At 64.3% G+C, this 57671-nt stretch carries 52 protein-coding genes, 1 pseudogene and 1 riboswitch (1 of these 54 only partly in view); of the genes and pseudogenes, 27 read left to right on the top strand and 26 right to left on the bottom strand.

Annotated elements, in window-relative coordinates:
• The 4 genes in view from ACH196_RS07305 to ACH196_RS07290 are tightly spaced (at most 6 nt apart) and all read left to right on the top strand, a layout consistent with a single transcriptional unit that may run on beyond the window.
• On the top strand, positions 1-902 hold the 3' portion of the coding sequence (locus ACH196_RS07305; RefSeq protein WP_396646150.1) for a class II aldolase/adducin family protein. 172 nt of this gene lie to the left of the window's left edge; the window shows 902 of its 1074 coding nt (coding positions 173-1074); the start codon falls outside the window, past its left edge; it ends in the stop codon at positions 900-902.
• Positions 899-2179 carry an FGGY-family carbohydrate kinase gene (locus ACH196_RS07300; protein WP_396646148.1) on the top strand — a complete coding sequence of 427 codons (1281 nt, stop codon included), beginning with the start codon at positions 899-901 and terminating at the stop codon, positions 2177-2179. The genes ACH196_RS07305 and ACH196_RS07300 overlap by 4 nt, the downstream gene beginning before the upstream one ends.
• A complete protein-coding gene (locus ACH196_RS07295; protein WP_396646146.1) occupies positions 2176-3036 on the top strand; it encodes a TIGR01459 family HAD-type hydrolase in 861 nt (286 codons plus the stop codon). The genes ACH196_RS07300 and ACH196_RS07295 overlap by 4 nt, the downstream gene beginning before the upstream one ends.
• Positions 3037-3042: 6 nt before the next feature.
• Positions 3043-3987, top strand: coding sequence for a sugar phosphate isomerase/epimerase family protein (locus ACH196_RS07290; RefSeq protein WP_396646145.1), 945 nt, complete (start codon positions 3043-3045; stop codon positions 3985-3987).
• Between the two features lie 7 nt (positions 3988-3994).
• Here ACH196_RS07290 and ACH196_RS07285 read toward each other — a convergent pair whose 3' ends face one another.
• The gene (locus ACH196_RS07285; protein ID WP_396646144.1) at positions 3995-4753 is read right to left on the bottom strand and encodes a hypothetical protein; all 759 of its coding nucleotides are present in this window, start codon (positions 4751-4753) and stop codon (positions 3995-3997) included.
• 249 nt (positions 4754-5002) lie between these two features.
• Between ACH196_RS07285 and ACH196_RS07280 the strand changes: the two genes are divergently transcribed.
• The 6 genes from ACH196_RS07280 to ACH196_RS07255 are packed head-to-tail and all read left to right on the top strand — an operon-like array spanning position 5003 to position 11431.
• Positions 5003-6103: a sugar ABC transporter substrate-binding protein gene (locus ACH196_RS07280; protein WP_396646143.1), complete on the top strand. Its 1101-nt coding sequence runs from the start codon at positions 5003-5005 to the stop codon at positions 6101-6103.
• A gap of 13 nt (positions 6104-6116) precedes the next feature.
• Positions 6117-7652: a sugar ABC transporter ATP-binding protein gene (locus tag ACH196_RS07275; RefSeq protein WP_396646141.1), complete on the top strand. Its 1536-nt coding sequence runs from the start codon at positions 6117-6119 to the stop codon at positions 7650-7652.
• Positions 7649-8656, top strand: a complete 1008-nt coding sequence (locus ACH196_RS07270) for an ABC transporter permease (RefSeq protein WP_396646140.1) — start codon at positions 7649-7651, stop codon at positions 8654-8656. Before ACH196_RS07275 ends, ACH196_RS07270 begins: the two co-directional genes overlap by 4 nt.
• The gene (locus tag ACH196_RS07265; RefSeq protein WP_396646138.1) at positions 8653-9633 is read left to right on the top strand and encodes an ABC transporter permease; all 981 of its coding nucleotides are present in this window, start codon (positions 8653-8655) and stop codon (positions 9631-9633) included. The genes ACH196_RS07270 and ACH196_RS07265 overlap by 4 nt, the downstream gene beginning before the upstream one ends.
• Positions 9634-9671: 38 nt before the next feature.
• On the top strand, positions 9672-10421 hold the full coding sequence (locus tag ACH196_RS07260) for an SDR family NAD(P)-dependent oxidoreductase (RefSeq protein ID WP_396646137.1): 750 nt from the start codon (positions 9672-9674) through the stop codon (positions 10419-10421).
• Complete coding sequence (locus tag ACH196_RS07255; protein ID WP_396646135.1) at positions 10418-11431, top strand: alpha/beta fold hydrolase; 1014 nt, start codon at positions 10418-10420, stop codon at positions 11429-11431. Before ACH196_RS07260 ends, ACH196_RS07255 begins: the two co-directional genes overlap by 4 nt.
• Before the next feature lie 19 nt (positions 11432-11450).
• Here the strand turns inward: ACH196_RS07255 and ACH196_RS07250 are convergent, their stop codons facing one another.
• The 7 genes from ACH196_RS07250 to ACH196_RS07220 form a co-directional block, all read right to left on the bottom strand.
• Positions 11451-11744 (bottom strand): type II toxin-antitoxin system RelE/ParE family toxin, encoded by a 294-nt coding sequence (locus ACH196_RS07250; protein WP_396646133.1) that lies wholly within the window; start codon positions 11742-11744, stop codon positions 11451-11453.
• Positions 11741-12049, bottom strand: coding sequence for a type II toxin-antitoxin system RelB/DinJ family antitoxin (locus tag ACH196_RS07245; RefSeq protein ID WP_396646131.1), 309 nt, complete (start codon positions 12047-12049; stop codon positions 11741-11743). The genes ACH196_RS07250 and ACH196_RS07245 overlap by 4 nt, the downstream gene beginning before the upstream one ends.
• 111 nt (positions 12050-12160) lie before the next feature.
• The gene (locus tag ACH196_RS07240; RefSeq protein WP_396646130.1) at positions 12161-12379 is read right to left on the bottom strand and encodes a biotin/lipoyl-binding carrier protein; all 219 of its coding nucleotides are present in this window, start codon (positions 12377-12379) and stop codon (positions 12161-12163) included.
• A gap of 15 nt (positions 12380-12394) precedes the next feature.
• A complete protein-coding gene (locus ACH196_RS07235; RefSeq protein WP_396646128.1) occupies positions 12395-13792 on the bottom strand; it encodes an acetyl/propionyl/methylcrotonyl-CoA carboxylase subunit alpha in 1398 nt (465 codons plus the stop codon).
• Positions 13789-14619 (bottom strand): allophanate hydrolase subunit 1, encoded by an 831-nt coding sequence (locus ACH196_RS07230; RefSeq protein WP_396646126.1) that lies wholly within the window; start codon positions 14617-14619, stop codon positions 13789-13791. The genes ACH196_RS07235 and ACH196_RS07230 overlap by 4 nt, the downstream gene beginning before the upstream one ends.
• 12 nt (positions 14620-14631) lie before the next feature.
• Positions 14632-15405, bottom strand: coding sequence for a LamB/YcsF family protein (locus tag ACH196_RS07225; RefSeq protein WP_396646124.1), 774 nt, complete (start codon positions 15403-15405; stop codon positions 14632-14634).
• Complete coding sequence (locus ACH196_RS07220) at positions 15402-16400, bottom strand: biotin-dependent carboxyltransferase family protein (protein WP_396646284.1); 999 nt, start codon at positions 16398-16400, stop codon at positions 15402-15404. The genes ACH196_RS07225 and ACH196_RS07220 overlap by 4 nt, the downstream gene beginning before the upstream one ends.
• 351 nt (positions 16401-16751) lie before the next feature.
• On the opposite strand from ACH196_RS07220, the gene ACH196_RS07215 reads away from it, so the two are divergent.
• Genes ACH196_RS07215 through ACH196_RS07205 form a run of 3 tightly spaced genes read left to right on the top strand, consistent with a single transcriptional unit; the run spans position 16752 to position 20806 of the window.
• Positions 16752-18248 (top strand): aldehyde dehydrogenase, encoded by a 1497-nt coding sequence (locus ACH196_RS07215; RefSeq protein ID WP_396646122.1) that lies wholly within the window; start codon positions 16752-16754, stop codon positions 18246-18248.
• Between the two features lie 18 nt (positions 18249-18266).
• The gene (locus tag ACH196_RS07210) at positions 18267-19622 is read left to right on the top strand and encodes an aspartate aminotransferase family protein (RefSeq protein WP_396646121.1); all 1356 of its coding nucleotides are present in this window, start codon (positions 18267-18269) and stop codon (positions 19620-19622) included.
• Positions 19623-19642: 20 nt separating this feature from the next.
• Positions 19643-20806, top strand: a complete 1164-nt coding sequence (locus ACH196_RS07205; RefSeq protein WP_396646119.1) for an enolase C-terminal domain-like protein — start codon at positions 19643-19645, stop codon at positions 20804-20806.
• 52 nt (positions 20807-20858) lie between these two features.
• Here the strand turns inward: ACH196_RS07205 and ACH196_RS07200 are convergent, their stop codons facing one another.
• From ACH196_RS07200 to ACH196_RS07175, 6 genes are all read right to left on the bottom strand, one after another.
• Complete coding sequence (locus ACH196_RS07200) at positions 20859-21803, bottom strand: NAD(P)-dependent oxidoreductase (RefSeq protein ID WP_396646118.1); 945 nt, start codon at positions 21801-21803, stop codon at positions 20859-20861.
• Positions 21800-23089 (bottom strand): phosphopyruvate hydratase, encoded by a 1290-nt coding sequence (gene eno, locus ACH196_RS07195; protein WP_396646116.1) that lies wholly within the window; start codon positions 23087-23089, stop codon positions 21800-21802. Before eno ends, ACH196_RS07200 begins: the two co-directional genes overlap by 4 nt.
• The gene (locus ACH196_RS07190; protein ID WP_396646115.1) at positions 23086-24114 is read right to left on the bottom strand and encodes a phosphotransferase family protein; all 1029 of its coding nucleotides are present in this window, start codon (positions 24112-24114) and stop codon (positions 23086-23088) included. Before ACH196_RS07190 ends, eno begins: the two co-directional genes overlap by 4 nt.
• Positions 24115-24116: 2 nt before the next feature.
• Complete coding sequence (locus ACH196_RS07185; RefSeq protein WP_396646114.1) at positions 24117-24950, bottom strand: FadR/GntR family transcriptional regulator; 834 nt, start codon at positions 24948-24950, stop codon at positions 24117-24119.
• Between the two features lie 134 nt (positions 24951-25084).
• A complete protein-coding gene (locus tag ACH196_RS07180) occupies positions 25085-26137 on the bottom strand; it encodes a helix-turn-helix domain-containing protein (protein WP_396646113.1) in 1053 nt (350 codons plus the stop codon).
• A gap of 86 nt (positions 26138-26223) precedes the next feature.
• The gene (locus ACH196_RS07175; RefSeq protein ID WP_396646112.1) at positions 26224-27111 is read right to left on the bottom strand and encodes a helix-turn-helix domain-containing protein; all 888 of its coding nucleotides are present in this window, start codon (positions 27109-27111) and stop codon (positions 26224-26226) included.
• A 342-nt stretch (positions 27112-27453) separates the two neighbouring features.
• Here ACH196_RS07175 and ACH196_RS07170 point away from each other — a divergent pair, with 342 nt between their 5' ends.
• On the top strand, positions 27454-30276 hold the full coding sequence (locus ACH196_RS07170) for a calcium-binding protein (RefSeq protein WP_396646111.1): 2823 nt from the start codon (positions 27454-27456) through the stop codon (positions 30274-30276).
• A gap of 89 nt (positions 30277-30365) precedes the next feature.
• Here the strand turns inward: ACH196_RS07170 and ACH196_RS07165 are convergent, their stop codons facing one another.
• From ACH196_RS07165 to ACH196_RS07140, 6 genes are all read right to left on the bottom strand, one after another.
• Positions 30366-30590, bottom strand: a complete 225-nt coding sequence (locus ACH196_RS07165; protein WP_396646110.1) for a hypothetical protein — start codon at positions 30588-30590, stop codon at positions 30366-30368.
• Between the two features lie 208 nt (positions 30591-30798).
• Complete coding sequence (locus ACH196_RS07160) at positions 30799-31110, bottom strand: hypothetical protein (RefSeq protein WP_396646109.1); 312 nt, start codon at positions 31108-31110, stop codon at positions 30799-30801.
• Positions 31111-31177: 67 nt separating this feature from the next.
• A complete protein-coding gene (gnd, locus tag ACH196_RS07155) occupies positions 31178-32185 on the bottom strand; it encodes a phosphogluconate dehydrogenase (NAD(+)-dependent, decarboxylating) (protein ID WP_396646108.1) in 1008 nt (335 codons plus the stop codon).
• Between the two features lie 118 nt (positions 32186-32303).
• Positions 32304-34115, bottom strand: a complete 1812-nt coding sequence (locus ACH196_RS07150; protein ID WP_396646107.1) for an ATP-binding cassette domain-containing protein — start codon at positions 34113-34115, stop codon at positions 32304-32306.
• 151 nt (positions 34116-34266) lie between these two features.
• On the bottom strand, positions 34267-35412 hold the full coding sequence (locus ACH196_RS07145; protein WP_396646106.1) for a sugar ABC transporter substrate-binding protein: 1146 nt from the start codon (positions 35410-35412) through the stop codon (positions 34267-34269).
• Between the two features lie 172 nt (positions 35413-35584).
• On the bottom strand, positions 35585-36235 hold the full coding sequence (locus ACH196_RS07140) for an SGNH/GDSL hydrolase family protein (protein WP_396646105.1): 651 nt from the start codon (positions 36233-36235) through the stop codon (positions 35585-35587).
• 163 nt (positions 36236-36398) lie between these two features.
• Here ACH196_RS07140 and ACH196_RS07135 point away from each other — a divergent pair, with 163 nt between their 5' ends.
• Entirely contained in the window at positions 36399-37619 is a 1221-nt protein-coding gene (locus ACH196_RS07135) for an ROK family transcriptional regulator (RefSeq protein ID WP_396646104.1), read from the top strand.
• A 50-nt stretch (positions 37620-37669) separates the two neighbouring features.
• Here ACH196_RS07135 and ACH196_RS07130 read toward each other — a convergent pair whose 3' ends face one another.
• Positions 37670-39139 carry an alpha/beta hydrolase gene (locus tag ACH196_RS07130; protein ID WP_396646103.1) on the bottom strand — a complete coding sequence of 490 codons (1470 nt, stop codon included), beginning with the start codon at positions 39137-39139 and terminating at the stop codon, positions 37670-37672.
• A gap of 383 nt (positions 39140-39522) precedes the next feature.
• The gene (locus tag ACH196_RS07125) at positions 39523-40263 is read right to left on the bottom strand and encodes an SDR family NAD(P)-dependent oxidoreductase (protein WP_396646102.1); all 741 of its coding nucleotides are present in this window, start codon (positions 40261-40263) and stop codon (positions 39523-39525) included.
• A gap of 81 nt (positions 40264-40344) precedes the next feature.
• Between ACH196_RS07125 and ACH196_RS07120 the strand changes: the two genes are divergently transcribed.
• Complete coding sequence (locus ACH196_RS07120) at positions 40345-41013, top strand: TetR/AcrR family transcriptional regulator (protein ID WP_396646101.1); 669 nt, start codon at positions 40345-40347, stop codon at positions 41011-41013.
• Between the two features lie 287 nt (positions 41014-41300).
• On the opposite strand, the gene ACH196_RS07115 is transcribed toward ACH196_RS07120, so the two are convergent.
• The 3 genes from ACH196_RS07115 to ACH196_RS07105 form a co-directional block, all read right to left on the bottom strand.
• Positions 41301-42767, bottom strand: coding sequence for an amidohydrolase family protein (locus ACH196_RS07115; RefSeq protein WP_396646100.1), 1467 nt, complete (start codon positions 42765-42767; stop codon positions 41301-41303).
• Between the two features lie 11 nt (positions 42768-42778).
• A complete protein-coding gene (locus ACH196_RS07110; protein WP_396646098.1) occupies positions 42779-43432 on the bottom strand; it encodes a flavin reductase family protein in 654 nt (217 codons plus the stop codon).
• A gap of 91 nt (positions 43433-43523) precedes the next feature.
• On the bottom strand, positions 43524-44249 hold the full coding sequence (locus ACH196_RS07105) for a GntR family transcriptional regulator (RefSeq protein ID WP_396646282.1): 726 nt from the start codon (positions 44247-44249) through the stop codon (positions 43524-43526).
• A 250-nt stretch (positions 44250-44499) separates the two neighbouring features.
• On the opposite strand from ACH196_RS07105, the gene ACH196_RS07100 reads away from it, so the two are divergent.
• From ACH196_RS07100 to ACH196_RS07075, 6 genes and pseudogenes are all read left to right on the top strand, one after another.
• A complete protein-coding gene (locus ACH196_RS07100; protein ID WP_396646097.1) occupies positions 44500-46080 on the top strand; it encodes an ABC transporter substrate-binding protein in 1581 nt (526 codons plus the stop codon).
• Between the two features lie 100 nt (positions 46081-46180).
• Positions 46181-47172 (top strand): annotated as a pseudogene (locus ACH196_RS07095) (ABC transporter permease).
• Positions 47162-48121, top strand: a complete 960-nt coding sequence (locus tag ACH196_RS07090; protein ID WP_396646096.1) for an ABC transporter permease — start codon at positions 47162-47164, stop codon at positions 48119-48121. The pseudogene ACH196_RS07095 and the gene ACH196_RS07090 overlap by 11 nt, the downstream one beginning before the upstream one ends.
• Before the next feature lie 11 nt (positions 48122-48132).
• A complete protein-coding gene (locus tag ACH196_RS07085; RefSeq protein ID WP_396646094.1) occupies positions 48133-49329 on the top strand; it encodes an amidohydrolase family protein in 1197 nt (398 codons plus the stop codon).
• Positions 49330-49333: 4 nt separating this feature from the next.
• Entirely contained in the window at positions 49334-50332 is a 999-nt protein-coding gene (locus tag ACH196_RS07080) for an ABC transporter ATP-binding protein (RefSeq protein ID WP_396646092.1), read from the top strand.
• The gene (locus tag ACH196_RS07075; protein WP_396646090.1) at positions 50332-51297 is read left to right on the top strand and encodes an ABC transporter ATP-binding protein; all 966 of its coding nucleotides are present in this window, start codon (positions 50332-50334) and stop codon (positions 51295-51297) included. Before ACH196_RS07080 ends, ACH196_RS07075 begins: the two co-directional genes overlap by 1 nt.
• A 96-nt stretch (positions 51298-51393) precedes the next feature.
• On the opposite strand, the gene ACH196_RS07070 is transcribed toward ACH196_RS07075, so the two are convergent.
• The gene (locus ACH196_RS07070; protein ID WP_396646089.1) at positions 51394-52104 is read right to left on the bottom strand and encodes a GntR family transcriptional regulator; all 711 of its coding nucleotides are present in this window, start codon (positions 52102-52104) and stop codon (positions 51394-51396) included.
• Between the two features lie 231 nt (positions 52105-52335).
• Between ACH196_RS07070 and ACH196_RS07065 the strand changes: the two genes are divergently transcribed.
• From ACH196_RS07065 to ACH196_RS07045, 5 genes are all read left to right on the top strand, one after another.
• Positions 52336-53424, top strand: coding sequence for an ABC transporter ATP-binding protein (locus ACH196_RS07065; protein WP_396646088.1), 1089 nt, complete (start codon positions 52336-52338; stop codon positions 53422-53424).
• Positions 53425-53457: 33 nt separating this feature from the next.
• Positions 53458-54741, top strand: a complete 1284-nt coding sequence (locus tag ACH196_RS07060) for a PotD/PotF family extracellular solute-binding protein (protein WP_396646087.1) — start codon at positions 53458-53460, stop codon at positions 54739-54741.
• A gap of 87 nt (positions 54742-54828) precedes the next feature.
• Positions 54829-55743, top strand: a complete 915-nt coding sequence (locus ACH196_RS07055) for an ABC transporter permease (RefSeq protein ID WP_396646085.1) — start codon at positions 54829-54831, stop codon at positions 55741-55743.
• Positions 55744-55745: 2 nt separating this feature from the next.
• Positions 55746-56564 carry an ABC transporter permease gene (locus tag ACH196_RS07050; RefSeq protein ID WP_396646083.1) on the top strand — a complete coding sequence of 273 codons (819 nt, stop codon included), beginning with the start codon at positions 55746-55748 and terminating at the stop codon, positions 56562-56564.
• Between the two features lie 41 nt (positions 56565-56605).
• Positions 56606-57358 carry an aspartate/glutamate racemase family protein gene (locus tag ACH196_RS07045; RefSeq protein WP_396646082.1) on the top strand — a complete coding sequence of 251 codons (753 nt, stop codon included), beginning with the start codon at positions 56606-56608 and terminating at the stop codon, positions 57356-57358.
• Between the two features lie 181 nt (positions 57359-57539).
• Positions 57540-57654: riboswitch (guanidine-I (ykkC/yxkD leader) on the top strand.
• Positions 57655-57671: the final 17 nt, after the last annotated feature.

The following is a 57671-nucleotide window of genomic DNA, read 5'->3' as shown; positions in this document are numbered from 1 at the left end:
GCGACGAAATCTTCGTTCCGGTGCGTCTGGCGCCGCTGTTGCAGGCGGTCACTGACATTGATCCTGCAGCCGAGAAGGCCGAAGCTTTTGTCGTTGCCGAACTCAATCCCGGCGGGCTGAGGCCGTCGATCGAGACGACCGTGCACGCCTTGATGCCGCAACGTGTCGTGGTCCATGTGCATTGCGTCGAGACGATCTCGCTGGCCGTGCAAGCGAATGCCGAGGCGGTCATCGGCGAGCGGCTGAAAGGGCTGGACTGGACATTCGTGCCTTATTGCCGGCCGGGTCTGCCGCTGGCGCGCGCCATCGCGGAACGGCGGCGGCCGGGCACGGACATCCTCGTTCTCGGCAATCACGGGCTGGTGGTCGCCGCCGAGACCGTGGCGGAAGCTGAAACGCTGCTCGGTCGCGTTTGCGGCCTGCTGGCACGCACGCCGCGCAAGGCGCCGGCGGCGGACACCGACGCGCTGCTGCGTCTCGCCGCCGGCAGCGACTATCGCCTGCCGGCGCAGCCCGAGGCCCACGCCGCCGCGACCGATCTTGCGAGCTGCCGCATGGCCGCCGCCGGCACACTTTACCCTGACCACGTCATCTTCCTTGGCGAGGGTTCGGTGATCGCCGCGCCGGGCGACACGGCAGTTGCGGTCGCGGCGAAGGCATCGGCGGAGAGCCGCGCAGCGCCGGTGGAAATCCTGTTTCCGGGCAAGGGCGTGCTGGTTCGCCGCGACGCCAATGCCGGCGCCGAGGCGCTGGCGCGCTGCCTGGCCGATGTGACGGCGCGCATCGACGGGCAGGCCGCCCTGCGTTACCTCAGCGCTCAGGATGCGCATCAATTGATCAACTGGGACGCCGAAAAATATCGGCAGGAGCTGACCCGCCGGATGGGTGCGGCCTTGCAATGACCGATCTCGTCGTCGGCATCGACATCGGCACGTCCGGCGCCCGTGCCGTGGCGATGGACGCGTCCGGCGCTGTCGTCGCGCAAGCCGGCGCGAAGATGGCGACGTTTGGCGACAATTTCCGGGACGCGTGCGTCTGGTGGCGCACGCTGGATGCCGCGCTCGACACATTGTTCGCCGAGGTCGATGCGCACCGCGTGGCGGCGCTGGCCGTTGACGGAACCTCGGGCACGATGCTGCCGATCGACAGTTTTGGCCGGCCGTTGGCCGACGGCCTGATGTATTCCGATACGGTCGCGGATACCGAAATTCTGGCTGCGATTGCCGCCACCGCGCCTCCGACCAGCGCCGCGCATGGATCGACCTCCGGTCTCGCCAAGGTAATGGCATTCCAGAAGGTACTTTCGCCCTGGAAGGTCATTCACCAGGCAGACTGGATCGCCGGCAAATTCTCCGGCCGCTTCGGTGTGAGCGACGAGAACAATGCGCTGAAGACCGGTTATGATCCCGTCGCGCGTAGCTGGCCGGACTGGATTGAAGCAGCCGGCGCGGACGCCTCGCTGCTGCCCGAGGTCGTCGCGCCCGGCACACCAGTTGGCTACGCCGTCTCCGAGCACGCGCGCCGTTACGGGTTGTCGCCGGAGACGGTCGTCGTCGCGGGCACCACCGATGGCTGTGCTTCTTTCCTCGCCACCGGTGCGGAAAAGATCGGCGAAGGCGTGACCGCGCTCGGCACATCGCTGACGGTGAAGGTGCTGTCGGAAAAGCCGATCTTCGCGCCGCAATACGGGCTCTACAGCCATCGCATCGGCGACCGCTGGCTGGCCGGCGGCGCGTCCAACACCGGCGGAAAAGTGCTGGCGCATTTTTTCGCGGATTCGCGTGTCGCCGAACTGTCGAAAGACATCGATCCGGTAGAGCCTAGCGGCCTCGATTATTATCCCCTGGTCGGCAAGGGCGAGCGTTTTCCGATCGCCGATCCCGATCTTGCGCCGCGCCTGGAGCCACGGCCGGACGATGACCCGAAATTCCTGCACGGCATCTTTGAAGGCGTCGCGGCAATCGAGGCGCTGGGCTACGAAAGGCTCGCCGAACTCGGCGGTCCGGCGTTGAAATCCTTGCGCAGCGTCGGCGGCGGGGCAGCCAACCCGGTCTGGACCGAGATCAGGAAGCGCCTGCTGGGCGTGCCGTTTCTGCCGGCGCTATCCGAGGAAGCGGCAGCCGGGACGGCGCGCCTCGCCTTGCAGGGCGCCATCGCGGCGGGAGCGCTGCGGCCATGACCGTCCACACAATCGAAGCTGCCGACCTGTCTGCACTTGTCGGGCGCTACGATGTATTTTTCGTCGACCAGTTTGGCGTGCTGCATGACGGCCACAAGGCCTATCCGGGTGCGATCGAGGGACTTGAGCGGCTGAAGGCGAGTGGCGGCACCATCGTCTTGCTGTCGAATTCCGGACGCCGCGCCCGGCCGAATGAGGAGAGGATGTTGAGGCTGGGTTTTCAGCCGCGCTCTTGGGACCTGTTCGTCAGTTCGGGCGAGGTGGCATGGCGAAAATTCGCCGGTGAGACGGCGGAACCTGGCCTGAAGCCGGGCGCGAAATGCCTGCTGCTTTCGCGCGAAAACGACCGTAGCGCGGTGGAGGGACTCGATCTCGAATTGGTCGAGGATGGAGCAAAGGCCGAGATCGTGCTGCTTTCCGGCAGCGAGGGCGACCGCCATCCGCTCGACTACTACCGCCGCCTGCTCGAACCGGCTGCGCGGGCCGGCGCGCCGCTGGTCTGCACCAATCCGGACAAGATCATGCTGACCGCGACCGGTCCGACTTTCGGCGCCGGCCGCATCGCCGAGCTTTACGCGGAACTCGGCGGCAAGGTCGAATGGATTGGCAAACCCTATCCGGAAATCTATCAGGCGGCGCTCGACCTCGCCGGCAATCCGAGGCTCGATCGGGTCGTCGGCATCGGCGACAGCATCGAGCACGACGTCGTCGGCGCCAAAAATGCCGGCATCGCCTCGGCGCTGGTGCGCTCGGGCATATTGGCCGATCTCGACCGGGCAGGGCTGGAAGCACTCTATTGCCGGCATGGCGCGCGGCCGGATCATGTGCTGTCGCGATTTGTGTTTCCGGCGAGGTGAGAGGCAATGGCTGGATTCACGCTCTCCCTGAATACCAATCCGCTGGTCAACCGTTTCGCCGATCCCGACAACCTGATCGACGCGCTGGCCTACCGCATCGGCATCCGCGACGTGCAGTTGACGCATGAATTCGTCAATCCCGGCTGGCCGGCCGCGACGATCGCCAAGCACACAAGACTGTTCCACAAGGCGCTCGGACGCACCGGCGTGCGCGTCACTTCGGGAATGACCGGGCCCTACGGACGGCTCAATCATTTCGGCCATCCCGACGCCGACGTGCGGCGCTACTACGTCGACTGGTTCAAGACCTTTTCCGACATTTGGGGCGAACTCGGCGCCAAGAGTGTCGGCAGCCAGTTCGCCATCTTTGCCTACAACGACTTCGACGATCCGGTCCGGCAGGCGGACCTGAAGAAGATTGCGCTCGACTGCTGGGGTGAGGTCGCCGAGCACGCCAAGGCGGCCGGGTTGACCTGGCTGATCTGGGAACCAATGTCGGTCGGCCGCGAGTTCGGCCATACGCTGACTGAATGCCAGGCGCTGCAGGACGAAATCGACGCGGCGGGCCTTGCGATCCCGCTGAGGATGATGATCGACATCGACCATGGCGACGTCAGTTCAAGCAATCCGGCTGACACCGATCCCTACGCATGGGCGCAGACCTTTGCGGCGCAGTCGCCGATCATCCACATCAAACAGTCGTCGATGAACAAGGGCGGCCACTGGCCGTTCACCGCCGCCTACAACGAAAATGGCCGCATCATTCCGGAAAAGCTCATCGAAACCATCCGCCGGGGAGGCGGGTCGGACAATGAGATCTGCCTGGAATTGTCGTTCCGCGAGCGCGAACCGACCGATCGGCAGGTGGTCGAGGCGATCCGGGAATCCGTCGACTTCTGGGCGCCTTATGTCGACGCCGGGCGGGCCGGCCTCGTGACGAGGCAAGACTGATTGGCCGTCAATCGTCGCGGTGCGGCAGCGCCTTGTTCAGCATCAGCATTTCCTGTCCGCGAAAGAGTCCGCCGAGCGTGTCGGTGCTGACCGTGCGCAGTTCGGAGAACATGGTCGTGAACGGCTCCGACGACAGGAATTTGTGCGCATCCTCGTTGGAATCGAACCACAGTTCGAGATTCCAGTCGTAGGAGAGCATCTCGTCATTCGGCAGCCGGCCGACCAGCCCGAACTCGATGACCTTGCCGACGCCGATGCCGAAAATATGTTCGCGCAGCAGCGGATGTTCGCCCAGCCCGGCGAAACGCGAGGCGTACCAGTCCTTCAGCCCAGCCTTGTCCTTGGCCATGCCGAAGGCGATGAAGCGGGTGATCGTGCCGTCCTCGCGGGCGCGATAGCCGCGCTGGAAGGTGCTGAAGTTGGCCGGGTTGGCGACCTTGAACTGCGTGTGCTCGGTCAGCGCGATGCCCGGCAACGTACCCGAACCTAGACCCATATTGGCGAGGCCGTCGCCGAGCAGCGCGAAACCCGAAGTGTGGTTCCAGCATTCCACCATGTCGTCCCAGGTCTTCCAGTATTCCTGGGCGATGCGGAAGAATTCGCCATGGCTCGCCGCCGGCTGGTTCGCGACTCGCCGGTTGATGTTGTAGCGGATCATCTTGTGGCCGACCTTCGCCAGCTCGGTATGAATGCCGAGATACCAGTCGTCGAACTGGTCGGCGGTCATGTGTCTTGGCAGGGTGATCACCCAGTTGAAGCTGATCACGGCAAGCGCTCCTCGGTTAAAGATAAAAGTATTTTATTTTATCGTATGCAGGGACAAGGCTGTCAAGCGCCGCGTGGCCGACTCTCCGCGGTTTCCAACCAGTCGGATGACAAGCGTGTTTGGCGGGCACGAACGTAACTTGACAGGTCCAAAACAGGGTGATTAAAAAACATCAATGCTTTTTTTATTTGGCGGATCGCAGCGGGAGGTCAGCCAGAACAACAGGGGACCCGCAACAGGAGGTTTCCAGTGTCGCCGACCAGAAAGATCGCGTCCCTTCTTTGCGCCACCGCGCTTGCCTGGGGGGCGTTCTCGCTATCCTCCAGCTTCGCCGAGGGCACCGGCAAGGTCGAGGGCGAGGGCAAGGAACTGGTGATGTTCACCATCACCGCGTCCAACGTCTATGGCGCCAACCAGATCAAGGGCGCTACGGCCGAGGCTGAAAAGCTCGGCTACAAGCTGACCGTGTTCCAGAACAATTTCTCGCAGCCCGAGCAGGATGCGCAGGTCCAGCAGTACCTCGCCAGCGGCGCCGCGCCGGCCGCGATCATCTTCTGGCCCTGGGTCGCCGACGCCGCGATCAACGACGTGCGCCAGCTTTCCAAGGTGGCTCCGGTCGTGCAGTTGACGCAGGAGCCGAACGAGCAGTCCTGGCCCTTCGTCCAGGCCTATTCCGGCGCCAACCAGATCCTCATCGGCAAGACCGTGGGCGAGATGCTGATCAAGGCCCGTGACGCGGCGAAGGCCGCCGGCATGCAGTTCAAGAGTCCGAACGGCAACCTGCTGATCTTCCAGCACCCCGAGGGCGAGAAGACCGGCACCGAGCGCTACAAGGGTATGGAAGAGGCGACCAAGGACGCCCCGTTCAACATCATCCATCTCGAATATGGCGCGAACAGCCCGGAGACCGGCTACGAGATCGGCAGCCAGGTCGTGCCGAAATACAAGGGCCAGTTCGATTTCCTCTGGGTCTCCAACCAGCAGGCAGCCAACGGCATCATCCGCGCACTCAAGGAAAACGGCATCACGCCCGGCAAGGACGTCTACATCGTCTCCGGCGACTGCTCAGGCAGCCTCGACGCGGTCAAGAACGGCGAGACTTTCGGCACGGGCATCCAGCCTGCCGCCGTCGAAGGGGCTCTGGCGGTGCGTACCGCGGCGAAACTGGTCTCCGCCGGCAAGATCGAGGGCGACGTCGTGCAGATGGACGTCTCGGCCGATGCGCCCGCGATCGAGAACACGCCGCCGGCAAAATTCAACTACATGCCGCACGCCCCGGCGATCGGCGCCGACGGTGTGGCGAACACGAAAATCTGGGGCTACTCTGCCGACGAGATCTGCGCCGGCTGATGTGAACGGACACGTGGCTTCGGAATACCAGACACAAGCAAGCAAGGACGCGGCCGCGAGGCCGCGTCTTTCCGTCCGCGGCCTTTCCAAGCGCTACGGCAGCGTGCAGGCGCTGGCCGAGGTGAATTTCGAGCTTCGGCCCGGCGAGGTCATGGCCCTGCTCGGCGAGAACGGCGCCGGCAAGTCGACGCTGGTGAAGGTGATCTCCGGTCTCGTGCAGCCGGATTCCGGCTCGATCGAGATCGACGGGCAGCCGGTCGACCTCTATCCGAGCGCTCGTTCGCAGGCGGCGGGCGTCGCCGTCGTGCATCAGGAATACAGTTCCGTGCCGACGCTGACGGTCGCGGAGAATCTGGTGCTTGGCCAGACCGGCCAGCCTGCTCTGTGGTTGCCGGGAAGGCTGAACCGTCGGGCGCGCGAACTGCTGGCGGCGGTCGGTCTTGATCATATCGACCCGCGCATTCCGGTCGAGCGGCTGAGCGTCGCTGAGATGCAGCTTCTGGAAATCGCCCGCTTGCTCGTACGCGATTCCCGCATCCTTATCTTCGACGAACCGACGGCGGCCCTTGCCGACCGCGAGATCGAGCGGGTGCTGTCGGTGATCACGAGGCTCGCCGTCGAAGGTCGCAGCATCATCTACGTTACCCACCGGCTCCCGGAAGTTTTTCGCATCGCCCACCGCGTCACCGTCTTCCGCAACGGCCGCAGCCTGCCTGCCAGGCCGACCTCGGAACTCAATGTTGATTCGGTGATCGGCATGATGCTGGGCCGCGATCTGGAGACCATGTTCCCGGCACGCGGCGCAATCGGTTCCTCCGCCTTGCTGGAGGTGCGTGGGCTGCTGGCGCCCGGCCTCACTGCGCCAGTCGATTTCGACGTCCGGCCCGGCGAGATCCTCGGCCTCACCGGCCAGCTCGGCAGCGGCACGAGCGCGGTGATGCAGGCGCTTGCAGGCATGACGCCGCCGACCGCAGGCCGCGCATTGCTCGCCGGCGAAGAACTGGCCTTGCGCAGCCGGGCGGCCACGCTGAAGGGTGGTGTTGCCTACTGTTCGGCGGACCGCAAGCACGACGGCATCTTTGCCGAGCGCTCGATCCGTGAAAACCTTTCGTCACCCTGGATCAGGACCGTCGCCGGCAGCGGCGGATGGATTTCGTCGAGAGGCGAGGCCGACAAGGCGCGGGAAATCGCGTCGCGCTTCGCCATCGATGTGAAGCGGCTGAGCTCATTTGTCGGCACGCTGTCGGGCGGCAATCAGCAGAAGGTGGCCGTCGGCAAATGGCTGGGTGCGGCCCCACGCATCATGCTGCTGGAGGAGCCGACGCGTGGCGTCGATATCGGCGCCCGCGCCGAGATCTACCAACGGCTGCGCGACCTCTGCGCCGCCGGCATGGGCATCGTCGTCGCCAGTTCGGATACGGCGGAGATCCTCGGCCTGTCCGACACGATCGCCACCTTCTACCGTGGCCGTCTCACCGCCATCCGGCCGCAGGCCGAATGGAGCGAAGACGCGCTGGTGCGCGAAGTGATGCATCAGGAGGCGGCGTGAACGAGCCCGCGCGATCAATGTCGGCCGCAAACAATCCCACCCCTGTGCCGACCGCCGAAGCCGCCGCCCGGCAAGAGCGGACGATGCGGTTTGCCGTGATCGGCGTGGCCGCCGTGGTCATCGTCGTGGCGATGCTGCTGACGCCGAATTTCATGACGCTCGACAATGCGCGCGCCATCCTGCGCAATGCTGCTACCGTGGGCATCGTCGCCGTGGCGATGACGCCCATGACGCTGTCCGGCAATTTCGTCTCGCTGGCGATCACCCAGACGGCCATGGCGGCGATAGTCGCCTTCGTCGTGCTGATCGGGCTGGGTGTGCCGCAAATCGTCGCCATCCTCATCGTCATCGCCGGCACTGTGGTCGTCGGTGTCCTGCAAGGCGTCGTCGTTGCCGCCGGGCTCAATCCTGTGATCACCACCCTGGCAGCCGGCGCCATCATCTTCGGCGTCGTCTCTCAGGTGACCGGCGGCGGCATCGTGCGTGTCGGCGCCTATCCGATTTCCTGGGGCGGCGGCGCTATCCTCGGCGTGCCCGTCGAAGTCATTGTCTTCTTCCTGTTTACGGTAGCCGTGACCTTGCTGATGTCCAGCACCGTCACCGGCCGCGAGACGATCCTGGTCGGCGCCAACCGTGCGACGGCGGAAATCAGCGGCATCTCCTTCGCGCGTGTCACAATCGTGGCCTTCGTGGTGTTTTCCATTGGGCTGGCGCTCGCCGGCATTTTGAGCGGCGCGGCGTTCGGCCAGGCGACGGCGCAGTCCTTCCCCGGCCTGACCATCAGCGCTATCGCCGCCATCCTTGTCGGCGGCACCGCGATCCAGGGCGGACAAGGCTCGCCGCTGCGATCAGCGATCGGTGCGATCATCATCGCGGTCATTTCCAACATGATGGTCCTGAACGATTTCAGCACCGGCGGCAGGCTGGCGGTCCAAGGCGGCGTCGTGGTCATGATCGTCGTGCTGATCGACCTGCTGCGGCGGCGCGGGAGGTCCAGCAAATGACTTTTGCCGAACGCATCAGGCCCTACCTGCTGCCTCTCCTTGTGCTGATCGTCACCTGGGTGGTGATCGCCTCGATCACGCCGACCTTTCGCGGACAGGCCAGCATCTTCTCCGTCCTTCAAGGCTTTCCGCTGGTCGGATTGGTGGCCCTTGGCCTCGCGGTGACCATCGTTGCCGGCGAACTCGACCTGTCGGTGGGTTCCATGGCGGCGCTCGCCGCCGTCATTGCCGTGCAGACCTCGTCGCTCGGCCTGATCGGTTGCCTGACACTTGCGACCGTCGTCGGCATCGCACTGGGGGCCGTCCAGGGTACGATCATCGGCAAGCTGGGCATCAACTCGCTGGTCTTCACCATCGGAACGCTGATCCTGCTGCGCGGCTTCACCCACATCCTGTCCAACAGCGCGCCGATCATGATCGAGAATTTCGAGATCACCGATCCGCTGCTGGAGCGCTACGGCATCTTCTCGCTGAGCAGCATCATCGCCATCATCCTGTTCGTGCTGACCGGCCTGTTCCTGACCTACACCCGCTGGGGCCGGGAGATCTTCGCCATCGGCGGCGCCCGCAACGAGGCGATAGCGGCCGGCGTGCCGCGCGTGCGGCCGTTTACGATCAGCTTCGCCATCTCCGCCGGCTGCGCCAGCCTCGCGGGGGCGCTCGCGGCGGCGCGCGGCGGCAGCGCTGCTCCGCAGAATTATGAGGACTTGCTCCTCTCCGGCTGCGCCGCTGCTCTGCTTGGAGGCATCAGCCTCTATGGCGGGCGCGGCACGGTCATCAACGTGGCGCTCGGCGTCGCCATTCTTTCGGTCGTGGCGTCGGGTCTTTCGGCGCGCGGCAGCGAGGCATCACTGGTGCAACTCGTCACCGGCGCGCTGCTCTTCGCCATCATCGCGCTGGAATTCATCGGCGGGCGCAAGGTTTGGCGCGAATCCGTGATCGGACGCGCGCTGACGCGGCAGCCGGCGGCACGCTAGCCGCAAGGTTTTATGGTTTGCAAGAAAGGCATTTGCGAATGGCTGGACGACTGGACGGCAAGATCGCCATCGTAACCGGAGCCGCGACCGGCATCGGCTCGGCTACCGTTCGGCTATTTGCCGCCGAAGGCGCGAAAGTGCTGGCGGCCGACATCAAGGCGCCGGGCGGCGAGCTGGCGGAGGCCCTTGAAAGCCGGAAGGACCGCATCGCTTTCACAAAACTCGACATACGCAGCGAAGAAGCGTGGGCGGCAGCACTTGCCGAATGCAAGGCCGCGTTCGGCCAGCCAAATGTGCTGATCAACAATGCCGGCCTCGGCTCCAGCGGCAAGCCGGTGCATGAGGAGACGCTGGAGGCGATGCGCGCTTCCTTTGACACCAACGTGCTCGGCGCCTTCCTCGGCATGAAGACCGTCATTCCCGGCATGATGGAACTTGGCGGCGGATCGATCGTCAACGTCTCGTCCGTCTGGGGCTGGGCGGGCATCAAGAACAACGCCGCCTACCAGACCGCCAAGGCCGCCTGCCTTATGCTGTCGAAGAACGCCGGTGTGACCTACGCGCCGCACAACATCCGCGTGAATTGTGTGCTGCCCGGCTATGTCGACACGCCGATGTCGCGCACGGTGACGCCGGAAGAATCGAAGATGCTGATGGAGTTCACGCCGCTTGGCCGCCGCGCCGAGCCGGAGGACCTGGCGCCGATGTTCGTCTATCTCGCCTCGGACGAATCGAGTTTCGTGGCGGCAAGCAACTTCATGGTCGACGGAGGGATGAACGCGCTATGACCGCCACTGTCCAGACTTTCGAACTTGGCGATTTCGCGCTGGACGGCGGTGTGAGGCTGCCCGCTGCGAAACTCGCCTACGTCACCTACGGCACGCTCAACGCGGCGCGCGACAACGTCATCGTCTTCCCGACCTGGTACGTCGGCACCCATGCAGATGTCGAATGGCTGATCGGCGACGGCAAGCCGGTGGACAGCGCCCGCTATTTCGTCATCGTGCCGCAGATGTTCGGCAACGGCCTGTCGTCGTCGCCGTCCAACACGCCGGCGCCCTACGATCGCGCGCGGTTTCCCGCAATCACCATCCAGGACAATGTGCGGGCGCAGCATCGCCTGGTGACGGAGAAGTTCGGGATCACGAGAATCCAGTTGGTCATCGGCGGATCGATGGGGGCTTTCCAAGCCTATCAGTGGGGCCTTGCGTATCCCGACCTCGTTGAGCGCATCGCCCCCTGCTGCGGTGCGGCGCGCGTCAGCCGCCATTGCTACGTCTTCCTCGAAGGTCCCCGGTCGGCGCTGCTCGCCGATCCCGCCTATGCCGGTGGCGACTACACCAGCCCGCCCGTCGCCGGTCTGAAGGCGCTCGGCCGCGTCTGGGCAGGCTGGGCGCTGTCGCAGGAGTTCTATCGCGACGAACTCTACAAGCGCATGGGTTTCGACGATGTCGAAAGCTTCCTCGTCAATTTCTGGGAGGCGTTCTGGCTGCGCTGCGACGCCAACGACCTGCTTAGCCAGCTCAACACCTGGCAGACGGCTGATATCTCGAAGACACACGGCTACGACGGCGACTTGAAGAAGGCGCTAGGCGCCATCAAGGCCAAGGCGATCATGAGCCCCGGCGCCAAGGACATGTATTTCCCGCCGGAAGACATGGCCTGGGAGGTCGCGCAAATGCCGAATGCCGAGTTGCGTCCGATCCCCGGCCCGTGGGGCCATTTCTCCGAGGTCGGCATCGACCCGGCCTGCAACGAGTTTTTGGGAAACTCGGTCAGGATGCTGCTGGCGAGGTAGGGGTTCCCTGAGCGATTGCCTATTCCGGCGGGAGCTCTTCCGGCCATCTCTGCGCTCCATGCAGGATGCGTATGATCCGAACTCTGTTGGCAGTCACGACATAGGCTGCAATGTAGGGTGTCCGCGGTATGACAAGCTCGCGTGTTCCCTCAATCCGACCCGGTCTGCCGCTTTGCGGAAAATCGATCAGACGACGAACGGCCGTCGCGATACGCTCATCGACATGATCGGCCGCCCTTGGACTGTCAGCCTCGATATGCGCAAAGATGTTTCTTCTGTCGGCAAGCGCGAACGCAGCCCAGACGAGTTTCATTGGCCACTCGCGGTGCCTTTGCGACGTGCAGCGGCACGGCGCTCTGTAAAGTACGCCTCAACTTCAGCATCATCGATGTCTGGTCGGGTGTCTTCGAGAGCTTGCAGTACCTTCGCTCGGAACCAGGTGTCATGGGCATCGCTATTGCTGATCAATTCCAGTGGCAAGACACCCTCGTTCGCTGTGCGTGTTAGAAGAATACGAACCGCATCCGAAATCGTCAGGCCCATACTTCCCAAGACTTCGGAGGCGCGCTCCTTCAAATCCGCGTCGATACGCGTTTGGACAAGTGCGTTCGCTGCCATATCGGCTACTCCTTGAGTTTTCGATATGTAATGCAAGTGCATGACAAAATCCAGTACCGGAGCCCGGTCACTTGCGCTGCATGTCAACGCTTCGTCTCTTTCATCCAGGAATCACCCCTCCGCGATCACCACGACGCCGCCGCCTTCGTCCACGGCGCCGCCTTCGGCGACGCTGACTTCCGACACCGTGCCGGAAACCGGGGCAAGCACCGGCACTTCCATCTTCATGCATTCGAGGATGACCAGCGTGTCGCCTTCCGCCACCTTCTGGCCAGCGGAAACCAGCACCTTCCAGACATTGCCGCCGATTTCGGCCGTCACATCAACCATGAAAAATCCTCGCTATCATTCCGCAGCCCGCACGGCCGGCGCTGGGGCGATTTCGGTCCCGATTGTTGATAGAAAAGCCTTATCGGTGAGCAGCTTGTGGCCTGTGCCACCCGATGCCCATTCCTCGGTGGCGAGGAACGCCTTGTGGAAAGGGACCAGCGTCTTCAGCCCGTCGATCCGGAATTCGTCGAGGGCGCGCAGCATGCGCCGCGTGGCGCGCTCGCGATCCTCGTCCCAGACGATCAGCTTTGCCAGCAGCGGGTCGTAGAAGGGGCTAGCGACGCTACCCGCCTCGATGCCGCTGTCGACGCGTACGCCCGGCCCGGACGGCTCGCGATAGGCGGACACCGTGCCCGGGCGCGGCAGAAATCCCTTGGCGGCGTCCTCGGCATTGATACGGCATTCGATGGCATGGCCCCGGAACGTGACGTCGGCCTGCGTGAACGGCAACGGATTGCCCTGCGCGATCGCGATCTGCGTGCGCACAACATCGATGCCGGTGACAAGCTCGGTCGCCGGATGCTCCACCTGCAGCCGCGTGTTCATTTCGAGGAAATAGAATTCGCCGCCGACCAGCAGGCCCTCGATCGTACCTACCGATGTGTAGCCGATCGAACGCGCGGCGTTGACCGCGATCGCCCCGATCTTCTGGCGCAAAGCCGCGTCGACGGCAGGCGCCGGCGCTTCCTCGATCAGCTTCTGGTGGCGCCGCTGCACCGAGCAGTCGCGCTCGCCGAGATGGATGACATTGCCATGCTCGTCTGCAACGACCTGCACCTCGACATGGCGCGGGTCGGGCAGGTAGCGCTCGACATAGACCGTACCGTCGCCGAAGAAGCGCAGCCCTTCGGACGAAGCCCCCTCGAAAGCCGCCTTCGCTTCCTCCGCCTTGTGCGCGACCCGAAATCCCTTGCCCCCACCGCCGGACGCCGCCTTGATGGCGATCGGAAAACCGATCTCTTCCGCGCGCGTCAGCACATCGTCGACTGTGAGAACCGGTTCGGTGTCGCCCGGCACATCAGCGGCTTTCATCAATTGCCGTGATGCCACCTTCGAACCCATGGCGCGGATCACGTCGCCGCGCGGCCCGATGAAGGTGAGCCCGGCCGCTGCGCAGGCATCGGCGAAGTCGGCGTTTTCGGAGAGGAAGCCGTAGCCCGGATGGATCGCCTCGGCGCCGCTGCGCTTCGCAGCATCGAGGATTTTTGCGATGACCAGATAGCTTTCCGACGCGGCGTTCCCGCCGATCGCCACCGCCTCGTCCGCCATGCGCACATGCGGCGCGTTGGCATCGGCGTCCGAATGGATCGCAACGCTACGCATGCCCATTTCCCTGCAAGCGCGGATGACGCGCACCGCGATCTCGCCGCGATTGGCGATGAGCACGGTGGAAAAGCGTTTATTGCCGGTCATGCGTCGCGTCCCGGCCGCGAGGCGAGGTAGCCGGACACGTCGAATTCCTCCTGCGTGATGCGGTACTTGAACGTGCCCTCCTGCGCGGCGTTCCAGATGTCATCATATTCGAGCGCGCCGACATTGTAGTAGCGCAGCCGGTCTCCCGCCTGCAGCAGCACGCCATCGTCGGGGAAGGCGGTGCTTTTCGAGTTCGGCTCGTAGATGTTGACGGCGAGCCGGCCGATGACCTGGTATCCGCCGGGGCTCGCCACCGGATAGGCGCCGGTGGAGAAGCCGGCCAGCGCGATCAGCCGGGCAGGGGTGTAGCTGCGCGGCGTCTTGTATTTCGGCGACTTCAGCCATTTCGACGCATCGAGCGGGATGGAGAAATAGCAGCCCGGCGTGAAGCCGACGCAGACCACCCAATAGTCGGTGCCGGTGTGGCGCTTGATCACCTCGTCGACGGTGATGCCGTTGGCCTCGGCGACGAAGTCGATGTTCTTCTGCACATTGAACCGCTTGGCGAGGTCCGCCGACCAGGGATCGTCGTACCAGACCGGCAGTTCGACCAGCCGCGACGGCAATTTTTCGACCTCTGCGACCGTCTTCTGCACCGAGGCGACGACGTCCTCCAGCGTCTCGAAATCCGTCTCGAAACGGTCGAAGACGATGCCCAGTTCGCGAAACGACGGGATGATCTCGATGACGCCGGCGATCTCCTCGCGCTGCAAGGCGTCGGCCAGCGCCAGCACGCGGAAATTCAGCGTCAGGTCGGCCTCGTCGCCGAATTCGACGGCGAGATAGCAATCGCCGAGCGGGCGGAAGACGGGTTTTTCATAGATCATGACCTGTCTCCTCTAACCGACCGTCACCGGCTCGATGGCCACGCCCTCGTCGCGCAGCACCGAAATCACGGTCTCGGCGACGGCCACCGCGTTCGGCCCGTCGCCATGGATGCAGATGGATTGCGCGTCGATCGGAATGACCTTGCCGCTCACTGAGACGACCTCGCCGGATCGTACGAAACGGCGAACCCGCTCGGCGACGTCGGAGAGTTTCTTCTCGGTCTTCTTGCGCTCGACAACGATGCTGCAATCGTCGCCATAGAGCAGGTCGAAATACACCTCGCCGGCGACCTTTATGCCCGCCGCTTTCGCCGCGCGCGGCAGCGCGTGTTTTTCGAACGGCGCCGGCCAGTAGAGCAAGGGAGCCGGACAGGCGTCGACGATGGCGCGAGCCACGGCTTCAGCTAGCTCCTCCTCGACATTGAGCATCGAATAAAGCGCGCCGTGCGGCTTGACGTGGTGCAGTGCTATTCCGGCCGCCTCGACAAACGCCTTCAGCGCACCGGTCTGGTAGACAACCATGGCGTACGCCTCGTCCGGCGTGATGCGCATCGGCCTCCGGCCGAACCCTTCGAGATCGCGCAGGCCGGGATGCGCGCCGACGGCGATGCCGTTGTCGCGCGCGATGCCGACCGTGCGCTGCATCACCAGTGGGTCGCCGCCGTGGAAGCCGCAGGCGACGTTGGCGGTGGTGATCAACGGCAGCAGCGCCTCGTCTGCGCCGAGCGACCAGTTGCCGAAACTCTCGCCGCAGTCGCAATTGATGTCGATCGATTTCAGGCTCATGCAGCGGCCTTCTCGGCGAGCGCGTCGCGCGCGTCGCAAAGCTGCTTCCAGAGCCTGCGGATGACGCCCAGCCCCTCCGCTGCCTCCACGGCGCAGAAAGTAAGAATCTCGCCAGGCTTCAACTGGCCCATCTTGCCGAGATCGGCGGAGATCACCGTGGCGATCTTGGCATAGCCGCCGGCGGTCGGGTTCTCGACGCCCATGACGATCGGCTCGATGCCGCCGACCGGGATCACGTCGTCGACGATGTCGGCCGGCCCGGCACCGGCATCGTGGGTGAGGTAAGACGGGCGCGGATGCAGTTCGAGCGGCGGCCCGATCAGCCGCATGCCCATCCGGTCGGAGACCGGCGACAGTTTCCACTCGGCCGTGAGGAACGTCTGGACGCCTCTTTCGGTGAACATGAAATCCTGGGGGCCGAGCACGACGCGGATGACGCGCGGCTCGTCGGGCGTCGTCGGCAGGCCGGCGGGCACGCGGCGAGAGGCAATCGCCTTCAGGTCGCCCGATGCCGGCACGAGCCTGAGCAGGTCGCCCTTGCGCAGTGCCCGGCCTTCCAGCCCGCCCTGCGTGCCGCGCACATAGGTTGCGCGGCTGCCGAGCACCCGCGGAACGTTGAAACCGCCGGCAACGGCCAGATAGCCGCGCGCGCCGGCGCGGGCGACGCCGAGATGCAGTTCCGAGCCGCCTTTGACCGCGATCGGCTGAAAGCGCGGCACGTCTACGCCATCAAGTTTTGCGCCCATTTCGGCGCCGGCCAGCGCGATCACAGCGTCTTCCCGGAACCGCAGCTTGACGCCTTTCATCAGCATTTCCAGCCCCGCCGCGCCCGGCGCGAAACGCGACAGGGGAGGCGGCGTCAACTCGTTTCCGACGAGCAGGTTGGCGAGCGCCAGGCTGTAGAAATCCTGCGCGCCTGCCGGCGGGATGCCGCGCGACAGATAACCCGGACGGCCGCCGTCCTGGATCGTCGTTTGCATTCCCCCGTCCAGCACTTCGATCAAGACGTAGCCTCCGGTTCGATCTGCCAACGCCCGCCACCGCGTCGCGGCGCTGTGCGCGGCTCCATGGTGAGGCAAACCACGCTCGGCGTCGATGCGTCAGGATCGCCGTCCGCAGTCACGCCTGCGCGACTAAAATCAAAAGATTTTGTTCTTTTGTGTAACAACTATGGTTGGCGTTGCGAGGCTTGTCAATCGCTTGCGCCGGTTCGTCAGGGGCTTGTGTCGTGAACGAAGTGGCCGCTGCCCGCCATCTCCCGAACGCCCGGCAGTCAACGCTATTGACAGCGCATCGGCTCGATTTTATCAAAGGACAAGACTTTTTAATTTTAACGAGGAAACGCGGTGGCATCGGGTAGCGAAGGATCGGAGGTTCGCTTCCGGCACTGGATCGGCGGCGCCGAGACGGAGAGCGCCGGCTGCGCGACCTTCGCCACGGAAAACCCGACGACCGGCAAGATCTGGGGCCATTTCGCGCTCGGCCGCGCCGGCGAGGTCGATCGCGCCGTCGAAGCGGCGTCGAGCGCCTTCGAGACCTGGCGCAACCTTTCCCCGACGCGTCGCGGCCGCCTGATGATGAGATGGGCCGACGCCATCCTCGAAAACGCCGAGACCATCGGCCGCCTCGAATCCCTGCAGAACGGCAAGCTGCTGAACGAGCTCGTTCTGCAGGCGCGCATCGTGCCCGACTGGCTGTATTATTACGGCGGGCTGGCCGACAAGATCGAGGGTCGGGTCATTCCGCTGGATCGAGGTTCGGTGCTCAACTACACGCTGCGCGAGCCGCTCGGCGTGGTCGGCGTCGTCATGCCATGGAACTCGCCGCTGTTCCTCGCCATCATGGCCATCGCCCCGGCGCTTGCCGCCGGCAATACGGTGATCATCAAGCCGTCGGAAGTCACGCCGGCCTCGGTCATCGAGGCAGCCCGGCTGGCGGAGAGGGTCGGCGTCCCCAAGGGCGTCGTCAACGTCGTCACCGGCGACCGCGAAACGTCCGAGGCGCTGGTCAACCATCCTGACGTCGCCAAGATCGCCTTCACCGGTGGCGTCGAGGCCGGACGCGCCGTCGCGGTGGCAGCCGCCCGCCGCTTCGCCCATGTGACGCTGGAACTCGGCGGTAAAAGCGCCAACATCGTCTTCGACGACGCCGATCTGAAGCAGGCGGAGGCCGGGCTGCTTGCCGGCATCTTCGCCGCCGCCGGCCAGACCTGCGTCGCCGGCTCGCGGGCGCTGGTGCACCGCAAGCTGCACGCCCAGGCGCTGGAGATGCTGGCCAGGCGCGCCGCCTCGATCAAGATCGGCGACCCGCTCGACGCGGCAACGCAAATGGGGCCGGTGGCGACCCGCGCCCAACTCGCCAAGGATGAAGGCATGGTCGCCAAGGCGGTGGCGGAAGGCGCGGAGATCGTCCATGGCGGCGTGCGCGCCAATCCGCCCGGCCTGCCGGACGGCTTCTTCTTCGCGCCGACCATTTTGACCAACGTCAAGCCCGATTCCTACATCGCCCAAAACGAGGTGTTCGGGCCGGTCCTGTCGGTGATCCCGTTCGACGACGAGGATGAGGCTGTCGCCATCGCCAACGGCACGGCATTCGGGCTCGCCGCCGGCGTCTGGACGCTGAACATTCGCCGCGCCCACCGCATGGCGCGAAAACTCCAAGCCGGAACCGTGTGGGTCAATATGTACCGCGGCATGACCTTCAACTCGCCTTTCGGCGGCTACAAGGCCAGCGGCATCGGCCGCCAGAACGGCATCGAGGCCATCGACCAGTATCTGCAGACCAAGAGCGTGTGGTGCGAACTGGACGATTCCGTCCAGGACCCGTTCGTCATGCGTTCATAGCCAAGCCAAGAGCCAACCATGCATAGCCCGACCATCTCCGGCTCATCGATGCGCGCGACCGCGAAGAAGTATGTCCGGCATTTTCTCGCGGATTTCGCGACGCTCGAGAAGGAGTATCCGGACGGTTATCCGAAGATGATCGTCTCCGGCGAAGGTGCCTACGTCACCGACGAGGAGGGCCATCGCCTGCTCGATGCCGGCAGCCATCTCGGCGCTTGCCAGATCGGGCATGGTCGCAAGGAGGTCGCCCGGCGTATCGCCGAACAGGTGGAGAAGCTCGAATTCATCGCGCTGGATGCCGGCATATCGCACATCTACGTCGCCGAACTGGGCGAGCGGCTGGCGCCGCTGGTCGCCTGCGACGAGCCGGTGTTCTCGTTCACCAACAGCGGCAGCGAATCCAACGAACTCGCGTTCAAGATCGCCCGCACCTACCATTCGCGGCGCGGCCAGCCCGAGCGCACCAAGATCGTGTCGCGCGTCGGCTCTTACCACGGCTCGACCATCGCCGCTTCGGCTGCCACCGGCGTGCAGGCCTTCAAGAACGGGTTTGGGCCGCTAGCGCCCAATTTCCTGCACGCGCCCGCACCCTTTCCCGGCGGCGAGGCGGCGGGCCGCGACCGCGACACATGGTGGCGGGATTCGCTCGCCGACACGCAGGCGCTGATCGAGCGCGAGGGGCCGGACACGGTCGCCGCCATCATCGCCGAGCCGGTTGCGATCCCGCAGGCGGTGAAAATTCCGACGCGCGAATATTTCGCCGGCCTGCGCGCGCTCTGCGACCGCTACGGCCTGTTGCTGATCGTCGACGAGGTCGTCTGCGGTTTCGGCCGCACCGGAAAGATGTTCGGCGCCGAGCATTTTTGCGTGCGCGGCGACATCATCACCTATGCCAAGGGCCTGACCAGCGGTTACGTTCCGATGGGCGCGGTGGCGGTCTCGGGCATGGTCAACGAGGTGTTCAAGACGACGCCGCTGCTGCACCTCAACACCTATGCCGGCCATCCGGTGGCCTGCGTCGCGGCGCTGGCCGCGCTCGACATTATGGAACGCGAGAAGCTGACCGAGAACGCCGCCGCGATGGAGCACGTCTTGCGCGACGAGCTGGAGCGCATGCGCCAAGCGGTTCCGCGCGTCCGCGAGATATCGGTGATCGGCCTGCTCTCCAGCGTCGTGTCGGACATCTCAGATCTGCCGGATCCCGATGCGGTGCTGCGCAAGGCCCGCAAGGAAGCCTATGATGCCGGGGTGCTGCCGCGCTTCGCGCGTGACGGCAATAATCTCAGCGCGCATTTCTATCCGCCGCTGGTCGTCGGCCGCACTGACATCGAAAACGGCGTGCGCGCACTGGAAACCGCGCTGCGCACGCTTTGACAGGCTGACGGAAAGCTCCCATGCGCATCGTCGAGATCCGGGAAAGCGCGCTGCCGCTTTCCGCCAACATCCAGAATTCGGTCGTCAATTTTTCCGAACACACCGTCTCGCTGGTGGCGGTCATGTCGGACGTTATGCGCAACGGCAGGCCGGTGGTCGGCGTCGCCTTCGATTCCATCGGCCGCTATGCCCAGAGCGGCCTGATGCGCGAACGTTTCATCCGCCGGCTGATGGCCGCGAAGCCAGACGAGTTGTTGGACGAGACCGGCAAGGCCTTCGACACCGACAAAGCCTTCAGGGTGATGATGCGCAACGAAAAACCCGGCGGCCATGGCGATCGGGCGCATGCGGTCGCGGCCCTCGAACTGGCGCTGTGGGACCTGAACGCCAAGCTGAACGACGAGCCCGCGTGGAAGACCATCGCCAGGCATTTCGGCGTAAAGCCGTCGGAGCGTATGCCGGTCTATGCCGCCGGCGGCTATTATTATCCGGAGGACAATCTCGGCAGGCTGCAGGACGAGATGCGCCGCTACCGCGACATGGGTTACGAAAAGTTTAAGATGAAGATCGGCGGTGCCCCGCTACGCGAGGACATTGGTCGCATCGAGGCTGCGCTTAAGCTGGTCGGCCAGGCGGAGGACCTGGCGGTGGACGCCAATGGCCGCTTCGACGTGAAGGCGGCGCTCGACTACGGCGAGGCGATGACTGGTTTCGGCCTGCGCTGGTACGAGGAGCCGGGCGACCCGCTCGACTATCATCTGATGAGCGAGCTGGCGGCGGTCTACCCGCACAGATTGGCGACCGGCGAGAACCTGTTCTCCTGCCACGACGTCGACAATCTCGCGCTGTTCGGCGGGATGCGCAGAGGCAAGGACCTTTTTCAGATGGACCCGGCGCTGAGCTATGGCCTCGGCGAATTCCACCGCATGATCCGGTCGCTGGAAGCCAAGGGTTTTTCGCGCAGCGATGTGCATCCGCATGGCGGTCACATGATCGCGGTGCATATCGTGGTCGGGCTGGGACTCGGCGGCTCGGAAGCCTATCCCGGCGTGTTCGCGCCGGTCGGCGGTTACGCCGAGGAGTGTGTCGTCGGTGGCGGTGGCGTGACGCCGGGCGCGTCGCCGGGGTTCGGGCTTGAAGCGAAGGCCGATCTCGCCCCGCATATCAAGGCGCTGCTGGCGTAGAACTTTTCGGACTCGATCGAAGTCCGGACGCTTCGAGTTGTGCGCTCGCCGCTCAGGCGACGCGGTGCAGCAATTCCTCCCCCGCTTTCAGCCGCCGGCAGTTCTCGACCGCGACCGTCAGGCTGCGCTCGAAGGTTGCGCGGGTCAGCCACGCGATATGCGGCGAGACGACGACATTCGGCAGTGCAAACAACGGATTGCCGGCGGCGGCAGGCTCGGTGGCGAACACGTCGAGGCCGGCGGCGGCGAGATGTCCGCTCGCCAACGCCGCGACCAGCGCCGCCTCGGCGATCAGCCCGCCACGCGCCACGTTGACGACGATCGCGCCCGGCTTCAGGGCGGCCACCGATGCGGCGTCGAGCCAGCCATGCGTCCCCTCGCCGAGCGGCACATGCAGCGAGACGATATCGGCGCGGGCGAGCAGTTCGTCCTTGGTCACGAAGGGGAAGTGCACGTCGGGGTAGGAACGGCGCCCGGTGTAGATGATTTCCGCGCCCATCGCCGTCAGGATCGGCGCGAGCAGCCGTGGCACCGCGCCGAACCCGACCAGTCCGACGGTGCGTCCGCCGATCTCGCCCAACCCGCCCTGCCACTCCAGCGGCCAGGACCAGCCTTGTCCGGCGCGGGTCAGCGTGTCGAAACCCACCGTGCGGCGCAGGCAGGCGAGCATCAGCAGCAGGGTCAGTTCGGCGACGGCGCGGCTGTTGGTGCCCGGCATGTTGCAGACGGCGATGCCGCGCTTCTTCGCGGTTTCGAGGTCGATCGTGTTCACGCCGACGCCGATCTTCTGAATGAGTTTCAGTTTTGGCGCGCACTCGATCGCTTCGGCGGTCACCGGCCGCAGGATGTGCCAGAGCACGTCGGCCTCCGGCAGCGCCGACAGGTAGCCAGACTCTTCCTGCTCGCTGCAGAGCCGCACCGAAAGCCCTTCCGACGCAAGCCCCACGACGCGGTCGGCGAGCCATGATGCGCTGTCGAAGCGGAACAGGACGTTCATGGCCGGCCCCAGGGCAACGAGGCGCGTGGCGGCAATGCGCCGCCGGTCGGCAGCGCTTCCGACAGGCGCAGTCCCTCGTTCCACTTCGCCATGCGCTCGGAGCGCGTGAACGAGCCGACCTTGAGCTGCGGCACGCCCCATCCCACGGCGAGATGGACGATGGTGACATCCTCGGTCTCGCCGGATCGCGCGGACACCACCGCCGAGTAACCAGCCTCGCGCGCTGCATCCAGCGCCGCCTTGGTTTCCGTCAGCGTGCCGGCCTGGTTGGGTTTGATCAGCACCGCGTTGCAGGCGTCGACGGACGCGGCATGGCGGACGCGCGCTGCATTCGTGACAAGAAAATCGTCGCCGATGATCTGCATTCTTTCGCCCGCGGCCCTGGTGAAGGCGACGAGGCCGACCTCGTCGTCCTCGGCCAGCGGGTCCTCGATGGAGACAATCGGATAGCGCTTCGTCCAGCCGAGCAGCATGTCGATCATCTCGTCGCGCGACAGCGTGCGGTTCTCGCGGTCCAGCCGGTAGCGGCCGTTCTGGCCGAACTCGCTGGCGGCGATGTCGAGAGACACGGCGACGTCCTCGCCGGGACGGAAGCCGGCGCGCTCGATCGCCTGCACCAGCGTCGACAGCGCTTCCTCGTTGGATGAAAAGACCGGCCAGAAGCCGCCTTCGTCGGCGACGCCGGCGAGCTTTCCCTGTTCGGCAAGCAGTTTTCCGGCGGCACGGTAGACTTCCGCCGTCCAGTCGAGCGCGGTGGCAAAATCCTCGGCGCCGACCGCGACCACCATCAGGTCCTGGATGTCGATCCGCCGTCCGGCATGCGCGCCGCCGCCAAAGATCTGAATTTCAGGCAAGGGCACGCGCCCCGGCGCTTCATCGCCCGCAAAATATTTCCACAACGGCAGGCCGACGCCGGCCGCCGCCGCATGCGCGGCCGCCATCGAGGTGGCGATCAGCGCGTTGCCACCAAGCCTTCCCTTGTTCGGCGTGCCGTCGAGGTCGATCAGCGTGCGGTCGATGCCGGCCTGGTCGGTCGTGTCGAGGCCGGCCAGCGCCGGGGCGATTTCGGCCGCGATGCCGGCCAGCGCTTTTGTCACATCCATTCCGCCTTGCGGCGCACCGCCGTCACGCAAATCGACAGCCTCGCCGGAACCCGTCGACGCGCCGGCCGGCGCGATGGCGCGGCCGCGTGCGCCGCCCGAAAGTCCGATCTCCACCTCGACGGTGGGCCGCCCGCGCGAATCCCAGATTCTTCGCGCGGCCACGCTTTGGATGGCAGTCTTCATGCAATCTCCTTGCGCCACCGCTCGGCAATTTCGGCCGGCCTGGCGACCGGGTGCTTCAGCAGCCGGATCGCGAAACGCCGGACCAAATCCTTGTCCGCCTCGGCCGTGATGTATTCGACCGGCGATTTTCCGTCGATACGCGCCAGCATCAATCCCGGCAGGAGCGCCGCGACGCGGGCCTCGACGGCCGCAACCGGCTCCCACATCACGCCGGTGACATAGGCTTCGGACAAGGCTGCGAAACAGCGGAGGAAGCCGGCGCTCGCCGAGGGAGTCCACAGGCATTTCAGCAGCAGATGATTGAGCACGAAGGTCAGATCGAAGGCCGGATCACCGAACCAGGCGCATTCGGCGTCGAGGATCACCGGCCCCTTCGGACCCACAAGCATGTTCTTGGGGCTGACGTCGCCATGGACAAGGCAGCGTCGCGTGGCGGCGGTTGTCGCCGACAGGTCGAACAGCCTCTCGGCAACCTCCTCGTGCCTGCGCGCGGTCGCTTCGAGATATGGCTCCAGGCGGATCGCGTGGAAGGCGGCGTCGGTGGCGAAGCGCGCGGCGATGGCCGGATCGTCGGCAGTGGCGGAGTGGATCGCCGAGAGTACACGGCCGACCTCCGCAGCGAAACCGGCATCCGCGTGGCCATCGCGCAGCATTGTCTTCCAAAGCCCGAATTTTTCGGGCGGCAGGAAGCGCATCACCACCAGATGCCGGCCGACATCCTCGGCGATGAGTTCGGGTACATTATCGGGACGGATTGCGCCGGCCACCCGCATCCATTCGGCTTCAAAATGACTACGCTCCAGTGGTGCTTCCCAGACGGCCGCGACCTTCAGCCGGGCCAACGCCCGTTTGACGCAGAGTGCGCCGGCGGCGGTGGAAACCTTCCAGATTTCCGACGACACGCCGCCGCCGAGCGGTTCCAGAACCGGGCGCTCTCCTGGCCGCAGAAGATCGAGGCCCGTGAGGCCGGCCTGCACGTCGTCTTCGGAAGAAGAAGCGGGATCAACATGATCCCGGTCAGGCACGCTCATTTCGTGTGGCCCAGCACGACATCCTCGAGCGGCCGCAGATGCACGTCGATGGCGCGGGTGATTTCGGCGGGATCGCCGGTGCGCAGGGCGGCCAGCGTGTCCTCATGCAGTTCGATGACCGATTCCACGTCCTCGATCTCGGAGAAATAGGAGCGCATGCGCACGAACAGGTGCTCGAGGATCTGGTGCTGGTAGAGCGCCAGCGCGCTGCTGCGCGCGGCGCGGCCCATTAAATAGTGGAACTGGTGGTCGAAGCGGATGCGCACCGCAAGTTCGCTCCTGCGGTGGGTGCGCAGGCGCTCGATGGTCTCCTCCATCGCCGCGAAATCCTCCGGCGTGGCCCGCTGGGCGGCCATCAGCGCGATCTGCAATTCGATCGGCCGGCGCGCCTCGACGATTTCGGAAAGCTCGAAATGCCGAAGCGGACCGGCCATCGCCATGATCCGCTCGGGCACCTCATTGGTTTCGACGACGACGCCGCCATGCACCCCGCGCAGCGCGCGCACCACCGATGCGCTGGCCAGGACCTTCAGCGCCTCGCCGACCACCGGCTTGCTGACGCCCATCAGCCGCGCCAGCGCCTCGATGTTGGGCAGGCGTTCGCCGGGATGATAGGCGCCGGACAGAATGGCGAAAGTGATCTGCTCGACCACTTCCTCATGGGCCCGTGTGTTGGTGATGGGATGGAAATGCCAGCGCTCGGCTGCTTCGGGGTCGGCGTTGGCGATCAGCACGGCGTCGTCTCGATCGCGAAAATGCTGAAGGTTGAGGGAATGATCCGCCTCCGGTGTATTGTCGGGAATCACCACGACGAATGAGAAAACCTCCACGAATACTATGCAAATTGCGAAAAAAAACAACATGTTTTATGGTTTTGGCGAATGCAAAGCCGGCCCGGCGGGCATGCTTGGTCGGCTTCCGGCAAATCCGAGCGTCGGGTCGGCTTCGCGCGGACTTGGCGGCCTCACGGTTCTCGCAGGATCGTGTCCGGGCCGAGAAGTCGGTCGGGCGGGATGGTGCGCTCTCCGCTGCGCATGTCTCGCGGCGTCATGCCAAACTGCGCGCGAAAGCAGCGGTTGAAATAAGAGACGTCGTTGAAGCCCGCCTGCCGGGCGATCTCGCCAATGCCGGCAAGGTCGTGATGCGGGTCCGACAGCATCGAGACGGCAAGGCCGAGGCGCAGTTCCATGACGATCCGTGAAAAGACGAGGCCACGCTCGTCCAGCAGCTTGTGCAGATAGCTTTCGGACATGTTGACGCGCGCCGCCACTCTCGCCGGACCGATCGACGGTTCGGCGAAGCAGCGCTGGATCTCGGTCAGGATGGAGCGCAGCCGCGCGGCGCGCAGGCCGCGGTCGCGCGCCTGTTCAGTGGCTTCCGCCGTTGGCTGCAGGCCCATGACGATGAGGTCGAGCAGATGTTCGCCCGTCTTGGCGGCGAGCAGGGGGTCGGAGAAGTCGGCCTCGGAGTTGTAGATGGAATCGATGTAGATGCCGAGCAGCCGCATGGCGTTGGTGTCGACATTGAGGATCGGCGGCGACGACAGGGCGCGCACCCGCTGGGTGTTCCTCAGCGCAGCGCGCGGCACCACGATGTCATAGTCGACGCCGCTGGTGTTGGCATAGACGTTGCTGATCTGGCCATTGTCGATCAGGGTGTAGCTGTTGGGCTGCTGGATGACGTCGACATCGCCCTGGATGAGGCGGTAGGAGCCGGAAAGCGCCACGCAGAGCCCGTAGTCGTCGCGCCCGTCGGAGAGATGGCGGCCCAGTCGGGCCCAGTGGGCGGCGCTGCAATCGCCGCGATTGATCTTCAGTGGACCGAGCGAAAGCGTCTCCAGTCGCCCGTAGAACGGCGTGTTGGTCGAGACGTTGAAGTCGAAAGTGGCGAAGGTGCGTGACAGGTGGTCGGTCCACGCGTCGAGCCGGTCGGCGGGCGCAAAGGCGCTGGTGTCGAACACCAGCGCGCCGCGCGGAACAGCCGGCTTGGTCGCGGCCTGCACGCGTTTACGGCTCATCGCGCGACAGCCCTGCGCGTGCCTCCGCCTGCCGCGCGGCGGCTACCGGCGGGGAGAGTGTGCGGACGCCGTTTCATGCGGCCTCGTCACACCCTGCCGGCCCGTACGGCGCCCGGCGCGTCGCCAAAGCGAGCGCGGAAGGCCCGGTTGAAATAGGACAGGTCGTTGAAGCCGCAATCGTAGGCGATCTGGCCGATGCGCAGGTGGTCGTTGCGGTAGTCGTCGAGCAGGTCGCGCGCCCGCTTCAGCCGCAGTTCCATCACCAATTTGCTGAACACCAGCCCGCGCTCCTCCAGCAACTGAAAGAGGTAGCGTGGCGAGATGTTGACGGCGGCGGCGACCGATTGCGGGCAGATCGCCGGATCGCGGAACCGGCTGTTGATCTCGCCGAGCACGACGCCGAGGCGCGCCGCCTTCAGCCCGCGGTTGCCGGCCTGATGCGCCACGTCGCGGCAGGGCGCAAGGCCGAGTATGGCGAGGTCCAGCAGGTGATCGCCGACTTTCTGCGAGATGACGGGATCGGAGAGATCCTGTGCCGCCGCGAAGATCGAGGTGACGTAGGAGCGCAGCAGGCGCAGCGGCTGGGAAGCACTGTCGATCGCGATTTCGGAGCTGAAGTCTTGTCCGCGCTGGCTGGTGTGGACGGCGGCGCGCGGCACGACGATCTGGTAGTCCGCGCCGCTGGTATCGACGACGCATTCGCTCGGCCGCGCCTTGTCGATCAGCACGAAATCACCCGGCCGGCGCACGATATCGGCGCCGCCTTGCGTCAGCCGGTAGCCCGAATCGATCGACATGCACAGATTGTAGTTTTCCTGGCCGTCGGCGAGGTGATTGGCCCGCCGGCTCCAGCGGCCGCCTGAGCAATCGACCCGGTTGATGCGGATCGGACCGATGTCCATCGACACGACAGCCCCGTAGAACGGTTCGTCATTGTTCGGAAAATAATCGAACTCGGCCAGGCGATCCGACATGAAATCGCGCCAGGCGCGAAGCCGGACGGCCGGCGCGGCCGTGCTCGCGGCGTCGAAAACGACTGCGCCTCGGGGCACCGATGGGGCGGAAACCGACTGAACTGCCAGTTGAGCCATAGCCAAACTCCCTCAGCGCGACCTTGAACCTATTCCCGGCGATTTCAAGCCAAATCGAAGCGGTCTGCATTCCAGTCCAAGAACTGTACGCGCCAGTCCAAATCCTCTGCGCGGCGCGCCTGCTGGAACGCGCTCCGCTCCAAGACCGACTCCGCCGCTCCCCTTAGAGTCAGTGCCATTCGCCCGACCCAGTGAGGCGGGCCGACCACAACAGGAGAAAATATCATGGCACTTACAATCAGTCGCACCATGAAGGTGCTGCAGTCGGAATTCACGGCCAACAGCTACAATTTCGGCAACCAGCTCGCGCCCGACGCCCTCGGGCTGTCGAATGGCGGCTTTGTCGTCGCCTACAACAACAACAGCCTGTCCGATGGCGCCATCCGTCTTGACTTCTACGATGCCGACCAGACCATCATCGGCACGTCCAAGGTTCCCTACAAGGGCACCCATACCGACGCGGTCGGTGAACCATCGCTGACCGAACTCGCGGGCGGCAAGGTGCTGGTCGTCTGGGACGACAACAACGAGACCAATGCCGACAATTACGATCCCGGCCTCAAGGGCGCGATCTTCGACAGCCAAGGCAACGTGGTCAAGCTGGAGTTCCCGCTGACGAGCGAAAGCGTCGTGGCAACGGGCGTCGACGTGACCGCGCTTAGCAACGGCAATTTCGTCATCAGCTACGGCAAGGACGGCGCCACCAACCAGATCAGCTACAGGCTGTACGACGCGAACGGCGTTGCGCTCGGAGCGGCGAGCAAGGTCAACGTGTCGGACACCGGCACGCAGGAAGGGGCGCAAATCACCGCTCTGTCCAACGGCGGCTTCGCCGTAGCCTGGATGGCCGACAGCGGCGACGGCTCGCCGACCGCCAGCTTGCGAGTCTATAACGCCGCCGGCACTCCCGGCGCGCCGATCGCGCTCTCGACCAACTGCTTCGATCTGGCGCTGACCGGCCTCGACAACGGCAACATCGCGGTTGTGGTCCGCGAGGACGGGCTGTCCTATGACTTCAAGCTGAAGATCATCGCGCAGGACGGCACCGTCCTGAAGACGGCGAATATCGCTGGCAATCCGACGCACCCCGCAACCCAGCCGGACATTGTCCAGCTCGACAGCGGACATATCGTGGTAACCTGGACGCATGAGCACAGCTCGACTGACCACGACATCTATGGATCGTTGTTCGACGCCGCCGGCAACCTCCTGAAGATCGACGGCAGCGCCACCTTCGCCATCACGGCCGGCACCACCGACGACGTCAAGTCGACGGTGACGGACATGGTGGGCAACGGGTTCCTGACCGCCTGGCAGGTGACGGATCCGAACGGAGCCAACGGTTCGTCGATCGAGGCCGAGATCAACGCGTTCGTCAACGTCGTGAAAGGCGACAACGCTGCCGACACCTATACCGGCGACAGCCTGAAGGACGAGATCGAGGGCGGCGGCGGCAAGGATACGCTGTCGGGCGCCAGCGGTGACGACTTCATCAACGGCGGCTCCGGCAACGACTTCCTGGACGGCGGCGCCGGTTCCGACCAGATATTCGGCGGCATCGACAACGACATCATCCATGGCGCGGTGTCGAACGATTCCAGCACCTGGATGGAGGGCGACGAGCTCTATGGCGAGGCGGGCGATGACTTCATCGCCGGCTACTGGGGCGACGACTTCATCATGGGCGGCGCTGGCAAGGATACGATCTCCGCCGCGAAGGGCGATGACCGCATCTGGATCAACAAGGGCGACGTAGTGGCCGGTGAGGCCATCGACGGCGGCGATGACGAGGACACGCTGGTGCTGAACGCAATCAACGTCCCCTCGACGATCGACATCTCGGCATTGTCGCTCTTCAACGTCGAAAAGATCGAGCTCGGCGGCGCCTTCGGCGAACCGACCACCTTCGTCATGGATGCCGGCCTGTTCTGGGGACAGAACGAGGAGATGATCATCGACGGGCACAACAGCCAGAAGGACACCGTAGTCATCAACATGGGGGCGACTACCAACGCCAACCTGTTTCTCCTGAATATGGATCTCTCGGCTTTCCCGGGTTTCGAGGACCAGGTCATCATCAACGGCGACGGCGATGCCGAGAAGATCCGCGGTACCGAATGGGCGGAAACGATCAACGGCAATGGTGGCACCGACACCATCCATGCCGGCAATGGCGACAAGGTGTTCGGCGGTGCCGGCGACGACACGCTGCATGACAGCGGCGGGCACATCAAGTTCGATGGCGGCGACGACATCGACACGGTGAGCTATGCGACCCAGGGTCAGGTGAAGGCTTCGCTCGATGCCGCCTTCCAGAACAACTTCGCGGCTCAGGGCGACAGCTTCGCGGCGATCGAGAACCTCATCGGCTCGGCCAAGAACGACTGGCTGTTCGGCGACTCTGGCGCAAACGTACTGGATGGTGGCTTCGGCGACGACATCCTCTATGGCGGCGACGGTGGCGACAAGCTGATCGGCGGCGACGGGATCGACACGGCGCATTATTCCGGTGCGGATGCCGGCGTGATCGCCAGCCTGGCGAACCCGTCGATCAACTCCGGCTTCGCCAAGGGTGACAGCTACGTCTCGATCGAGAACCTCAGCGGGTCCAAGTACGACGATGCGCTGAATGGCGACAACGCCATCAACACCATCCGCGGCGGCGTCGGCGGCGACAGCATCAAGGGCTATGGCGGCAACGACACGCTGGTCGGCGACGCCGGCGCAGACAAGTTCATCTTCAACTCGGCGCTGGACGCCGCGGCGAACGTGGACACGATCACCGACTTCGACGCTGCGGACGACACGATCCAGCTCGACGACGCGGTCTTTACCGCGCTGAAGAGCCTCGGCGTGCTCGACGCGTCTTTCTTCCGGGCCAATGCAAACGGGCTTCCTGCCGACGCCAACGACTACATCGTCTACGAGACCGACACCGGCAAGCTGTTCTACGACGCGGATGGAAACGGCGCGAACTTCGCCGGCGTCCAGTTCGCCACCCTGACCGGCATGCCGACGATCACCGCGGCCGATTTCGAGGTGATCTGAGGGTTACGCGCCCTTGGACGAACGCCAATCGGCAGAAATGCAAACCCCGCCGTTTCGACGGCGGGGTTTGTGCGTCTGGGTTTGCTGGATCAGCGCCGATGCGCGCGCTCGCTAGGCCTCTCGAAATACGGCGCGCCCATCATATCCGCGATTTCCTCGATCGGTTCCCCGACAGCGAGCCGCGTGCCGGGGGCCGTATATCTTTCATCGAATTGAATCGTTGAGCCACCATTCTTGGTTGGCAAAGCACCGCTGATCTTCGAGATGTTGACCAGAACCGGCTTATCGTCGCTTTTGGTGAGTTTGATCCACATGGTTCCTGTGTATCCGGTTACGCCCCGTCACCTTGTTCGCATATGCAAACCAAATAGGAAAGCTTTGTTGCACTGCAGGATTGCTGTGGCGCTTGCCGCCCGCACGATATGTTGACGCAACGCTGCGAGTTTTCGGGTCACGATGCAATCAAGGCGTGGGCCTGCAACCGGCATCAATCCGTTGATTTACGGTGGGTGGCGCGCGCCGCTACTTTTGCCTCTTGCGCTGCGCCAGAACTTCGTCGGTGCCGACATGCTTTTTCGCCCGGCCGGCGATTGTCGTAGAGACGACGGAAGGCGGGTCGCTGGCGGGGAACGTGTCCTCGAGGCCTTCCTGCAACTGTTCCTCGAGCGTTTCCGAATATTCCGACCGGCCGAGGGTGCGGCGTTTCGAGACATCCTCGCGGTCCCATGCCGGCCGAGGCAACAAGCCGGCCGGTCGCGTCCTGATCCATCCGTTCTCCCGGGCGACGCGATAGGCCGCAAGACCCATCAATCCACACAAAGCCAGTCGAAGCATCGGAAACTCCCATTCATCTCCGAACTCCAAGGGATTGCGGCGGGTTCCCTGTTTTGGATCAATGCACCTATTTCGGCTTCTCGACATGACCGCCGAATGCGTAGCGCATGGCCGACAGCAGCTTGTCGGCAAATTCCGATTCGCCCTGGGAGCTGAACCGGTCGAACAAAGCGGTGGACAGAACCGGGGCAGGCACGCCTGTGTCGATTGCTGCCTTCAACGTCCAGCGGCCTTCGCCTGAATCGGAGACCCGCCCGCCGAACTGCGTCAGGCTGGAATCGCTCTTGAGAGCGCCGGCCGTCAGGTCGAGCAGCCATGATCCAATGACGCTGCCGTGCCGCCAGACCTCGGCGACGGCTGCGAGATCAACGTCGAACTGGTAATATTGCGGTTCCGAAAGCGGAGTCGTCTCGGCGTCCGCCTCGCGCTGCTGTTTTCCGGAATTTGCGGCCTTCAATATGTTCATGCCCTCGGCATAGGCGGCCATGACGCCGTATTCGATGCCGTTGTGGACCATCTTTACGAAATGGCCGGCCCCGCTCGGGCCACAGTGGAGGTAGCCGAACGGCGCTGTGCCGGCGCCTTCGGCAGGGACGGGCGCGCCGGCATCAGGGCCGGGCGCCAGGGTCGCGAAGATCGGATCGAGGTGACGCACGGCGGCGTCGGGACCGCCGATCATCAGGCAATAGCCGCGGTCGAGACCCCAGACGCCGCCGCTGGTGCCGACGTCGACGTAGCTCAGGCCCCGCGATTGCAGCCGCGCCGCCTGGTCGACCGCGTCGCGGTAGTTCGAATTGCCGCCGTCGATGATGATGTCGCCTGGCTCCATCAGCGCCGCGACCTGCTCGACGACCTTGCCGGTGATCGCCGCCGGCAGCATCAGCCAGACGCTACGCGGCTTGGCCAGACCGCCGACGAAGGCTTCCAGCGACGCAGCGCCGGTTGCACCATCCTTGGCCAGCGCCGCCACGCTTGCGGGATTGATGTCGTAGACCACGCATTCATGGCCGTCGCGCAGCAGGCGGCGAACCATGTTCGCACCCATCCGGCCCAGTCCCATCATTCCGATCTGCATGTGTTTTCTCTGGCGCTTGGGGAGGCAGCATTTTGCTGATACCGCCTATTACCTGACATTTTCCGGCCTATGTCGACAGGGAATATTTTATGCGACGGCGGTTCGGCGGCGCGGCAGCCTATGCGGCGGCCGGCGCCAGGGTACCGCTCGCCATCAGCCCCCAGAGCTGGTCGGCGGTAAGGTTCTTGACGGAGCCGTCATAGACGACACGCCCGAGGCTGAGCACGACGATCCTGTCTGCCAGCGCCCGCACGGTGGCGAGGTCGTGGGTGACCAGGATGACGCCGGTGCCGCCCGCCGCGATCGAGCGGATCAGGTTGACGACCTGCGCCGTCTGCCTGACGCCGAGCGCCGCCGTCGGCTCGTCCAAGCAGATCAGTTTGACGTGTTCGGTCAGCGATCGGGCGATGGCGATGGACTGGCGCTGTCCGCCGGAGAGCGAGCGCACCAGCACGTCCTCGTCGCGCAGCCTGACGCCAAGCGCACCCAGCCGCTCGCGGCATTGTTCGGCTGCCTTGCGGTCGTCGCGAACCGGCAGGATGCCGAGCCAGCGTCGGGTCTCCTCGCGGCCGAGGATCATGTTGTGGGCGACGCTGAGGTTCGGGCAGAGCGCCAGATCCTGGTAAACGGTCTCCAGGCCGGCGGCGCGCGCATCCTGCGGGCTCCGGAAAGCGATCGGTCTGCCTTCCAGCGTCATCGAGCCCGCGTCGGGATGGATGGCGCCCGAAATGATCTTCACCAAGGTCGATTTTCCGGCGCCGTTGTCGCCGAGCAGGCAGACGATCTCGCCCTTGCCGACGCTGAAACTTGCTTCTTCAAGCGCCGTCAGCGCGCCGTAGGATTTTCGCGCGCCGGTGATCGTAAAGGCGACGGGCGGGGAGCCAGCATTGTCGGGGTCCGCCGAAACGGTGTTCGGAGCCCTGGCCGATGCTGTCTGGCTTCCGTCGGCGACGGTGAAATTTGTCGCCGATGTTTTCGAGTGCCGGCCGCGAAAGCTGACTGCGGCCTGGTCGGCGACCAGCGCCAGCAGCAGCATGCCGCCGACAGCGATCGACTGCCACCAAGACTGGAGGCCGACGAAGATCAGTCCGGCGTTGAGGATGCCGATGGTCGCGACGCCGATGGCGATGCCCAGCGGCCGCCCCGCTCCGCCGGAAAAGGCGACGCCGCCGAGGATCGCGGCGGTCAGCACGTCGAGTTCGAAGCGCACGCCGATCGTCGGCGTGATGCTGCCCAGCCGTCCGGCGATCAGCACCGCGACGAGGCCGATCAGCAATCCGTTTGCACCATAGAGACCGACGACGGTGCGCCCGACCGGAATGCCGCAGAGTTCAGCGGCGCGCGGGTCTCCGCCGATGGCATAGATGCGCAGCCCGATCACCGTGCTGGTCAGCACGAAGGCGCCGATTATGAAGACGGCGACGGCTATCAGCACGGTGAACTGGATGCCGAACAGTTTTCCACGGCCGAGTTCGAGCAGGGCCGGCGGGAAACCGTAGACGGCTGTGCTGCTGACGACGAAGGCAAGTCCGCCATAAAGCGCTAACATCGCCAGCGTCACGATCAGCGGCGAGATGCTGAGCCTGCGCACCAGAAGGCCGTTCACAAGGCCAAGAACCAGGCCGAGGCCGAGGCCGACGCAGATGGCCAGCACGGCGCTTTGCGTCGCCACCGCCACCTTGGCGACGATGATGCCGATCAGAGCCACCATGCTGCCGATGGAAAGGTCGACATAACCTGCGATCAGCAGAGCCGAAGTCCCCAGCACGGCGATCAGGATGGAGGTCGAATTGACGCCGATGACGACAAAATTGTCGAGGCTGAAGAAGGAGGCGTTGAGCAGCGAGAACAGGATGATCAGTCCCAGCGCCACCAGAGCCAGCCCGACCCGCCCGGACGCCACGCCAGGCGCCTTGATGCCCGGCAGCAACGATGAAATCCAACCTGCCCGCATTGGTGTCGCCAGCCGCTCCGATCGAACGTTCGATGTGCTCATAGCATTGTTGGCCTTTGAACCGGAGCCGGCCGGTCACAGCTGAGCTGTAACCGGCCGGCCTTGGCGCGGGGGAGGGTGCTCGGCGCTATTTCGCTTCGGACGACCAGGGGAAGTTCACATACTGGTCGCGGGTGTCGTAGCAGATGTTGCCGTACATCCTGAGGTAGATGTCGCGGCGTTTCGGGTCCTTGTAGACCGAGGCGGGGTCCGCCACATCGGCCTCATACTGGGCGATATAGTCGCTGGTGAGCGCAACCGGCAGGATGTCCATGGCCTGCGGGATGCTCTTGCCCTCCAGCCAGTCGGCGGCGTGCTGGCCCATGGCGTAGGCGAAGACGAGGGACGCGAGGCTGATGCTGGCCTTGTACGGTCCATCGGCCTTCTTGATTGCGGCGACCGCTTCCGGTTCCCCGTCGATGCCGCCAAGGAACTGTTTTGGCGTCGCTTTCCCGGCTGCCTCCAGCGCGGCCAGTGCGCCCAACACGACGGTGTCGGCGCCGAGCACCACGTCGACGTCGGGATGCGCCTGGAGAATGGTGCTCATGGTGGCGAAGCCACCCTCCTTGTTCACTGGCGTCGGCGAGATGTCGGCGACGATGGTTACGCCCGGCATGGTCTTGAAGACATCGCGCATCGCGGCAAAACGGGGCGCCAGGAACTCCATGCTGTCATGCGACAGGATGACGGCATTGGCCTTGCCGCCAAGCTTCTCGTTTATGTATTTCGCGGCCGCCTCGGCGAGCACCTTGCCGGTCTCGTATTGCGGCGCATTGAGCAGCGAGGTCGCGGGCGGCGGCACGATGGTGCCGACATAGGCGCCCGACCAGATCAGTTCCTGCAGGCTGTGGCTCATCGATGCCGGGTCGACAGGTGCTGCAACTAGGCCACCGATCTTGGAGGCGAGGAAAAGCTGAACCTGCTCGACGCCCTTGGCGGCGTCGTTGTTGGCCAGCGCCCTGCGGTATTCCAGCCCGCGATCCTTGGCGGCGGCGGCTAGCCCGTGATCTACGCCCTGCATGAATTCGCGCTCATTGTCCTGCGCGAAGGCCAGCACCTTGCCGATGCCGGGCGGCGCGCTGCAACCCGGCGCGTTCGGATCGAATGGCGCAAAGACTGTCTGTTTGGTGATTCCGGCCGGCCCCTCCTGCGCGTTTGCCAGCGTGGCGCCGCCTGCGATGAGGCCGATCGTGCCCAGCAGTGTCGCCAGGAATTTCATTCGGTCCGATGACATTCGAGTTCCTCCCTACCGTTGATTGTTTTGATCCGTCGTCCGCGTGGCACCGCCGGTTTACGTCGTGGCCGTTGCGCTCCTCGGCGACCAGATATCCACCTTAACGGCTCTGAGTCAAAAACTTTTTCCAGTGGAAGTAATTAATAGCCATGCCGCTGCCGACACTGATCCATCACCCCCTGAGCGCCTGGACGGCCTTTGCCAATTCCAATCCGAGGACACGGTGCGCATCGCTTTCGAGGTGGATGCCGTCAACAGTGCTCGACTCGACGAAATCGCCGGCATTGACGAACGGAACACCTGCGCGCTTGGCAACTTCACGGAAGAGGCGGGCGAAATGCTGCGATTTCGCAGCCCCTCCCAGGAACATCTGTCCGAACCAGTCGACCTCCAGCATCGGTGGCGGAGCAACGAGTAAAACGGCTGGCGCCGCACCGGCATGACCAGCCTCGCTGCGCTGGATGATCCGCACGAGAATCTCAACGGAATCAGCGATATCGTTGGGGGTGACCGAGAAACGATGCTTGAGGTCATTGGTGCCGAGCATCAGCACCACGGCGTCGAGCGGCATATGCGTTTCCAGGCAGACGGGCAGGGACTTCAGCCCGTTCTTGTGAATGCCTTCGATCGGATCGTCGTGCACGGTCGTGCGGCCGCCTTGCCCTTCCTCGATCACATCCCAGCCGTTGCCCAACTGCCGGCGCATGATTCCGGGCCAGCGGCGATCGGGCGCGAAGCGGTGCCGTCCGGCCCGGGCGAGTGTCGGAATGGCGCCATAAGTGTTGGAATCCCCAAAGCACATCACGGTCTTCGGCTGCGTCACGCTGTCCTCCTCCAGACAGCGCCTTTTGAACGCCAAGACATAGGTGCACGTCAACTACATTTTTCCAGTGGAAGTATTTAAGTGTTGCCTGATCGTCCGGCCATTGCTAGGTGGGCAGTTCGGCGGGCTTGACCGATGGCCGGCCGCCTGCGCAGAGGAAAGCGTGACCGGTACAAGCTTCTTCAGTGTCGAAAAGATCAGCGACGGCCGCAGCGGCGGAACAACGCAAGCGGAAAGCCGTGTCTACAATGAACGCCTGATCGTCACCCTGGTGCGGCGCCATGGCCAGTTGGCGAAGGCCGACCTGACCCGCCTGACGGGGCTCGCCGCCCAGACGATCACCACGCTCGTCAACCGCGCCGCCGAAAGCGGGCTTCTGCTGCGCCGCGAGCCGTTGCGCGGCCGCCTCGGGCAGCCCTCGGTTCCCTATTCGCTGAACCCGGAGGCCGCCTATTCCTTTGGGCTAAAGGTCGACCATCGCAGCGCCGACGTTGCGCTGGTGAATTTTGTCGGCGACCTGGTCGCGTTCGAGCGGATCGAGTTCGACTATCCGACCCCCGGCGAGGTGATGGGCTTCGCCAAAGGCGCGGTCGCGAAAATGTGCCGAAAGCACAAGGCGATCAGCACGGAGCGCATCGCCGGTCTCGGCATTGCCTCGCCCTTCCATCGCGGGAGTCTGGGCGAGGAGAGCGGGCTGACCGCGGGCCGCCTGGATGCCTGGAAGGAGATCGACATCCGGGCCGAACTCGATCGTGCGTTCGACTGGCCGGTGTTCCTGCACAATGACGCGACGGTTTCCGCCGCGGCCGAGCTGATGTTTGGGGCAGGGGCGGCCTGTGCCGATTTCCTCTATGCCTATATCGGTTACTTCGTCGGGGGCGGCCTGGTGCTCGACCACCATCTGTTTCCCGGTCGCAACAAGCTTGCCGGCGCGCTGGGCGATGTTCCCGTGCCCGCATACGGGCCGGAGAACGACCGCACGCAGCCCCTGCTGCGGACCGCGTCCTTGCGCGCGCTGGCCGGCAAGCTCAATGGACACGATGACGGGCGCATCTGGTCGTCGCCCGACGATTGGGGTGATCTCGGCGCACCGCTCGCCGAATGGATCGACGAGGTGTCGGACGGGCTGGCCTATGCCGCGCGCGGCGCGGTCGCCTTGCTCGATATCGACAATGTCGTGATCGACGGGGCGATCCCGGCCGCAGTGCGCAAGGAGATCGCCAAGGCGACGCGCCGAAAACTGGCGCGGGCGCTTGTCGACCGTCCAGAGCCGTTCTCCGTGCTCGAAGGCTCGTTCGGCCATCTCGGACCCGCCATCGGCGGCGCCAGCATCCCGCTGCTGGTAAAATATTCGAACGACAAGGACCTGCTTTTCAAGGAGTAGAAAGCGTCAAGGTCGCGGTCGGCTCCCCTCTGGTGAGCCGACCGCCTCGGTCAGCGTGCCGGCGTGTTGACGAACTCCCGGGCTCGATCGGACAGGAACGAGAAGAACGGATTCCAATGCTGGCGGGTCATCGCCGTGTTGGGGATCGCCAATGTGCGGTTCTCGCCGCGCAGATCCAGGCGGCCGAGCCGGATACCGGGGTTTTCCGGCCCGTCACCCTCGCCGTAGAGCGGGTCGTCTGGTGGGAAGGGTAGAGCGATATGGGAAAGAGAGTAGACCTCGGCGGGCCATGATAGCCCAGGCTCGGTTGCAGTCGTCGCGGTCTCGCTCGCCGGCCGGTCGCGCACGACGACCGATGTGCTGGCGCTGTCCCGATTGGTCAGGATCGAAACCCGGTACGAGCGGGGCGGGCCGGTCAGCAGGCTCTCCACGTCGAGTGAAGCCTTCAGCAAGCCTTGCGCGGCATACATGCGATTGACGTCGAAAACGACCAGTTGATGTGCTCCCGGCTTCAGCCGGTCGAACAGTTTTGTCAGCAACGCCTGCGCCTCCACGGTGGCGTCGGCTGCCGATTGAAACGCGAGAATAGGCGGGACCTCGGCGAGCCGCCCCTGCTTTTCAAGGCGATCAAGCTGCGACTGGATTTCGACCGTCGCCTGGTAGGCCTGATAGCCCGCATTGACGGCGAAAGAATTGTATTTGTACGGGTCGTATTCCGGCTGCACGGCATTCCAGGCCAGTTTGTCCAGACCAAGCAGATCACCGAGCCGCGCTTGCCAGTCCGAATAGGCCGCGATCCTGGCTATGCCGATTTCCGGCGAGATCAGGACAATTCCGGCCGGCTGCGGCAGTGTGGGGTCTTCCACGGACGCTAGGGCGTAGTGGGTGGCCAGCGCGCCGCCGTTCGAATAGCCGACGATGAAGATCGGCTTGCCGCCCATCTTGCCCGCCACATGCTTCATGCCGATGCGCACGGCCGCCGCCATATCGGCGAACGTCGTCTGAATGAGAGCGCTCGGCGCGGTTCCGTGTCCCGGTATGCGCAGTCCCAGTACCTCGCCGCCCTCCTCATGGAGTTGCCTTGCCAAGGTTCTTAGGCTGTAGGGACTGTCGGAATAACCGTGCAGCATGAGGACCCCGAACGCCGGCGCGTCACTGGTGAGTTGATAGGTGTGGTTCCAGTTTTGCGGCCATTTGGCCGGATCCGATCTGCTCCCGGCATTGTAGCGGTTGAATTCCGTGCGTTCGGCATCATCGATCCTGGCATAGACATCGCTTTGCAACTGCGCGAACAGCCTGTCTTCGAGGGCGAGATAGCCCTCCAGCGACGTCACCGGCGCGTTCTTGGTGAATTCTTCATCGAGATGGACAAGATGCCAGACACTGAGGTCGGGTTTGCTGTTGAGCACGATGACAGCGATGATGAGGACCGCCGCGATGGCGCCGAGCACCGCGGACGCGATCGCCAGCAGCACTTTAGGCACATGCCTTGTCACACGCCGAAAACTGGATGCGATCATGGGAATTCCCGACCCTGTCTACCGCGCCCACGCTAAGGCGTCATCGGGGAAATAACCACATCGAAACGGAGAGGCTTGGTTCGATTGTATAGGTCCAGTCGCCGGGAAAATCATGGGGACCCCGGGGTGGACTGTTTGCGGATGGCGTCGGATGTCTCTATGCGGTTTCCGATTTTGATCGCTTGCAAGCAATGCAATATCTTTAGCAGGCGCCCCCGTAACCGGGAGTGACAAAGAATCTGGGCTTTCCATGGTTTCGTCCGTTCAGGGCGGCAGACCTTTGGACAGTCGAACTGGCCAGGCGACAGGCTTCTGTGAGATCCCTGCCGCAAGGAAAGGGACCGACATAAGCGATCCCTCTCTCACCAAGCCAGGGCTGTTGTTCAGGCGTTCAACCCGCCGTCCGCCGTGACGATGGACCCGGTCATGAAACTGGCAGCGGGGCTTGCCAGGAAGGATACGACAGTCGCTATCTCCGCCGGCTTGCCATAGCGGCCGAGCGACGTCAGGCCGCGAACCGTGCCGGCCAGTTCACCGTCGGCCGGGTTCATGTCGGTGTCGATTGGCCCCGGCTGAACCAGGTTCACGGTGATGTCCTGTGGCCCGAGTTCGCGAGCAAGGTGGCGCGTCAGGCCGAGCAGCGCGGACTTGGTCAATGAATATCCGGCAAGGCCTGCAAAAGGAGCACGTTCGGCGGCGTTCGACCCCACGGTGATAATGCGGCCGCCTCGCCCAAGGTGTGGGATGGCCGCTTGCGTGGACAGCACGGCCGAGCGCACGTTGACATTCAAAAGAGCGTCGATATCGGCGAGGCTTAGATCGACAAATGCGCCCACCCGGGCAATGCCGACGCTATTGACGAGAATATCGAGGCCGCCCAACCCCGCGACGGTCTCTTCGACGGAGCGCTTCACTGCTGAGGGATCGGCGCTGTCGGCCTGGATGGCGAGCGCCTTACGGCCCTTTGCCTCAATCGCCCGGACGACTTCGGCGGCGCGATCGACCGAACGCTCATAGGTGATTGCCACATCGGCACCCTTTTCCGCCAGCGCCAATGCAATGGCGGCGCCAATGCCGCGCGAGGCTCCCGTCACCAGCGCACGCTTTCCAGTCAGTTCACTCATTGCTCTATCTTTCTGTAGCGATCGATAGAGAATTAGCTAGGGACGTTGCGCCACTGTGTCAATGGATTTATATAGTGATCGATGCAAAAATTGGGTCAGACGTCGAAAACCGATAGCGGCTGCGCCCGCAGTCGCGGGCGGCCGCGCTCGTTCGACCGGGAAGCAGCCTTGGCGCAGGCAACTCGTCTGTTCTGGTCAAAGGGGTTCGAGGCGACCTCGATCTCCGACCTCACCGAGGCGATGGGCATCGGAGCGCCCAGCCTGTACGCCGCATTCGGCTCGAAGGAGGCGCTTTATGTCGAGGCGTTGCATCACTATGTGGCCAGTTACGAGAGGTTTTCCTGGGCACGTTTCGAGGCCGCGGCGACCGTGCGCGAAGCGGTCGAATCCTATCTGTTGGACTCAGCCGCTGCACTGACCGGGTCTTTTGAGGATGTCCCCCACGGATGCATGGTGACGCTCGCGTCGGTCTGCGGCGAAGGCCATGCGGAACTCGCTGAGCTCGTGCGGTCAGAGCGTGCCGCCCCGTTCGACCGCCTCAAGACGCGCCTAAGCCGGGCCGTGGCAGAGGGTGAGCTGCCGGCCTCGGTCGACATCCATGCACTCGCCTGTTTCGTACAAACTGTTCAGAGCGGTATGTCGATCTTGGCCCGCGATGGAACGAGCTGCGCCGAACTGGAGGCCGTGGCGCAGACCGCGATGCTAGGCTGGGATGCCCGTACCGTCGGTCGCGACAACGCTTCCACCTAATGCTGGTCGGCCGAAAGTCCGAGCGAATGCCTGCTTCCGGGAGGCCGATGGGCCATGCAGATGGCGTGGCCAGGCTGGCGATGACGCCCGCCGCTGATGATGTTGTTGGCGCTATCGGTGCCGGTCCGCTTGTCGGCGCGTGCCGAGCCGTCAGGTTCTCGACTGACGAATAGACATCACCCGCCGCGCAATCGCCATCGGCTTCGAAGGGCAGCAACTCTCGCAAAACGTCGTAACTGTGTCCCGTTCTTGAAACGCCGCTTTGCAGAAGGGCGACGAACTATTCGCTATCGAAGCGGGTAGGAGGGTTCAAAAATGTTGCTTAAAGGCGGATGACCGAGCGTGCGCTCTGGATACTTCGCCATCAGCCTTTCGAACTGACTCTGGGCCCGGGCCGAGGCGGCGGCGAAATCCAGCCCGGCGATCGCCCGGTCGCGCATGACGGCGCGGCCATTGATCATGACCGTCCGCGCGTCGCGCCCATTGCCGCCGATCATCAGGGTCTGGATCGGGTCGATGACCTGGCCGAGGTCCGGATTGGCGAGGTCCCAGACGACAAAATCCGCCTTGCAGCCGGGCGCCAGCCGCCCGAGATCGGAACGGCCGAGCGCATCCGCGCCGCCGATGGTCGCGGCGTCGAAATAGTCGGCGGCGGTGCAGGCTTCGGCGCTGCCCTCGACGAAGCGACAGATCATCAGCCCGACCTGCATGTTGAGCAGCATGTCCGGCGGCGAGGTGTCGGTGCCCAGTCCGATGCGCAGGCCGCGCTGGCGATAGGAGCGAAAACTTTCGAGGCCATCTCCGAAGCGGGCGGCGACCAGCGGGCAGTGCACGATGACCGAACCGGCCTCGGCAATGATGTCGAGGTCGCGGCCGGGCTCGGGCATGAAACGTGACGGGCTGGCGAAGGTGCCGTGCGGCAGCAGCGTCCGGTCGGTCAGGAAGTCGAGGCTTTGCAGCCACTCGATCGACGTCATGCCGTGCAGGCGCCGCACCGTCTCGCGTTCGAAGGCACCCTGGCAGCAATGCAGTCTCACGGGCACTCCAAGCTCGCGGCCGGCGGCGGCAGTTCGCTTCAGCAGTTCGGCGGTGCATGTCTCGATCCGGTCCGGCGCCAGCATGGTGCGGATGAGGCCGCCGTGCCGGCCTTCCAGGCGACGGCAGAAATCGACGGCGTCCTTCAGGCCGCGCAGCCCGCGCGGCTCGTCGAAGAACAACTCGATCTGACCTTCCCGCACGATGTAGGGATTGCCGGTTCGATAGGCCGGGCCGAGATAGATACGCAGGCCGAGGTCGGCCGCCGCATCGGCCGCGCCTTCGAATTCCTCCACGGTCTCTCCCCATTCGCGGTAATACAGCGAGGCTATAGGCAGGGCGGTCGTTATGCCGTTGCGGATCAGCCGGGCGAAGGCGTAGCGCTTCTGGAAGACGAGTTCCTCCGGCGAATACATTTCGTATGGGCCGGTATCCATGTAGGTCTTCGGCCAGGTGCGTCCCTTTTTCCACGCGGGGTGGTTGTCGAAGGAGAGGATCGTCGTGTCGAGGTCGGAGAGCGCGTCGAGATCGACGAAGCCGGGAGCAATAAGCGACCGTCCATAGTCGACGCTCTCCTGGACTTCGCCCGGAAAATCGCGGCCGACGAAGACGATGTCGGAGCCTTCATAGACGACCTGTCCGCGTCGGATGAGCGTGTGATGGCTGTTTTCGTGGCCGACCACCCAGTCGGCCTGGACCAGCGTTCTTGCGGAACTCATGGGCAATGCTCCTATTCGGCCGCAGGCTTGCGCTTGCGTTGTTCCCATTGGGCGACGCTCATCGTCGGCAGATCGAAAGTGTCGCGCGACAGGGCATAGCCATGGCCGCCCATGCGGCCGATCGCATCGAGGCCATGCGGGTCGACATGCAGGCGTTCGTTGACGAGATCCGATCGCACATGGGCAGCCAGCACTTCGCCGAGGATGATCTCGCGCGAATTGCCCAGCCCCAGCGTCACATGCTGGCGGCATTCGAAAGAAGCCGGCGATTCGGCGATGCGCGGGCTGGCCACCCTGGTGGAGGGAACTGCCGTCAGGCCGGCTTCCGCCAGTTCATCTACATCGGGAGCGAAGGGCACGGCGCAGACATTCATCGCATCCAGCATCGCGCTGGACACGATGTTGACCGTGAAGACCCCGGTGGCGCGCACGTTCCAGCCCGTATCCTTGAAGGACAAGTCGTCGTGATTCTCGACGCCGAGCGCCAGGATGGCCGGTTCGGCGGACAGGCAGTTGAAGAAGCTGATCGGCGCGGCATTGATCCGCCCTTGCCGGTCGACCGTCGTCACCAGCGCTATGGGGCGCGGCACGACGGCGCCGATCAGAAGCTTGTATTTTTCCCGCTCGGTCAGTTGCGCGAAATCGAACGTCGTCTTGTTTGTCATGGCAGAGCCGATTCCTGGCTGAAGGCGCGGAGGAGCAAGGGCCGGACGCCGGGCGCCGGCCGAAAAACATGCAGGGTGATGAGGAGGGCGGTTACTGCGCCGGAAGGCGGTAGTCCGACAGCAGGTCCTTCAACTCGCGCTCGCGCACGGGCTTGATGTCGAGCAGGCCGCGTGTCGCCACGGCTGTCAGATGCTCGTCCATGATGCGGATGGCCGTCGCCTCGTCGCCGCGTTCCAGCGCCTCGATGATCATCTGGTGCTCGCTGACCGCGCATTCCGAGGAGTGCGGCCGTCCGTACAGCGCCAGGATCAGGGAACAGCGGGACGCGACTTCCCGCACATAACGGATCAGCAGGTCGTTGCCGGTCATGTCCGCCAGCAGCGTGTGGAATTCGCCGGCGAGCCGGATGGATTCCGGTCCGTCCCGGCCATGCGCCCGCTCCTCGGCGGCGACATGCGCGCGCAGAGTCGCGGATTGGCTGGGGGTCAGGCGTCCGGCCAGCGATTCCATCACCGTCCGCTCGAGACCGCGCCGCACCTGGAAAACGCCACGCCCCTCCGCGATGCTCGGCGAAGCGACCATGGCGCGCTTGTTGGGCTCCTGGGAGACAAGGCCTTCCACCGCCAGCCGGGCGAGCACGCTGCGCACGACGGTGCGGCTGACCCCGAAGGTCTCTCCCACGGAATCTTCGGGCAGTTTCGTTCCGGGGGCGAGCGCCTGCTCGATGATGGCACGGCGCAACGCCTGGTAGACGCCGTCGGCGAGGTTTCCGGCGCGGCTGGTTCGGCGTGGTGCCTGGTCGTTCTGATCGGTCATGGCGCGGCGATTTATTCGCGTCGCGGCGGTGCGTGTCAACCATTTGGGCTCCGTCCGGCATCGAGTGAACACCATACATGTTTTCTCTTGCGCTATTAAAGAGTATACACTATCGTAAATCAAGTGGATACAGATTGCACATTAAATAATCAGAAGCCGCCTAAAATCGGTGCAATCGAAGGAAACGCCTAACGGCTTGGCAGTGCAGTCAATCATCCGGACCGTCCCGGACAACAATGGAGAGGCTCAAATGAAATCGCTTTTGAAGTCGTCCGTGGCGGCCCTCGCCGTCCTGACGCTCACCGCGTTTTCCGCGTCCGCGGAGAACGCTCTAAAGTGGGGTGCGCAGCGTGACGTGGTCTCGCTGGACCCCTATTCCTATGGCGATACCTTCACGATCGCCGTGCTCAACCATGTTTATGAAGGCCTGGTCCGCTATGACGACAAGCTGCAGATCGCGCCGGCGCTTGCCACCTCGTGGGAGATCGTCTCGCCGACCGTCTGGCGTTTCCATCTGCGCGAGGGCGTGACCTTCCATGACGGCGCGCCGTTCACCGCCGACGACGTGCTTGCCTCGCTGACCCGCGTTTCCGATCCGGCGTCCCCGCTGCGCGGCAACCTGCCGGCCTATCAGGGGGCGACCAAGATCGACGACCACACGGTCGAGATCACGACGACGCCGAATTATCCGCTGCTGCTCAACGACCTCACCAACATCGTCATCTTCGACAAGGAATGGCTGGTCGCCAACAAGGCCGAGGCGCCGACCGATGTCGGCAAGGGCGTCGAGGGTTTTGCCACCGCGCACGCCAACGGCACCGGCCCCTTCAAGATCGTGTCGCGCAAACCTGACGCCGAGACGGTCTTCAAGGTCAACAAGTCCTGGTGGGACAAGCCGCGGCACAACATCGACAAGATCGTCTTCACGCCCATCGCCTCGGCGGCGACGCGCGTCGCGGCACTTCTCTCCGGCGAGATCGATTTCACCAATTCGGCGCCGCTGCAGGACATTCCGCGCCTGCAGGCATCGAGCGATATCAAGGTGTTGGCGAGCAACGAGCTGCGCACGGTGTTTTTCGTCTTCAACCGCACCGACAAGACCATCGCCTCCGATGTCACCGACAAGAACCCGATGAACGACATCAAGGTGCGCCAGGCGATGTACCAGGCGATCGACATCGACGCACTGCAGAAGCGCGTGATGCGCGGCCTGTCGCGCAACACCGGTTCGATGGTCGCCCCCGCCATCCCCGGTTATGTCGAGGAACTGGACTCGCGTCTTCCCTACGATCCCGAGGCAGCGAAGAAGCTGCTGGCCGAGGCCGGTTATCCGGATGGCTTCACCTTCTCCTTCGTCTGCGAAAACGACGGCTACGTGAACGAGGAGGAGATCTGCCAGGCAGTGTCGTCCATGTGGGCGCGGGTTGGACTGAAGGCGACGCTCGACGTGGCGCCGACCAGCCTGCAGACGGCAAAGTTCGAAAGCGGCAAGTTCGATGTCGGCATCCTCGGCTGGGCCAACGAGCCGATGATCGACAGCTATTCGATCCTCGTCCAGGTCGTGCATTCCAAGACCGGCACGTCGGGCGTGTTCAACTGGGGAGGCTGGACCTATCCGGAAGTTGACGCGCTGATCGACAATGCCGGCAAGGAACTCGACCGGGAGAAGCGCCTCGACTTCCAGAGCGAGGCGCTGATGAAGATCAAGGACGACATCGCCTTCCTGCCGCTGCACCAGCAGCCGATGGCATGGGCGACCGGTCCGAAGGTCGAGAGCCTTGTGCAGCTCACCGACAACAAGCCGCGCCACTGGCTGACCACGATGAAGTGACCGCCGCGCCGCCCGGACAGGCACGGAACATGCTTCGCAAGCTTCGGGCCGGATGGCCCGACGCTCCCCGTTGAGCTCCAGCACGGATCAGGAGGCAGCAGTGATCGCCATCGTCACGAAGCGCATCGGCAACGCCGCGCTGGTCATGCTCGTCGTTGCCTTCATCGCCTTCGTCATCTTCCAGTTCCTGGGCGACCCGGTCCAGCTCATGCTCAACGCGCAGGCTACCCAGGAGGAGCGCGACGCCCTGCGTGTGCGCCTCGGTCTCGACCAGCCGGTGGTGATGCAGTTCTTCACCTTCGTCAGCCGCGCGGTGCAGGGCGATTTCGGCATATCCTACCGCAACCAGCGCGAGGTCATGTCATTGATCGCCGAGCGCTTCCCGGCAACTTTCGAACTGGTGCTGATCGCGACGATACTGGCGCTGGTGATCGGCATTCCGCTCGGTGTCTTCGCAGCGATCAATCCGAAGAACGCCCTGTCGCGGGTCGCGCGTGCGATCTCGATGATCGGCGTCTCGATCCCGGCTTTTGTCATCGGCATCGTGCTCATCCTCGTCTTCTCGGTCCAGCTCGGCTGGTTGCCGGCTTTCGGCCGGGGTGAGGTTGTCCAGATCGGACCCTGGTCGACGGGGCTGCTGACACCCTCCGGCAGGCTCGCGCTGATCATGCCGGCCACGTCGCTGGCGCTCTTCCAGATATCATTCATCATGCGGCTGGTCACGGCCGAGATGCTGGAGGTTCTGCGCACCGACTACATCAAGTTCGCTCGGGCAAGGGGGCTGCCTGACCGGCTCGTGCATTTCCGCCATGCGCTAAAGAACTGCATGATGCCGGTCGTCACCATGACGGGCATGCTGATCGGCGATCTCATCGCCTTCGCCCTGGTGACCGAAACGGTCTTCCAGTGGCGGGCATGGGCCTGCTGTTTGTCCAGGCCGTCATGTTCATCGACATTCCGGTGATGGCGGCCTACCTGATGATCGTCTCGGTGATCTTCATCACGCTGAACACCATCGTCGATTTTCTCTATCTCGCGGTCGACCCACGGTTGCGCCAGGCGGGTGCGTCCGGAGGCGGTCATGGCCGCTGACGTTGAAGTAGACGCCTCCGCGCCGCCTATGCCACGCTTCGCAAGGCTCAAGGCGTTCCTGGACGGCGATCTCGTCCACGGTTTCCTGCACACGCCATCGGCCGTGATCTCGGCGGCGGTGCTGTTGCTGATCGCACTGTCGGCGCTCGCCGCCCCGCTGCTCTCGCCGCAGGACCCCTTCGACCTCACGCAGCTTTACCTGGACAAGGCCGAGCTGCCGCCGGCCTGGACCGAATATGGCGAGATGCCTTATCTGCTCGGCACCGACGTGCAGGGACGCGACATCTTTTCCGCCATCCTCTATGGCTCGCGCATCTCGCTGCTAATCGGCGTTGCCAGTGTGATCGTCTCGGTGCTGATCGGCATCTCTGTCGGGCTTACGGCCGGCTATTTCGGCGGAAAACTCGACAATTTCCTGATGCGCGTCGGCGATCTCGTCCTGTCGATCCCGACGCTCCTCGTCGCCATCCTGGTCAGCGCGATCTTCCGCGAATTGCTGCCGGTCTCGCTGCGGGACGTCTTCACGCCGGCGATCCTCACCCTGTCGATCGCGATCACCTCATGGGTGCAATATGCGCGCATCGTGCGCGCTTCCACAATGGTCGAGGCCAGGAAGGAATATGTGCTTGCGGCGCGCATCCTGAAACTGCCTTCGCACCGCATCATGACGGCCCATATCCTGCCCAACGTCATGACTGCCGTGCTGGTCACCGCGACGCTCAACCTCGGTCTCGCCATCCTCGCCGAGGCGACGCTGTCATTCCTCGGCGTCGGCATGCCGATCACGCAGCCCTCGCTCGGCACGCTGATCCGCATCGGCAACCAGTATTTCTTCTCGGGAAGCTGGTGGATCGTGCTTTTCCCGGCGCTGCAGCTCAGCCTGATCATCCTCGCCGTCAATCTGCTCGGCGACTGGCTGCGCGATGCGCTGAACCCCAAACTCCGTTGAAAGGTATGCCGATGTCCGAAACGATCATTTTGAAGAATGTGCGTCCATGGGGCGAGACCGCGACGGACGTGACCATCGAGGCAGGCCGCATCAGGTCGGTCAGCGCCGTCGCACAGCCGAACGGCGCCAAGATCATCGACGGCGAAGGCGCGATCCTGCTGCCCGGTTTCGTTGAGGCGCATACCCATCTCGACAAGACGCTCTACGGCATGCCCTGGAACCCGAACGCCGTCGGGTCGACGCTGGTCGAGAAGATCACCAACGAGCGAAATTCCAAGGCCCGCCTCGGACTCGATCCCGCCCGTCAATCCGCCCGCCAGGTCGCGCTGTCGGTAGCAAATGGCTCGACCCATATCCGCAGCCATGTCGACATCGACACCGAGCACGGCCTGAAGGGCGTCGAAGGCGTTATGGCGACGCGGGAAAAATACGCCGACGTCATCGATCTGGAGATCGTCGCCTTCCCGCAATCGGGCATGCTGATCCGGCAAGGCACCAGGGAACTGATGGACGAGGCGCTGTCGCTCGGCGCCGAAGTCGTCGGCGGGCTCGATCCCTGTTCCATGGACCTCGATCCCAAGGGGCATCTCAACGTGATCTTCGGTCTGGCGGAAAAGCACGGCAAGCCGATCGACATCCACCTGCATGAACTCGGCGAACTTGGCGCCTTCTCGATGCGGCTGATCATCGACCGCACCCGCGCCCACGCGATGGCCGGCAAGGTCACCGTCAGCCATGCCTTCTGCCTCGGCCACAACGACTATCTCGCCATCGGCCGCCTGCTCGACGACCTGGCGGAGGCAGGCATCCACATCATGACGACCGGTCCCGCCGGCTACCCGTGCCCGCCGCTGATTCGCACGCTCGACGCCGGCATCACCGTCTGCTCGGGTTCCGACGGCATCCGCGATTGCTGGAGTCCTTATGGGAACGCCGACATGCTCGAACGTGCCATCTTCTTGGGCATGCGCAACGACCTCGATCGCGATGCCGACATTCGGCGTGCCGTGGAAGTCGTGACGGTCGGAGGCGCTAAGGCGATGAACGTTGAGCGATATGGCCTAGCCGCCGGCGACACCGCCGACCTCGTGCTGATCGACGGTGAAACGCTTGCCGAGGCGGTCGTCTCGCGCCGCCTCCGCCCGCTGACGATGAAGCGCGGCAAGGTCGTCGCCCGCAATGGCGCGGCCCTGTTCGAAGTGGACTGAACCGATGAGCGCCGCACCCGAAAACACTCCGGTTCTCGAAATCCGCAACCTCGTCGTCGAGTTCCCGACCCGGCGCGGCGTGTTGACGGCAATACGCGGTGTTTCGCTCGAGATCGGTTGCGGCGAGATTCTTGGCGTTGTAGGCGAGTCGGGTGCCGGCAAATCCTTGACAGGCGCCGCCGTCATCGGCCTGCTTGAGCCGCCCGGCCGCGTTGCCGGCGGCGAGATCAGGGTTGGCGGTCGCCGGATCGACAATCTGCCCCGGCGGGACCTGATGGCGCTGCGCGGCAAGACCATTGGCGCGATCTTCCAGGACCCGCTGACCTCGCTCAACCCCTTGCTAACGGTCGGCGACCAACTGGTCGAGACCATCCGCTGCCATCTGCCGCTCAGCCGTGCCGACGCGGCCAAGCGCGCAATCGACCTGCTGGGCGAAGTCGGCATCCCGTCGCCGGAACTTCGGGTCCAGCAATATCCGCACCAGTTTTCGGGGGGCATGCGCCAGCGCGTGGTCATCGCCCTTGCGCTCGCGGGCGAACCGGAACTGGTCGTCGCCGACGAACCGACGACGGCGCTCGACGTGTCGATCCAGGCGCAGATCACCGCTTTGTTGAAGCGCATCTGCCGCGACCGGGGCACCGCCGTCATGCTGGTCACCCACGACATGGGCGTGATCGCCGAGACCGCCGACCGTGTCGCGGTCATGTATGCCGGCCGCATCGTCGAGATTGGCCCCGTCGACGAAATCATCCACCGGCCCCGCCATCCCTATACGCGCGGCCTAATCGGCTCCATTCCCAGCCTCTCCTCCCGCCACGATCGGCTGGTCCAGATCGACGGCGCGATGCCGCGCCTCAACGCAATGCCGGAAGGCTGCGCCTTCCATCCACGCTGCGGCTCCACCCAGCCGCTCTGCCGGACGAGCCAGCCGTCCTTCGTCACAAGGGGCCGGGTGTCCGCCGCCTGCTGGAGGCTGGCGGCGGAGATGGAGGACGCCGCCTGATGAATGCGCTTGCGCGACCGACCCTAGAGGTCCAGGATATCGCCTGCTGGTTCGACGTCTCGCCGTCCTGGTTCGACCGGGCCGTGCTTCGCAAGCCGAGGCGCACACTGAAGGCGGTGGACGGGCTGAGCTTCGTCATCCCGCGCGGCACCACCTTCGCCATTGTCGGCGAATCGGGCTGCGGCAAGTCGACGCTTGCGCGCATGGTGGTCGGGCTCTACGCGCCGACGCGCGGCACGATGTCCTTCGCCAACGGTGCTGGGCGCGACGGCCATGTCCGGACCCAGATGATCTTTCAGGACCCCTTCGCCAGCCTCAATCCGCGCTGGCGGGTCGGCGACATCATCGCCGAACCCATTATCCATATGGGTTTGCGCCGCGCCGGCGCGGAAACGCAAAACCGCGTCAGGCAGTTACTTGCCACCGTCGGCCTCTCCGACCGTGACGCCGGCCGGTTCCCGCATGAATTCTCCGGTGGCCAGCGCCAGCGTATCTCGATTGCCCGCGCACTGGCCGCCGAGCCCGAGTTCCTGATCTGCGACGAACCGACCTCGGCGCTCGACGTTTCGGTGCAGGCGCAGATTCTCAACCTGCTTAAGGATCTCCAGCGCGAACTCGACCTGACTTATCTGTTCATCAGCCACAATCTCGCCGCCGTGCGTCACGTCTCGGACCGGGTCGGCGTGATGTATCTCGGCCGCATCGTCGAGCAGGCACCGACGGACGACCTGTTCGAGCGCCCGCGCCACCCTTACACCAAGTTCCTGTTGGAGACGGTGCCTGACCTCGACAATCCTCGGCGCGACCGTATTTCCTCGGACATCGATCTTCCCAGTCCGATCGATCCGCCGCCAGGTTGCGCCTACAACCCTCGCTGCGCGCTGGCGACCGACCTATGCCGCACGGCGGTCCCGGAAAGCCGCGAGATCGGTAGCGCGCTGTTGCGATGCCATCTGGCGGCCTGAGCATATCCGAACGGTTTTTGCTTCAAGGCGCGACCCGCTGCCCGGTCAGGATTCAACCTCAAATGCCGTAGGCACAGGAACCGGGAGCGCTGACGCTCAGCTCGCCGAAAAAACGTCGCGCAGGCTTTGCGCCGGACGCGAGCGCAGTTCCAGATCCGCCTCGATATGATCGATATGCCTGACGATCAGCGCCGTCGCCCGTTTCACGTCGCGGGCTTCCAGCGCGTCGACAATCTCCCGATGCTCGGAATGGCCGCAGGCCGAGACGCCGGAGCGGCCATAGAGGGCGATCACCAGCGAGGATCGCGCCACAAGCTCTTCCATGAAGCGCAGCAGGATCTGGTTACCGGCGACAGTGGCCAGCAGAAGGTGGAAGTCGCCGGACGCCTTGATTTCGGCGCGGCGCGCGTCGGGGCCGCGCGCGGCCAGATAGAGTTCCTCGCGATCCAGCTGGGCGTTGAATTCGGCGATCGCCCGCGCGTCGATCGTCTCGCACGCCGTCGTGGTGATGCCGGGCTCGATCAGCCGGCGCGACGCGAAGACCTGTTTGGCCTCTTCGGGAGACGGGTTAGCGACGAAAGCGCCGCGGTTGCGCTCCGTGCGCACGAGGCCTTCGAAGGTCAGCATCTGCAAGGCCGAACGGGCGATCGTGCGGCTGACGTCGAACAGCGTTCCGACCTCGGCTTCCGAAAGTTTCGCGCCTGGCGTCAGGCGGCGGTCGATGATTGCGTCGCGCAGGCGGTCGCGGATGGCCTGCGCGCGGTCATCGGGCAGCCGATCGACACGGAATTCGGCGGCGAGGTTCATGGCTCCTTTGTAGCCTGAAAATCAGGTCTGGCCAGAGCAATTTTGCGTTCGAAACAGCCCATGATTGCATACGATTCTCGCTCATTTCGAGAACAAATGCCTATATTTTGTGCAACGAAAAAGACTGCCTAATTTTCGGCAGAGTCATAAACGCCACTAATTCAAATCGTTAAAAGCCCAACGCCGGTTGGCACGCATGATGCATTCCCTGTTGCAAGACAGAGGTGCAGAATGTCCAAAGCCGCCGAAATCGACATCGTCTCGGTATCGAAGATCTATGGCAGCACGACTGCGGTCGACGCGATCAGCCTGAAAATCCCGGCCAGCACTTATTGTTGCCTGCTAGGACCTTCCGGCTGTGGCAAGACCTCGACGTTGCGCATGATCGCCGGCCACGAAAGCATCTCGTCGGGAGACGTGCGACTGGGCAACACGGTGGTCACCGACCTGCCGCCCGCCAGGCGCGGCACAGCAATGATGTTCCAGTCCTACGCGCTGTTTCCGCATCTCGACCTCATCGACAACGTCGCCTTCAGCCTGCGCATGAAGGGCGTCGAGAAGGATGAGCGTCGGCGCAAGGCGATGGAAATGCTCCGGCTGATGCAGATGGAGGCCTATTCGTCGCGACGACCGGCGCAGCTTTCCGGGGGCCAGCAGCAGCGCGTCGCGTTGGCCCGCGCCCTGATCACCGATCCGGAAGCGCTGCTGCTCGACGAGCCGCTGTCGGCGCTCGATCCGTTCCTGAAGATCCGCATGCGCGCCGAACTGAAGCGCCTGCAGACCTCGCTCGGCATCACCTTCGTGCATGTCACCCACAGCCAGGAAGAAGCGATGGCGCTGGCCGACCTGATCGTCGTCATGAATGACGGCCGCATCGAGCAGGCCGCCGATCCGCGAACCGTCTTTCGGCGGCCGGCGACGGCATTCGTCGCCCGCTTCATGGGCGACCACAACGTCATTTCCGGCAAGGCGGGCGACTATGCCGACGGTTTGCTTACGGTCGAAATACCGGGAGGGGGCACCTTCGCCGCCACCGGCGACAAGCGCGAGCCCGGAGAAAATGTCGACATCGGCATCCGCACCGACCGCATCCGCATCGGCGAGGCGACCGACAAGGGACTGGGTTTCACCGGCATCGTCTCCAACGTCGAGTATCGCGGTTCGACCGTGAAGCTCCTGCTGTCCGGCGCGGGTTTCAGCGACTTCACCGCCATCATGCCCGAGGGGGCCTTTTTCGCCGCACCCGCCGCGGTCGGCGACGCCGTGCCGCTTTCGTGGGACGCGGAGGACGCCATCATTCTCGGCCGCCTCGGTTCTTGATCTCGAAACAGCAATGACAACAGGGGAAAAACCATGAAAGCGACACGCAATTCAGGACTCTCGCGCCGCACGTTTCTCAAGACAGGGGCGGCGGCCGCCGGTCTAGCGGCCGGATCGGGCGCGATCACCGGCTTTCCAACGATCTGGGCGCAGAACCCGATCACGCTGCGCCAGTTTGGTACCGGCGTGTCGAACCTCAACGCCATCGCCGACAAGTGCAAGGAAGACCTCGGCATCACGCTGGAGATGACAGCGACCGATTCCGATGCCGCTGCCCAGCGCGCCGTCACCCAGCCGAACTCCTACGACATCGCCGACATCGAATACTGGATCCTGAAGAAGGTCTACCCGACCGGCGTGATCCAGCCGATGGAGACCGCGAAGCTCAAATATTACGACCAGATCGTGCCGCTGTTCAAAACCGGCAAGCTGACGCCCGACAGCGTCATCGCCCAGGGCACCGCGCCGCACACGGTCGGCTATGTCGAGAAGCCCGGCGACAAGACTTTCGCCAAGAGCGAGACCGGCTATTTCACCATGGTGCCGACCATCTACAACGCCGATACACTGGGCATCCGACCCGATCTCGTCGGCCGCGAGATCACCACCTGGGCCGACATCATGGACCCCGCCTTCAAGGGCAAGACCTCGATCCTCAACATCCCGTCGATCGGCATCATGGACGCCGCCATGATCATGGAGGCCATGGGCAACATCAAATACGTCGACAAGGGCAACATGACCAAGGAGGAGATCGACAAGACGATCGACTTCCTGATCAAGGCCAAGCAGGACGGCCAGTTCCGCGCCTTCTGGAAGTCGTTCGACGAGAGCGTCAACCTGATGGCATCCGGCGAAGTCGTCATCCAGTCCATGTGGTCGCCGGCCGTCGCCGCCGTCCGCTCCAAGGGCATTGCCTGCAAATACCAGCCGCTCAAGGAAGGCTATCGCTCTTGGGGCGGCGGTCTCGGCCTCGCCTCGCATCTGTCGGGCGCGCAGCTCGACGCGGCTTACGAATACATCAACTGGTACACCTCTGGCTGGGTCGGCGGCTATCTCAACCGGCAGGGCTACTACTCCGCTGCCATGGAGACCGCCAAGAAATTCATGTCCGAGGACGAATGGGGTTTCTGGATCGAGGGCAAGGCGGCCAAGGGCGACATCCTTTCCCCCGACGGCAAGGTCATGGAAAAGGCCGGAGCGGTGCGCGACGGCGGCTCCTTCGAGGAGCGCATGGGCAAGGTCGCCTGCTGGAACTCGGTCATGGACGAGGACCGCTACATGGTGAAGCGCTGGAACGAGTTTATCGCGGCGTAGTGCCGACCTCGCTTCGCCCGGCCGCCCAGCGGACTTCCCACAAGGGGAGAAGGCAGGGCGCCGGGCTCGCCAACGGAGAGCCGAGGCATGGCAATCGCCCTGGAACAGCCCGTCACCATCGCCGCAGCGGAGCGCAAGCCGAAGCCGCCGATATCGTTCGCCGGCATCGCCTCCTACCTCCAGGCCGCGCCGCTGGCCATCATCCTCGGCGCGTTCCTGCTGGCGCCGATCCTGATGATCGCCGTCGTCAGCTTCTGGGATTATGACTTCGCCGGCCTCTATCCGGATTTCGTCACCTTCAACTACACCGATACGCTAGGCTCCTGGGTGACGTGGAAGACCTATCTGAACACCCTGAAATTCGCGGCGATCGTCTGGGTGCTGACCCTCTTCACCGGCTTCTGGGTCGCCTATTACCTAGCCTTCCACATCCGCACCTCGGCCATGCAGATGGTGCTGTTCCTGGTCTGCACGGTGCCGTTCCTCACCTCAAACATCATCCGTATGATTTCCTGGATCCCGGTGCTCGGGCGCAATGGCTTGGTCAACTCGACGCTCGTGCAGATTGGCATCGTTCCGCAGCCGATCGAATGGCTGCTTTATTCGGATTTCGCCGTCGTGCTGGCGATGGTCCACCTCTACACGCTGTTCATGGTGACGCCGATCTTCAACACGCTGATGCGCATCGACCGTTCCCTGATCGAGGCGGCGCGCGACTGCGGCGCCAGCGGCTGGCAGATCCTGTGGACCGTCATCCTGCCGCTGGCCAAACCCGGCATGGCGATCGGCACGATCTTCGTCGTCACGCTGGTGATGGCCGACTTCTCGACCGTTCAGGTCATGTCGGGCGGCCAGAGTGCTTCGGTGGCACTGATGATGAAGAACCAGATGTCGCTGCTGCAATATCCCGCCGCCGCCGCCAACGCGGTGGTGCTGCTCGTGCTGGTGCTGCTGATGGTCGCCGGCATCCTGCGCATCGTCGACATCCGCAAGGAACTCTGAGCATGAACCGCGAGACCCGCACTCTCGAATTCTTCGTGCTGACGGCTTTCTTCGTGCTGTTCGTGCTGTTCCTCTACGGACCGTTGTCGGCGATCCTGATCCTGTCTTTTCAGGGCGAGAATGGCGGCCTGACATTTCCGCTGAACGGCGTGTCGTTGCACTGGTTCTTCAACCTGTTCGAGAAGCAGGCGGTGGGCGATTTCGGCGGCAGTTTTCGCCGTTCGCTGGTGCTCGGGCTGATGGTGATGGTGGTCACCGTCGTCGTCTCGCTGCTGGCGGGCCTGGCCTTCCGCCGAAAATTCCGGGGATCAAGCGCCCTGTTCTACCTTGCCGTGGCTAGCCTGGTGGTGCCGTCGATCATCATCAGCCTCGGCATTGGCGTTGTCTTCCAGCAGCTCGGATTCCAGCCCGCCTGGTATACGTCCGCTTTCGGCGCGCACCTCACCTGGACGCTTCCGTTCGGCGTGTTGATCATGTTCGCGGTGTTCAACCGTTTCTCGCCTTCCTACGAGGAGGCCGCACGCGATCTCGGCGCCAATGCCTGGCAGACCTTCTACCACGTCGTGCTGCCGATCATCGCGCCGAGCCTCATCGGCGTCGGCCTGTTCGGCTTCACCCTGTCCTATGACGAATTCGCGCGCACGCTGATGACGGCCGGCTCCTTCAATACGCTGCCGCTGGAAATCTACGGCATGACGACCAACGTCACCACACCGGTGCTATATGCGCTGGGCACGGTGACCACGGTCTTCTCGTTCCTGGTCATCGGCGGCACGCTGGGCGCAATCGTCTATGTCGGGCGCCGACAGGCCCGGGCCTGACACGTTTCACCGCGCAAAATCCCACCGCAGGCAGCCGTTCCGTGCATCTTCTCGTCGTCAACCCGAACACCACGGCCTCAATGACTGAAAAGATCGACGCGGCGGCGTGCCTGGCCGCCTCGCCGGGGACAACTGTCGACGCAGTCACATCGACGATGGGGCCGGTCTCCATTGAGGGGTACTACGACGAGGTGTTCGCCGTGCCCGGTCTTCTGCTGGAGATCGCAAGAGGCGAGCGCGCGGGTGCGCAGGCCGCCGTTATCGCCTGCTTTGATGACACCGGCCTAGACGCTGCCCGCGCCATGGCAAAAATTCCCGTAGTCGGCATCTGTGAGGCGGCTCTGTCGCTCGCCGCCTTCGTCGCGCAGCGTTTCACGGTGGTAACGACGATGGAGCGCTCGCGCGTGCCGATCGAGCATCTGGTGCGCCGCTACGGCATGGCGGAGCGCGCAAAGGTGCGAGCCGCAGACATTCCGGTCCTTTCGCTCGAAGACCCCTCGTCAGGCGCCACGCGCAAGCTGGAGGCGGAGATCGAACGGGCAATCGAAGAGGACAAGGCTGAGGCAATCGTGCTCGGCTGCGCCGGCATGGCCGACCTCGCCGCATCCTACCAGCACCGCTATGGCCTGCCGGTGGTCGAAGGGGTAGGGGCTGCCGTCAGGCAGGCCGAGGCACTGGTCGCGCTTGGCCTATCGACTAGCAAGCGCGGTTCGTATGCCTCCCCGGTCAGCAAGCCCTACTCAGGCCTGTTCGAAAATTTTGCGCGCGTCGAGGTTCTGGAAACAAAGCGTTGATGCCCAAAGCGGGTCGCACTTTTTGCTGGTGAATCCCTCTCGATACGGCAGCGCTGCCCAATCTTCAGGCGCCAAGACCAATCTTTTGTCACCGGCGCAGCGGTTCCATCCGATTTCCAGGCCAGTATGGCCTGACAACCCCGAGATTCGCGTCTGGCATACGTCTTGCTTTTTATCTGACGTGCAGAGCGTCTAGGGTTCCGGCCGCGATCATGCGGTGCTGGTCCAAGAGATGCGACCGCCGAAGGTGCATCGAGGCATCCGGCGGAACACGGCGGGCCAAAATCCCGGGAGAACCCTGCACGGGTTTGCT

This window comes from Mesorhizobium sp. IMUNJ 23232, from assembly GCF_044326205.1.
Lineage (GTDB): Bacteria > Pseudomonadota > Alphaproteobacteria > Rhizobiales > Rhizobiaceae > Kumtagia.
The sequence above is the reverse complement of the archived record's forward strand: the minus strand, read 5'-3'. Positions and strand labels throughout refer to the sequence as shown.

Excerpts from the sequence above, each read along its gene's own strand:
- ACH196_RS07300 (WP_396646148.1), top strand. The coding sequence starts at position 899 with ATGACCGATCTCGTCGTCGGCATCGACATCGGCACGTCCGGCGCCCGT.
- ACH196_RS07295 (WP_396646146.1), top strand. The coding sequence starts at position 2,176 with ATGACCGTCCACACAATCGAAGCTGCCGACCTGTCTGCACTTGTCGGG.
- ACH196_RS07290 (WP_396646145.1), top strand. The coding sequence starts at position 3,043 with ATGGCTGGATTCACGCTCTCCCTGAATACCAATCCGCTGGTCAACCGT.
- ACH196_RS07265 (WP_396646138.1), top strand. The coding sequence starts at position 8,653 with ATGACTTTTGCCGAACGCATCAGGCCCTACCTGCTGCCTCTCCTTGTG.
- ACH196_RS07260 (WP_396646137.1), top strand. The coding sequence starts at position 9,672 with ATGGCTGGACGACTGGACGGCAAGATCGCCATCGTAACCGGAGCCGCG.
- ACH196_RS07255 (WP_396646135.1), top strand. The coding sequence starts at position 10,418 with ATGACCGCCACTGTCCAGACTTTCGAACTTGGCGATTTCGCGCTGGAC.
- ACH196_RS07250 (WP_396646133.1), bottom strand. The coding sequence starts at position 11,744 with ATGAAACTCGTCTGGGCTGCGTTCGCGCTTGCCGACAGAAGAAACATC.
- ACH196_RS07245 (WP_396646131.1), bottom strand. The coding sequence starts at position 12,049 with ATGGCAGCGAACGCACTTGTCCAAACGCGTATCGACGCGGATTTGAAG.
- ACH196_RS07240 (WP_396646130.1), bottom strand. The coding sequence starts at position 12,379 with ATGGTTGATGTGACGGCCGAAATCGGCGGCAATGTCTGGAAGGTGCTG.
- ACH196_RS07235 (WP_396646128.1), bottom strand. The coding sequence starts at position 13,792 with ATGACCGGCAATAAACGCTTTTCCACCGTGCTCATCGCCAATCGCGGC.
- ACH196_RS07230 (WP_396646126.1), bottom strand. The coding sequence starts at position 14,619 with ATGATCTATGAAAAACCCGTCTTCCGCCCGCTCGGCGATTGCTATCTC.
- ACH196_RS07225 (WP_396646124.1), bottom strand. The coding sequence starts at position 15,405 with ATGAGCCTGAAATCGATCGACATCAATTGCGACTGCGGCGAGAGTTTC.
- ACH196_RS07210 (WP_396646121.1), top strand. The coding sequence starts at position 18,267 with ATGCATAGCCCGACCATCTCCGGCTCATCGATGCGCGCGACCGCGAAG.
- ACH196_RS07205 (WP_396646119.1), top strand. The coding sequence starts at position 19,643 with ATGCGCATCGTCGAGATCCGGGAAAGCGCGCTGCCGCTTTCCGCCAAC.
- ACH196_RS07200 (WP_396646118.1), bottom strand. The coding sequence starts at position 21,803 with ATGAACGTCCTGTTCCGCTTCGACAGCGCATCATGGCTCGCCGACCGC.
- eno (WP_396646116.1), bottom strand. The coding sequence starts at position 23,089 with ATGAAGACTGCCATCCAAAGCGTGGCCGCGCGAAGAATCTGGGATTCG.
- ACH196_RS07180 (WP_396646113.1), bottom strand. The coding sequence starts at position 26,137 with ATGAGCCGTAAACGCGTGCAGGCCGCGACCAAGCCGGCTGTTCCGCGC.
- ACH196_RS07175 (WP_396646112.1), bottom strand. The coding sequence starts at position 27,111 with ATGTCGGATCGCCTGGCCGAGTTCGATTATTTTCCGAACAATGACGAA.
- ACH196_RS07170 (WP_396646111.1), top strand. The coding sequence starts at position 27,454 with ATGGCACTTACAATCAGTCGCACCATGAAGGTGCTGCAGTCGGAATTC.
- ACH196_RS07165 (WP_396646110.1), bottom strand. The coding sequence starts at position 30,590 with ATGTGGATCAAACTCACCAAAAGCGACGATAAGCCGGTTCTGGTCAAC.
- ACH196_RS07160 (WP_396646109.1), bottom strand. The coding sequence starts at position 31,110 with ATGCTTCGACTGGCTTTGTGTGGATTGATGGGTCTTGCGGCCTATCGC.
- gnd (WP_396646108.1), bottom strand. The coding sequence starts at position 32,185 with ATGCAGATCGGAATGATGGGACTGGGCCGGATGGGTGCGAACATGGTT.
- ACH196_RS07145 (WP_396646106.1), bottom strand. The coding sequence starts at position 35,412 with ATGTCATCGGACCGAATGAAATTCCTGGCGACACTGCTGGGCACGATC.
- ACH196_RS07130 (WP_396646103.1), bottom strand. The coding sequence starts at position 39,139 with ATGATCGCATCCAGTTTTCGGCGTGTGACAAGGCATGTGCCTAAAGTG.
- ACH196_RS07125 (WP_396646102.1), bottom strand. The coding sequence starts at position 40,263 with ATGAGTGAACTGACTGGAAAGCGTGCGCTGGTGACGGGAGCCTCGCGC.
- ACH196_RS07120 (WP_396646101.1), top strand. The coding sequence starts at position 40,345 with ATGCAAAAATTGGGTCAGACGTCGAAAACCGATAGCGGCTGCGCCCGC.
- ACH196_RS07115 (WP_396646100.1), bottom strand. The coding sequence starts at position 42,767 with ATGAGTTCCGCAAGAACGCTGGTCCAGGCCGACTGGGTGGTCGGCCAC.
- ACH196_RS07110 (WP_396646098.1), bottom strand. The coding sequence starts at position 43,432 with ATGACAAACAAGACGACGTTCGATTTCGCGCAACTGACCGAGCGGGAA.
- ACH196_RS07105 (WP_396646282.1), bottom strand. The coding sequence starts at position 44,249 with ATGACCGATCAGAACGACCAGGCACCACGCCGAACCAGCCGCGCCGGA.
- ACH196_RS07100 (WP_396646097.1), top strand. The coding sequence starts at position 44,500 with ATGAAATCGCTTTTGAAGTCGTCCGTGGCGGCCCTCGCCGTCCTGACG.
- ACH196_RS07090 (WP_396646096.1), top strand. The coding sequence starts at position 47,162 with ATGGCCGCTGACGTTGAAGTAGACGCCTCCGCGCCGCCTATGCCACGC.
- ACH196_RS07085 (WP_396646094.1), top strand. The coding sequence starts at position 48,133 with ATGTCCGAAACGATCATTTTGAAGAATGTGCGTCCATGGGGCGAGACC.
- ACH196_RS07080 (WP_396646092.1), top strand. The coding sequence starts at position 49,334 with ATGAGCGCCGCACCCGAAAACACTCCGGTTCTCGAAATCCGCAACCTC.
- ACH196_RS07075 (WP_396646090.1), top strand. The coding sequence starts at position 50,332 with ATGAATGCGCTTGCGCGACCGACCCTAGAGGTCCAGGATATCGCCTGC.
- ACH196_RS07070 (WP_396646089.1), bottom strand. The coding sequence starts at position 52,104 with ATGAACCTCGCCGCCGAATTCCGTGTCGATCGGCTGCCCGATGACCGC.
- ACH196_RS07065 (WP_396646088.1), top strand. The coding sequence starts at position 52,336 with ATGTCCAAAGCCGCCGAAATCGACATCGTCTCGGTATCGAAGATCTAT.
- ACH196_RS07060 (WP_396646087.1), top strand. The coding sequence starts at position 53,458 with ATGAAAGCGACACGCAATTCAGGACTCTCGCGCCGCACGTTTCTCAAG.
- ACH196_RS07055 (WP_396646085.1), top strand. The coding sequence starts at position 54,829 with ATGGCAATCGCCCTGGAACAGCCCGTCACCATCGCCGCAGCGGAGCGC.
- ACH196_RS07050 (WP_396646083.1), top strand. The coding sequence starts at position 55,746 with ATGAACCGCGAGACCCGCACTCTCGAATTCTTCGTGCTGACGGCTTTC.